At 69.2% G+C, this 56816-nt stretch carries 56 protein-coding genes (2 of these 56 cut by a window edge); 39 read left to right on the top strand and 17 right to left on the bottom strand.

The features are described 5' to 3' along the window. Positions 1 to 853, top strand: the 3' portion of a protein-coding gene (locus tag NE2_RS10725) for a serine/threonine-protein kinase (RefSeq protein WP_063025773.1). The gene continues 788 nt to the left of window position 1, outside the view; only the last 853 of its 1641 coding nucleotides appear in the window; its start codon lies beyond the left edge, outside the window; its stop codon occupies positions 851 to 853. A 25-nt stretch (positions 854 to 878) separates the two neighbouring features. Next, entirely contained in the window at positions 879 to 1544 is a 666-nt protein-coding gene (locus NE2_RS10720; protein ID WP_267888176.1) for an HAD family hydrolase, read from the top strand. Here the strand turns inward: NE2_RS10720 and NE2_RS10715 are convergent. Continuing rightward, positions 1501 to 4050: an ATP-binding protein gene (locus tag NE2_RS10715; RefSeq protein ID WP_063025772.1), complete on the bottom strand. Its 2550-nt coding sequence runs from the start codon at positions 4048 to 4050 to the stop codon at positions 1501 to 1503. The two genes, NE2_RS10720 and NE2_RS10715, sit on opposite strands and share 44 nt — an antisense overlap. Positions 4051 to 4220: 170 nt before the next feature. On the opposite strand from NE2_RS10715, the gene NE2_RS10710 reads away from it, so the two are divergent. The 6 genes from NE2_RS10710 to hisG all read left to right on the top strand — a co-directional run bounded on the left by NE2_RS10710 (position 4221) and on the right by hisG (position 9926). Beyond that, positions 4221 to 5174, top strand: a complete 954-nt coding sequence (locus NE2_RS10710; RefSeq protein ID WP_228816719.1) for a HalD/BesD family halogenase — start codon at positions 4221 to 4223, stop codon at positions 5172 to 5174. Between the two features lie 28 nt (positions 5175 to 5202). After that, the gene (locus NE2_RS10705) at positions 5203 to 6012 is read left to right on the top strand and encodes a class I SAM-dependent methyltransferase (RefSeq protein WP_218018585.1); all 810 of its coding nucleotides are present in this window, start codon (positions 5203 to 5205) and stop codon (positions 6010 to 6012) included. Continuing rightward, a complete protein-coding gene (locus NE2_RS10700) occupies positions 6009 to 7823 on the top strand; it encodes a choline/carnitine O-acyltransferase (RefSeq protein ID WP_063025770.1) in 1815 nt (604 codons plus the stop codon). The genes NE2_RS10705 and NE2_RS10700 overlap by 4 nt, the downstream gene beginning before the upstream one ends. A 216-nt stretch (positions 7824 to 8039) precedes the next feature. Further along, positions 8040 to 8633: a GNAT family N-acetyltransferase gene (locus tag NE2_RS10695; protein WP_233429733.1), complete on the top strand. Its 594-nt coding sequence runs from the start codon at positions 8040 to 8042 to the stop codon at positions 8631 to 8633. Between the two features lie 85 nt (positions 8634 to 8718). Further along, complete coding sequence (locus NE2_RS10690) at positions 8719 to 8982, top strand: phosphoribosyl-ATP diphosphatase (RefSeq protein WP_030518144.1); 264 nt, start codon at positions 8719 to 8721, stop codon at positions 8980 to 8982. Between the two features lie 92 nt (positions 8983 to 9074). After that, a complete protein-coding gene (gene hisG, locus NE2_RS10685) occupies positions 9075 to 9926 on the top strand; it encodes an ATP phosphoribosyltransferase (RefSeq protein ID WP_063025769.1) in 852 nt (283 codons plus the stop codon). Positions 9927 to 9947: 21 nt separating this feature from the next. Here the strand turns inward: hisG and NE2_RS10680 are convergent, their stop codons facing one another. Further along, the gene (locus NE2_RS10680) at positions 9948 to 10811 is read right to left on the bottom strand and encodes a RecB family exonuclease (protein ID WP_063025768.1); all 864 of its coding nucleotides are present in this window, start codon (positions 10809 to 10811) and stop codon (positions 9948 to 9950) included. An 83-nt stretch (positions 10812 to 10894) separates the two neighbouring features. On the opposite strand from NE2_RS10680, the gene NE2_RS10675 reads away from it, so the two are divergent. Then, entirely contained in the window at positions 10895 to 11728 is an 834-nt protein-coding gene (locus tag NE2_RS10675; RefSeq protein WP_063025767.1) for a tRNA (adenine-N1)-methyltransferase, read from the top strand. 39 nt (positions 11729 to 11767) lie between these two features. Here the strand turns inward: NE2_RS10675 and NE2_RS10670 are convergent, their stop codons facing one another. Beyond that, the gene (locus tag NE2_RS10670; RefSeq protein ID WP_063025766.1) at positions 11768 to 12256 is read right to left on the bottom strand and encodes a WKL family lipoprotein; all 489 of its coding nucleotides are present in this window, start codon (positions 12254 to 12256) and stop codon (positions 11768 to 11770) included. Between the two features lie 280 nt (positions 12257 to 12536). Between NE2_RS10670 and arc the strand changes: the two genes are divergently transcribed. Next, positions 12537 to 14297, top strand: coding sequence for a proteasome ATPase (gene arc, locus NE2_RS10665; protein ID WP_063015441.1), 1761 nt, complete (start codon positions 12537 to 12539; stop codon positions 14295 to 14297). A gap of 65 nt (positions 14298 to 14362) precedes the next feature. On the opposite strand, the gene NE2_RS10660 is transcribed toward arc, so the two are convergent. Beyond that, complete coding sequence (locus NE2_RS10660; protein WP_036526032.1) at positions 14363 to 15016, bottom strand: peptidylprolyl isomerase; 654 nt, start codon at positions 15014 to 15016, stop codon at positions 14363 to 14365. 198 nt (positions 15017 to 15214) lie between these two features. Here NE2_RS10660 and NE2_RS10655 point away from each other — a divergent pair, with 198 nt between their 5' ends. Next, positions 15215 to 15895 carry a TIGR00266 family protein gene (locus NE2_RS10655; RefSeq protein WP_036501799.1) on the top strand — a complete coding sequence of 227 codons (681 nt, stop codon included), beginning with the start codon at positions 15215 to 15217 and terminating at the stop codon, positions 15893 to 15895. On the opposite strand, the gene NE2_RS10650 is transcribed toward NE2_RS10655, so the two are convergent. Continuing rightward, positions 15892 to 16419, bottom strand: coding sequence for an NUDIX hydrolase (locus tag NE2_RS10650; protein WP_063025765.1), 528 nt, complete (start codon positions 16417 to 16419; stop codon positions 15892 to 15894). The genes NE2_RS10655 and NE2_RS10650 overlap by 4 nt on opposite strands. A gap of 107 nt (positions 16420 to 16526) precedes the next feature. Here NE2_RS10650 and NE2_RS10645 point away from each other — a divergent pair, with 107 nt between their 5' ends. From NE2_RS10645 to NE2_RS10630, 4 genes are all read left to right on the top strand, one after another. After that, positions 16527 to 17276 (top strand): LamB/YcsF family protein, encoded by a 750-nt coding sequence (locus NE2_RS10645; protein WP_063025764.1) that lies wholly within the window; start codon positions 16527 to 16529, stop codon positions 17274 to 17276. After that, the gene (locus NE2_RS10640) at positions 17273 to 17905 is read left to right on the top strand and encodes a 5-oxoprolinase subunit B family protein (RefSeq protein WP_063025763.1); all 633 of its coding nucleotides are present in this window, start codon (positions 17273 to 17275) and stop codon (positions 17903 to 17905) included. Before NE2_RS10645 ends, NE2_RS10640 begins: the two co-directional genes overlap by 4 nt. 17 nt (positions 17906 to 17922) lie before the next feature. Further along, entirely contained in the window at positions 17923 to 18783 is an 861-nt protein-coding gene (locus NE2_RS10635; protein WP_063025762.1) for a 5-oxoprolinase subunit C family protein, read from the top strand. A 122-nt stretch (positions 18784 to 18905) separates the two neighbouring features. Beyond that, complete coding sequence (locus NE2_RS10630) at positions 18906 to 20483, top strand: ArnT family glycosyltransferase (RefSeq protein ID WP_373862240.1); 1578 nt, start codon at positions 18906 to 18908, stop codon at positions 20481 to 20483. 15 nt (positions 20484 to 20498) lie between these two features. Here the strand turns inward: NE2_RS10630 and NE2_RS10625 are convergent, their stop codons facing one another. Both NE2_RS10625 and NE2_RS10620 read right to left on the bottom strand, forming a co-directional pair. Beyond that, complete coding sequence (locus tag NE2_RS10625) at positions 20499 to 22100, bottom strand: FAD-dependent monooxygenase (RefSeq protein WP_063025761.1); 1602 nt, start codon at positions 22098 to 22100, stop codon at positions 20499 to 20501. Between the two features lie 52 nt (positions 22101 to 22152). After that, entirely contained in the window at positions 22153 to 22761 is a 609-nt protein-coding gene (locus tag NE2_RS10620; protein ID WP_063025760.1) for an acyl-CoA-like ligand-binding transcription factor, read from the bottom strand. Between the two features lie 115 nt (positions 22762 to 22876). Here NE2_RS10620 and NE2_RS10615 point away from each other — a divergent pair, with 115 nt between their 5' ends. Both NE2_RS10615 and NE2_RS10610 read left to right on the top strand, forming a co-directional pair. Next, on the top strand, positions 22877 to 23245 hold the full coding sequence (locus tag NE2_RS10615; protein WP_063025759.1) for an arsenate reductase family protein: 369 nt from the start codon (positions 22877 to 22879) through the stop codon (positions 23243 to 23245). Between the two features lie 118 nt (positions 23246 to 23363). Beyond that, a complete protein-coding gene (locus NE2_RS10610; RefSeq protein WP_063025758.1) occupies positions 23364 to 23741 on the top strand; it encodes a nuclear transport factor 2 family protein in 378 nt (125 codons plus the stop codon). Between the two features lie 10 nt (positions 23742 to 23751). Here the strand turns inward: NE2_RS10610 and NE2_RS37025 are convergent, their stop codons facing one another. Both NE2_RS37025 and NE2_RS10600 read right to left on the bottom strand, forming a co-directional pair. Further along, positions 23752 to 24642 (bottom strand): DUF4873 domain-containing protein, encoded by an 891-nt coding sequence (locus tag NE2_RS37025; protein WP_233429731.1) that lies wholly within the window; start codon positions 24640 to 24642, stop codon positions 23752 to 23754. Further along, positions 24639 to 25538 (bottom strand): AurF N-oxygenase family protein, encoded by a 900-nt coding sequence (locus NE2_RS10600; RefSeq protein WP_063025757.1) that lies wholly within the window; start codon positions 25536 to 25538, stop codon positions 24639 to 24641. The genes NE2_RS37025 and NE2_RS10600 overlap by 4 nt, the downstream gene beginning before the upstream one ends. 99 nt (positions 25539 to 25637) lie before the next feature. On the opposite strand from NE2_RS10600, the gene NE2_RS10595 reads away from it, so the two are divergent. The 13 genes from NE2_RS10595 to NE2_RS34895 all read left to right on the top strand — a co-directional run bounded on the left by NE2_RS10595 (position 25638) and on the right by NE2_RS34895 (position 39929). Continuing rightward, positions 25638 to 26393 carry a TetR/AcrR family transcriptional regulator gene (locus NE2_RS10595; RefSeq protein WP_063025756.1) on the top strand — a complete coding sequence of 252 codons (756 nt, stop codon included), beginning with the start codon at positions 25638 to 25640 and terminating at the stop codon, positions 26391 to 26393. An 82-nt stretch (positions 26394 to 26475) separates the two neighbouring features. After that, the gene (dop, locus tag NE2_RS10590) at positions 26476 to 27975 is read left to right on the top strand and encodes a depupylase/deamidase Dop (RefSeq protein WP_030518124.1); all 1500 of its coding nucleotides are present in this window, start codon (positions 26476 to 26478) and stop codon (positions 27973 to 27975) included. 182 nt (positions 27976 to 28157) lie between these two features. Further along, positions 28158 to 28352 carry a ubiquitin-like protein Pup gene (locus NE2_RS10585; RefSeq protein ID WP_030518123.1) on the top strand — a complete coding sequence of 65 codons (195 nt, stop codon included), beginning with the start codon at positions 28158 to 28160 and terminating at the stop codon, positions 28350 to 28352. Positions 28353 to 28378: 26 nt separating this feature from the next. Beyond that, a complete protein-coding gene (gene prcB, locus NE2_RS10580) occupies positions 28379 to 29197 on the top strand; it encodes a proteasome subunit beta (protein ID WP_063025755.1) in 819 nt (272 codons plus the stop codon). Beyond that, on the top strand, positions 29194 to 29976 hold the full coding sequence (prcA, locus tag NE2_RS10575; RefSeq protein ID WP_063025754.1) for a proteasome subunit alpha: 783 nt from the start codon (positions 29194 to 29196) through the stop codon (positions 29974 to 29976). Before prcB ends, prcA begins: the two co-directional genes overlap by 4 nt. Positions 29977 to 30342: 366 nt before the next feature. Further along, positions 30343 to 31701, top strand: a complete 1359-nt coding sequence (pafA, locus tag NE2_RS10570) for a Pup--protein ligase (RefSeq protein ID WP_181320965.1) — start codon at positions 30343 to 30345, stop codon at positions 31699 to 31701. Positions 31702 to 31818: 117 nt separating this feature from the next. Beyond that, complete coding sequence (locus NE2_RS10565; protein ID WP_084493948.1) at positions 31819 to 32814, top strand: helix-turn-helix transcriptional regulator; 996 nt, start codon at positions 31819 to 31821, stop codon at positions 32812 to 32814. A gap of 40 nt (positions 32815 to 32854) precedes the next feature. Then, on the top strand, positions 32855 to 33859 hold the full coding sequence (locus NE2_RS10560) for a helix-turn-helix transcriptional regulator (RefSeq protein WP_030518118.1): 1005 nt from the start codon (positions 32855 to 32857) through the stop codon (positions 33857 to 33859). Beyond that, a complete protein-coding gene (locus tag NE2_RS10555) occupies positions 33856 to 34899 on the top strand; it encodes a 2-dehydropantoate 2-reductase (RefSeq protein ID WP_063025753.1) in 1044 nt (347 codons plus the stop codon). Before NE2_RS10560 ends, NE2_RS10555 begins: the two co-directional genes overlap by 4 nt. A gap of 100 nt (positions 34900 to 34999) precedes the next feature. Then, positions 35000 to 35290, top strand: a complete 291-nt coding sequence (tatA, locus tag NE2_RS10550; RefSeq protein WP_062997181.1) for a Sec-independent protein translocase subunit TatA — start codon at positions 35000 to 35002, stop codon at positions 35288 to 35290. Positions 35291 to 35401: 111 nt separating this feature from the next. Next, complete coding sequence (tatC, locus tag NE2_RS10545) at positions 35402 to 36391, top strand: twin-arginine translocase subunit TatC (RefSeq protein ID WP_063025795.1); 990 nt, start codon at positions 35402 to 35404, stop codon at positions 36389 to 36391. Further along, the gene (locus tag NE2_RS10540) at positions 36388 to 39084 is read left to right on the top strand and encodes a DEAD/DEAH box helicase (RefSeq protein WP_063025796.1); all 2697 of its coding nucleotides are present in this window, start codon (positions 36388 to 36390) and stop codon (positions 39082 to 39084) included. Before tatC ends, NE2_RS10540 begins: the two co-directional genes overlap by 4 nt. A 104-nt stretch (positions 39085 to 39188) precedes the next feature. Further along, positions 39189 to 39929, top strand: coding sequence for a DUF4333 domain-containing protein (locus tag NE2_RS34895; protein WP_063025752.1), 741 nt, complete (start codon positions 39189 to 39191; stop codon positions 39927 to 39929). A 126-nt stretch (positions 39930 to 40055) separates the two neighbouring features. Here NE2_RS34895 and NE2_RS10530 read toward each other — a convergent pair whose 3' ends face one another. Further along, a complete protein-coding gene (locus NE2_RS10530; RefSeq protein WP_063025751.1) occupies positions 40056 to 41021 on the bottom strand; it encodes a 5'-3' exonuclease in 966 nt (321 codons plus the stop codon). Positions 41022 to 41123: 102 nt separating this feature from the next. Here NE2_RS10530 and NE2_RS10525 point away from each other — a divergent pair, with 102 nt between their 5' ends. Next, positions 41124 to 42251 (top strand): M24 family metallopeptidase, encoded by a 1128-nt coding sequence (locus tag NE2_RS10525; RefSeq protein WP_063025750.1) that lies wholly within the window; start codon positions 41124 to 41126, stop codon positions 42249 to 42251. Between the two features lie 139 nt (positions 42252 to 42390). Here NE2_RS10525 and NE2_RS10520 read toward each other — a convergent pair whose 3' ends face one another. After that, positions 42391 to 42801: a TIGR03618 family F420-dependent PPOX class oxidoreductase gene (locus NE2_RS10520; RefSeq protein ID WP_063025749.1), complete on the bottom strand. Its 411-nt coding sequence runs from the start codon at positions 42799 to 42801 to the stop codon at positions 42391 to 42393. A gap of 43 nt (positions 42802 to 42844) precedes the next feature. Between NE2_RS10520 and dprE2 the strand changes: the two genes are divergently transcribed. Continuing rightward, positions 42845 to 43600, top strand: coding sequence for a decaprenylphospho-beta-D-erythro-pentofuranosid-2-ulose 2-reductase (gene dprE2 / locus NE2_RS10515; protein ID WP_174553926.1), 756 nt, complete (start codon positions 42845 to 42847; stop codon positions 43598 to 43600). Positions 43601 to 43841: 241 nt separating this feature from the next. Then, the gene (gene cbiE / locus NE2_RS10510; RefSeq protein WP_084493947.1) at positions 43842 to 45137 is read left to right on the top strand and encodes a precorrin-6y C5,15-methyltransferase (decarboxylating) subunit CbiE; all 1296 of its coding nucleotides are present in this window, start codon (positions 43842 to 43844) and stop codon (positions 45135 to 45137) included. Positions 45138 to 45155: 18 nt separating this feature from the next. Here cbiE and NE2_RS10505 read toward each other — a convergent pair whose 3' ends face one another. Continuing rightward, positions 45156 to 45743, bottom strand: coding sequence for a TetR family transcriptional regulator (locus tag NE2_RS10505; RefSeq protein WP_063025747.1), 588 nt, complete (start codon positions 45741 to 45743; stop codon positions 45156 to 45158). 123 nt (positions 45744 to 45866) lie between these two features. Here NE2_RS10505 and NE2_RS10500 point away from each other — a divergent pair, with 123 nt between their 5' ends. Beyond that, on the top strand, positions 45867 to 46826 hold the full coding sequence (locus NE2_RS10500; RefSeq protein ID WP_063025793.1) for an SDR family oxidoreductase: 960 nt from the start codon (positions 45867 to 45869) through the stop codon (positions 46824 to 46826). A gap of 36 nt (positions 46827 to 46862) precedes the next feature. On the opposite strand, the gene NE2_RS10495 is transcribed toward NE2_RS10500, so the two are convergent. Continuing rightward, the gene (locus NE2_RS10495; RefSeq protein WP_036525998.1) at positions 46863 to 47336 is read right to left on the bottom strand and encodes an NUDIX hydrolase; all 474 of its coding nucleotides are present in this window, start codon (positions 47334 to 47336) and stop codon (positions 46863 to 46865) included. A gap of 327 nt (positions 47337 to 47663) precedes the next feature. Between NE2_RS10495 and NE2_RS10490 the strand changes: the two genes are divergently transcribed. Then, on the top strand, positions 47664 to 49145 hold the full coding sequence (locus NE2_RS10490) for an amidase (RefSeq protein ID WP_063025792.1): 1482 nt from the start codon (positions 47664 to 47666) through the stop codon (positions 49143 to 49145). Positions 49146 to 49168: 23 nt separating this feature from the next. On the opposite strand, the gene NE2_RS10485 is transcribed toward NE2_RS10490, so the two are convergent. Next, positions 49169 to 50776: a carboxylesterase/lipase family protein gene (locus NE2_RS10485; RefSeq protein ID WP_063025746.1), complete on the bottom strand. Its 1608-nt coding sequence runs from the start codon at positions 50774 to 50776 to the stop codon at positions 49169 to 49171. A 178-nt stretch (positions 50777 to 50954) separates the two neighbouring features. On the opposite strand from NE2_RS10485, the gene NE2_RS10480 reads away from it, so the two are divergent. The 3 genes from NE2_RS10480 to NE2_RS10470 all read left to right on the top strand — a co-directional run bounded on the left by NE2_RS10480 (position 50955) and on the right by NE2_RS10470 (position 53230). Then, positions 50955 to 51446, top strand: coding sequence for a phenolic acid decarboxylase (locus tag NE2_RS10480; protein WP_063025745.1), 492 nt, complete (start codon positions 50955 to 50957; stop codon positions 51444 to 51446). Positions 51447 to 51526: 80 nt separating this feature from the next. Further along, entirely contained in the window at positions 51527 to 52012 is a 486-nt protein-coding gene (locus NE2_RS10475) for a MarR family winged helix-turn-helix transcriptional regulator (protein ID WP_218018584.1), read from the top strand. Positions 52013 to 52165: 153 nt separating this feature from the next. Further along, the gene (locus tag NE2_RS10470) at positions 52166 to 53230 is read left to right on the top strand and encodes an NAD-dependent epimerase/dehydratase family protein (protein WP_063025744.1); all 1065 of its coding nucleotides are present in this window, start codon (positions 52166 to 52168) and stop codon (positions 53228 to 53230) included. Between the two features lie 15 nt (positions 53231 to 53245). On the opposite strand, the gene NE2_RS10465 is transcribed toward NE2_RS10470, so the two are convergent. From NE2_RS10465 to NE2_RS35600, 3 genes are read right to left on the bottom strand one after another with little or no spacing between them, the layout of a single operon-like run. Continuing rightward, entirely contained in the window at positions 53246 to 54322 is a 1077-nt protein-coding gene (locus tag NE2_RS10465) for a sensor histidine kinase (protein ID WP_084493945.1), read from the bottom strand. Further along, complete coding sequence (locus NE2_RS35605) at positions 54312 to 55001, bottom strand: response regulator transcription factor (protein WP_063025790.1); 690 nt, start codon at positions 54999 to 55001, stop codon at positions 54312 to 54314. Before NE2_RS35605 ends, NE2_RS10465 begins: the two co-directional genes overlap by 11 nt. 5 nt (positions 55002 to 55006) lie before the next feature. Next, on the bottom strand, positions 55007 to 56413 hold the full coding sequence (locus tag NE2_RS35600) for a hypothetical protein (RefSeq protein ID WP_373862239.1): 1407 nt from the start codon (positions 56411 to 56413) through the stop codon (positions 55007 to 55009). A 113-nt stretch (positions 56414 to 56526) separates the two neighbouring features. On the opposite strand from NE2_RS35600, the gene NE2_RS10450 reads away from it, so the two are divergent. Next, on the top strand, positions 56527 to 56816 hold the start of the coding sequence (locus NE2_RS10450; RefSeq protein ID WP_233429730.1) for a glycosyltransferase family 2 protein. It continues 373 nt past the right edge of the window; the window shows 290 of its 663 coding nt (coding positions 1-290); the start codon lies at positions 56527 to 56529; its stop codon lies off the right edge, out of view.

The raw sequence follows: 56816 nt of genomic DNA, 5'->3' as shown, positions 1-56816 counted from the left end.
GCAGGCGCTCGAGGCTGTCGCCGACGGCCGATCGGCGGCGTTGGTCCCCGCGGCCACCAAGGTGCTGCCGCAACCGGGCGCCGATGCCGCCGCGACCACGGTGCTGTCGGCTCCCGAGAAGACGGCACCCGCGCCCACCCCCTCTGGTGCCGGATCCACGGCGAGAACGCCCGCGCCGCATCCGAAACCGGGCCCGCTGCGCGATCGGCGGATCTGGGCGGTCGCCGCTGCCGCCGTTCTCGTTGTCGCGGTGATCGTCGGTTTGGTGGCGACGTCCGGGTCCGACGACAACCACAGCGCAGCGGCGGGGGACGGCACCACCTCGGCGCCGGAGCAATCCTCGGCGACCGCTTTCGCGCCGCCTGGCGCCGCGACCCCGGACGCGCCCGGTGGATCCTCGTCCAACGGTGCGGGGGGTAGCGCGTCGCTCGGCAGCCCCGTGCCCAGCGGCCAGGTCCCGCCCGGCCCGGCGCCGAGCGGTGCCCCGGCGCCCGGCGCGAGCGCCACCCGGCCGGCCCCGCCCGGAACCAGCGCTCCCTATGGCCCGGCCCAGCCGGCCGATATCGCGAGCTTCATCTCCGGCTACTACGGCATGCTGCCCGGTAACACCAGCGGCGCGTGGGCCGAGCTGGCACCGTCGTACCAGTCCCAGACCGGCGGCTACGCGCAGTACTCGAATTTCTGGTCGACGGTGTCGTCGGTGCGGGTCGGCGGGGTGACCCAGAGCGGTCCCGGGCGGGCGGTCGCGACGCTCACCTATACCCTGAAGAACGGGACCGTCACCTCCGAGAGCCGCTGGTTCACGGTGGATACGGCCACCGGCCGGATGCTCATCACCGCGTCGGGAACCTGATGCGGAATCGGAAGGAGAGCTCCGGGTGACTGTGGCCGCCGTGCTGTGGGATATGGACGGCACCCTGCTGGATTCGGAGAAGCTCTGGGATATCGGCGTGCGCGAACTCGCCGAGGAGCTCGGCGGCCGGATGACCGACGCCATCCGGCACGCGCTGATCGGCGCCGACGCCCGCAACGCGCTGCGGATCCTGTTCGACGGCCTGGGCCTGGAGCTCGACCCGGCGGCGATGCTGGCGGCGGGCCAGTGGCTGGAGCGCCGGGTCACCGAACTGATGGCCGGGCCCATCCCGTGGCGGCCCGGTGCCCAGGACGCACTGGCCACGCTGCGGACGGCGGGCCTGCCGGCCGCCCTGGTGACCAACACCAAGCGGTCGATCACCGAGCTGTGCCTGGAAACGCTGGGCCGTCACATGTTCGACGTCTCGGTCTGCGGCGACGAGGTCGACAGCGGCAAACCCGCGCCCGATCCCTATCTGCGCGCCGCGCGGTTGCTCGGTGTCGCGCCGGAAGAGTGTGTGGCCGTGGAGGATTCGCCTACCGGCTCCTCCGCCGCACTGGCCGCGGGATGCCGGGTGCTGGTGGTGCCGTGTGAGATCGCGGTCCCGGCACGGCCCGGACTCGAATTCCGCGAATCCCTGGTAGGCCTCACCGTCGACGAGCTTGCCCTGGTTCACGCCGGCGCCCGCTGACCCGCGCCACCGAGTCCGCCGGTGCGGGCACGGCGCGGAGTCGGCGTGGCCTCGGTGCGTGGTCCGCGCCGACGCGGCGTTCGGGTGGCACCAGCGGTGCGATTTCGGCGCGCGACGCGACGGCCAGCTTCCGCAGGACGGCGGCTATCTGGGCGTCCACCGTGCGCGCCGAACTACCCCGCCGGTCCGCAATGGCGCTGTTGGTCCACCCGGCCGCCGCCAGCGCGGCGACCTCCTGTTCGGCTTGGGTCAGCAGATCCCATTCCGGCGCGTGCGGTGTGATCGCGAACTCGTCCGGCACGGCGATGTCGCAGGCGAGCCGGCTGATCTCCCGCAGTGCCGTGCACACCGCGGTTCCCTCGCGATACGCCGCGTCGAAGGTGTGCGGACCCACCAGCCGCCGGATTCCGTCCGCCGCGCGGTCGGTCTCCGCCACGAAGGGCCGCAGTTGCGCGATCTCGACGCCGAGCCGGCGGCGCAGCGCCGCGGCGGCGCCGAGCAGTCGCGCGATCTCCACGGCCGTCGTGTGCGGCGCGACCGCAGGTGGCGCGGCGAGAGTCAGCCGCGCCAGTGCCCACGCCCGTGCGTGGACGGACCACACCACACCCCAGGTGTCGCGTGTCGCGACCTGGCGCGCCAGGGTGGCGGGCGCCGCCGCGGCGGCCCACCGCGCGTCGCCGTGCAAGGTTTCGGCGATGATCCGCGCGATCTCGGCCCACGACTTCGCCCAGTCCGCGCCCGAATCCGACACCGCCTCGAGATGGCGGGCGGTCACGGCGAGGGCCTGCTCGGAGGTGCCGAGGAAGGCGGCGGCGAGTGCCTCGAACAGCGCGCTGATCGCCGCATGCCCGTAATCGGCTGCGGCGGTGTATTTTTCGCGGGCGCGCGCCAGCAGCACCAGCGCCCGCACATCCTGGTCGACGAGCATCAGCCGGCAGCCGAGGGTGAAGGCCACCGGCGCCGGGAGCGCGACGTCGGCGGTGGGATCGGCGGCCACTCGGGCCCGTGCCGTCGGGTCGGGCACCGCGGCCGTCACACAGCGATCGAGTAACGCCTCGGCCTCGTGGGGCAGGCCCTGGCACAAGCAGATCCAGGCGATCGTCGCCATCGCCCGGATCCGCAGCGGCTCGGGCGCCGAGGTGGCGGCGGCCAGCGTCTTCTCGGCGCGGCGCCGTGATTCGCGCAACGAACCCCGGAAGAAGGGGACGTGCAACGCGATCATTCCGAGCGCGATCTCCAGCCCGGCCACCGCGTCGTCGGGCGAGTCCAGACTGCGGTCGATGGCGACCAGCAGGTTGTCCCACGACGCCCGCGCCCATTGCGGCAATCGGCCCTCGCCGTCGTCGGTGCTCGTGATCCGGTCGCGGTAGTAGCGGCGGTGCCGGTCCGCGAGCCGCCGCGGCTCGCGCGGATCGCGTTCGGCCAGGCGCTCCCGGGCGAACAGCCGCAGACTCTCCAGCAGCGAATAGCGCACCTCGCGGGCGCTCACATGCACGGTGACCAGCGATTGGTCGGCCAGCCGTTCCAGCAGCTCCTCGATGTCGGTGGCGGCCGGCTCCGCCGCGGCGTCGGGTCCGGCGCACACGGCCACGATCGCGTCGAGGTCGGCTCCCACCTCGAGACTCGCATCGTCCTCGGCGTCGGCCGGATTGACGTCGTATCCGGGCGCGAAGACCGACATCCGCTCGAACAGCAGCCGTTCCCGCGCGTCGCACAGTTCGAACGACCACGCGATCACGTCGGTGATACCGCGATGGCGGGCATCCGCGCCGATCACAGTGGCGGGCGGCCAGTGCAGACGGGTGTCCCCGGCGCGGCCGTCGAGATCGCGCAGAATCATGGCCGGTGGCCGCCGCCGCAACCGCGCCGCGGCGAGCCGGATGTGCAGCGGGTAGTGGTGCAGATGCCGGCAGATGGCGGCGACCGTCTCGGCAGTGTCCGGGCTCAGCACGGCACCGGTCAGCGCCGCGCGCCGGTGAAACAACTCCACGGCTTGGCGCTGGGTCAACGGTGGGAGCGGTAGGAGCTGCTCGTCGATCCAGCCGATGGGGCGGCGGCTGGTGGCCAGTACCGTCAGGCCCGGCACCGTCTCGATCAGTTCGGCGATCACCTGACCGGCGCCCTCGGTGACGTGCTCGCAATTGTCCATGACCAGCACCGGGGGCGCGGCGCCGGCATCGAGGGTTTCGATCAGCGCCGGCCACGGTGCCCGACCGGAGAAGTCGTGGTCGGCGACCGCACGGACCACCTCGTCGGCGACTCCGGCCGCGTCGGTGCCCGCCGCCAGGCGGGCCAGGCGCACCCAGTGCACGCGCCGCTCGCCGGTCCGGGGCAACCGGTGCACGGCCTCGGTGACCAGGCGGGTCTTGCCCAGACCACCCGCACCGATCACCGTGATCAGCCGCGCGGACCCGGCGAGCAGGGTCGCCAGCCGTTCCAGTTCCGGCTCGCGGCCGATGAATTCGTCGGAGGTGGTCGGCACGGTGCCCACCCGCAGTGGCGCCATCTCGCGACCCTACCGCCCATGCGCGGCGGCCGGATTGGCAGCGGTGCGTCGCGCGACGTTGTGGTGGCGAATATCGCTGGCGCACATGGTTACTCGAGGGTTTGTGAGGTTTCCCAATGATATCGGGGAATCTGCTGTGTAATGGCGCCCGGCAGGTCACAATGATCTTCATGGCGGCGACAGGGGGTTGTGGCAACGTGGGTGCACCGAGCCGGGTGGACGGCGAAACAGCTGGGGCAGAAGGTAGTTCGGAACGGGTCGACGCGGCGGCTCCGGCCCTCGCTGCCGTCGTCGATACCGAGCGCTATCCGCTCGACGCACCCGGCAGCGCCCGGTGGGACGAGGTGGTGCGCCGAGCGCGCGACGACCTCGCCGCCGACGGCTGCACCGTCCTGCCCGGATTCGTCCGCCCGGATCTGCTGGCCACGTTGCGCGACGAGGGCGCCGAACTCGCCCCGCACGCCTATTACACGGTCGAGAAGGTCAACGCGTACAACATTCCGCTCGACAGCGACCTGCCTCCCGACCATCCGGCCACGATCGTGCTCGAGCGCGGAAACGCCTTCGTCGCGCGGGATCTCATTCCGCCCACCGCGGTGATCCAGGTGCTCTACACGAGCGCGGCGTTCCAGCGATTGGTCGCCGAATGCTTCGGGTTGCCACAGCTGCACGAATACACCGATCCGCTGGCGGGATTGTGTCTCAACGTGGTGGCGCCCGGCATGTCGCATCCGTGGCATTTCGACACCAACGAATTCACGGTCTCGATGCTGACGCAGGAACCGGACGCGGGCGGCGTCTTCGAATACTGCCCGCGCATCCGGACGCCGCAAGCGGAAAATCTGGCCGATGTGCGGGCCGTGCTCACCGGATCGGGCGACTCGTTCATCCGGCGGCTCACACTGCGCCCCGGCGATCTGCAACTGTTCCAAGGCCGTTTCTCCCTGCACCGGGTCTCGCCGGTGGAGGGCACCACCCAGCGCCACAGCGCGATCTTCGCCTACAGCGACCGCCCGGGCATCGTGGGCGCGGTCGAACGCACCCGGCAGCTGTTCGGGCGGGTTCTTCCGGACCATCTGGCCGCGGCGGGCAATGCCGTACGCGGTGACCGACTTCTCGACTGATCACCCGTTCGACTCAGGAGGATCGCCCGTGACGGTTTCGATGCACAGCACCGGAAAAGCTTCGTTCGACGACATCTACGACCGCCCCGATCCGAGCGCCTACTGCCGCCGGATGGCCGAATTGGATTACTGCATACCGGAATTGGCCAAACCCGCCTTCCTGGAGCTGTTCGCAGACTACGAGGCGCGCACCGGCACCGTGCCGACCGTCCTGGATCTGGGGTGCTCCTACGGGGTGAACGCGGCGCTGCTGCGTTTCGGGACCACCGTAGCCGATCTGGCCGAGCACTACGGTGATGCCGATACCGCCACCTGTATCGCCCGCGACCGCGCCCGCCTGGTCGCCGACGACCGGCTGCCTCGGATCCGCTTCATCGGTATGGACGCCTCCGCGCCGGCGTTGGACTACGCGGCGGCCACCGGACTGCTGCACGAGACCGTCCACGCCGATCTGGAGGCGGGCGATCCCACCGAGGCACAGCGCAAGATCATCGGCTCGGCCGATCTGGTGATCTCCACGGGCTGCGTCGGTTACGTCACCGGCCGCACTCTCACACGGGTGGCTCGCGCGCACGGCACCCGGCTACCGTGGATGGCACACTTCGTGCTGCGGATGTACGCCTTCGAACCGATCGCGCGCGAACTCGCCGCCCTGGGGTACCGGACCGAGCGCCGTCCCGGCACCTTCCGGCAGCGCCGTTTCGCCTCCGCCGCCGAAAAGCAACAGGTACTGAATACGCTGACCGCCAACGGAATAGATCCGACCGGCTACGAATCCGACGGCTGGCTGCACGCCGAACTCTACATATCCACACCGACCCCCGAGGACCGCCCGTGACCGACCGTACCTTCGCCTTCGACGATCAGCTGCCGCGCGTGCCGCTGCCCACGCTCGACGACAGCTGCGCGCGTTTCCTGCAGTGGTCGCGGCCGCTGCTGTCGGAGGACGAATACGCCGATACCGAGCGCGCCGTGGCCGATCTGCTGCGCGCCGACGGTCCGGCCCGGATCCTGCACGCCGATCTGGAGCGGTTCGACCGCACCCCCGGTGTGGGCAGCTGGCTCGACGAGTTCTGGCCCTCACGCTATCTGGGCCGTCGCGACCGGATCGCGGTCAACGCCAACTTCTTCTTCCTGTTCCGCAACGACACGCCACTGGCGCAGTCCACCTCGGATCAGCAGGCCGATCGCGCCGCCGCGCTGATCACCGCCGCGGTGAACTACAAACTGCTGCTCGATCGGGAGGAGATCCCGCCGGTCGTGCTACGCGGAGCGCACTTTTCGATGGCGCAGAACAAATTCCTGTTCTCCGAGACCAGGATTCCGGGCGATCCGCAAGACAGCGTGCGCGTGCCCTACAGCGATGAATGGCCGGGCCCGTCGCAGGCGGGCCACATCGTGGTCTTCCACCACGGCGCCATGTTCCGGATGGAGGTCATCGGCGCCGGCGGGGCGCCGCACGCCCCGGAGGACCTCGCCGACGGTCTGCGGGCCGTGCTCAAGGCGGCGCCCGATCAGCTGCCCGTCGACTCCTCGGCCGGACATCTCACCACCATGGCGCGGGCCGAATGGGCCGGCGTGCGTGGCCGTCTGCTGGAAGATCCGGTGAACGCGGCGGCGCTGGAGGTGATCGAAACCGCACTGTTCTGCGTCTGCCTCGACGATGTGACCCCCGCCGATCAGCTCGCGGCCAGTGATCAACTGCTGCACGGCGACAGCGGTAACCGGTGGTTCGACAAGGCGGTCTCGCTGATCGTCTTCGCAGACGGCAGCGCCGGTATCAATGTCGAACACTGCGGACTCGACGGCACCACCATCCTGTCGTTCGTCGACCGGCTGCTCGAGGCTCCGGCCGCCGAGCATGCCGCGCAGTCGGGGGCGCAGCCACAGGGGCTGCCCTCGGTGGAGCCGATCGAATTCCGGCTCGACGATCGGTTGCGCGGTGAGATCTCCTCGGCCGCAGCCGCATTCGCGCAGTTCGTCGCCGACAACGCGACGACCACGGTGTCGTTCGACCACTTCGGCACGGCCCGCGCCAAGGAGCTCGGCATCTCGCCGGACGCCTTCGCGCAGCTGAGCTATCAGCTCGCCCATCAGCGCAGCAAGGGAATGATCGGGGCCACCTACGAATCGATCGCGACCCGGCAGTATCGCAACGGCCGCACCGAGGCCATGCGCGTGGTGACCCCGCAGATCCTGGAATTCGTTGCCACCATGGACGATTCGTCGGCCGATGCGGCGACGAAGCTGGCCGCCGCCCGCACGGCCGCGACCGCCCATGTGGAGCGCGCCAAGCAATGCCAGCGCGGCGAGGCGCCGGAACAGCATCTCTGGGAGCTGCAATGGGTGCAGCGCCGGCGAGGCGCCGAACTGGGCGCCACGGAGCCGATGCCCTTCTTCGACAGCCCGGGCTGGATCATCACCCGCGACGACTATCTGAGCACGAGCTCGGCGCCTTCGGCGAATATCGAATACTTCGGTTTCGGCTGCACCAGCCAGAAGTGCATCGGCATCGCCTACGTCCTGCTGCCGGATCGCTGGAACATCTACCTCGCGACGCCGAAATCCGTTGCGGAGCAGATGTATCGGTTCGCCGACGAACTGCGGACCGCGGTGTCGGAACTGGAGGAACTGCTCGCCTCCGCCTGATCGGGGACTACGCCCGAGCCGGCCGCCACCCCACCCGGGTGACAGGCGGCTCGGGTGCCGGTCGTATCGGGGGATGGCCGCGGCGAACCGCATTCGCGCGAGACTGCCGCGGCCGCACCGGTTTCGGTCCACAGGTACCGTCACCGGGGCGCAGGCCCCTGCCGCTCCGGTCTCGGCGCGTGGTGGGCGTGCACCCGGATTGCTAGCCTCGTTCCCGTGGTCGACTCGGTGATGCCGCAGTTCGCCTGGCGCCAGGTGACACCGGCGGATTTCGCGCTGCTGGGGCATTGGCTGGCGCAACCGCATGTGCGGCGGTGGTGGCATCACGACTTCGACGCCGCATCCGTCGAACGTGATTTCGGGCCGACCGCGCGCGGGGAGGTGGCGGCCGAAGATCTGCTCGTCAGTGCCGACGGCGAACCCGTAGGGCTGGTGCAGCGCATTCGCTGGGCGGACTGGCCCGAGTATGTGGAGCAGATGCGGCCGATACTCGACGTGCCCGGCGAGGCCGTGTCACTGGACTACCTGATCGGCGAGCCGGGGCGGGTCGGCCGCGGCCTGGGTTCGGCGATGCTGCGCGCGGTGGTGGCGGCGAGCTGGGCCGACTATCCGCGCGCCGACTGCATCGTCATTCCCGTCGCCGCCGCGAACCGGGCGTCCTGGCGGGCGCTGGAGAAGGCCGGTCTGCACCGGGTCGCGGAAGGGGAGCTGCCGCCGGACAACCCGATCGACGACGGATGGCATTACGTCTATCGCGTCGACCGCCCGCGCGAGGCGCCGGCAGCACCGCCGCCGGGTGCCGGACGGTGACCGCGCGCACACCCGCGGCAACCGCGGCGCCCCCGCCGATAACCGATTGCGGGACATATGCGGTCGTCTGAAAGAATGGCCTCCCGTGAAGACTTTCGAAACCCTGTTCGCCGAGCTGCAGGATCGTGCGGCCAACCGTCCGGAAGGTTCCGCAACCGTGGCGGCATTGGACGCCGGGGTCCATGCGCAGGGCAAGAAGGTGATCGAAGAGGCCGGTGAGGTGTGGATCGCCGCCGAACACGAGACCGACGAACAGCTGGCCGAAGAGATCTCCCAGCTCCTGTACTGGGTGCAGGTGCTCATGGTGGGCCGCGGTCTGCGGCTCGAGGACGTGTACCGACATCTGTGACGGGTGAGACCCGGGCCGCCACGGCTACCGGGCGAAAAGGTTCGACCGCTCCCTGACACCGTTGTCCGCCACCCGTCCCGAAAGGACACCCCATGCTTCGCGTCGCAGTCCCCAACAAAGGCGCTCTCTCCGAATCGGCCGTGGAAATTCTCACCGAGGCCGGTTACCGCAAGCGCAGCGATTCGCGCGACCTGTCGGTGATCGACAACGCCAACCAGGTCGAATTCTTCTTCCTCCGCCCGAAGGACATCGCCATCTACGTCGGGTCGGGACGCCTCGACCTCGGCATCACCGGCCGCGATCTGGCCCTGGATTCCGGCGCCCCGGTGCAGGAACGCCTCGGCCTGGGTTTCGGCCGCTCCACCTTCCGCTACGCCGCCCCCGCCGGACCGGAATGGAAGGTCGAAGACCTCTACGACAAGCGGATCGCCACCAGCTACCCGAATCTGGTGCTGCGGGATCTACAGCGCCGGGGGATCGAGGCCGAGGTGATCCGTCTCGACGGCGCGGTGGAGATCTCCATCCAGCTCGGGGTCGCGGACGCCATCGCCGACGTGGTCGGCTCCGGGCGCACGCTGCGCCAGCACGATCTGGTCGCCTTCGGCGATTCGCTGTGTGATTCGGAGGCCGTGCTGATCGAGGCCACCGGCTCCGATCACAGCGACAAGGCCCGCAACCAGCTCATCGCGCGGGTCCAGGGTGTGGTGTTCGCCCAGCAGTACCTGATGCTGGATTACGACTGCCCCAAGGATCTGCTCGACCGGGCCGCCGCGATCACGCCCGGGTTGGAGTCGCCGACCGTTTCCCCGCTGACCGATCCCGACTGGGTCGCCGTGCGCGCGCTGGTGCCGCGTAATCAGGGCAACGACGTGATGGATCAGCTCGCCGAACTCGGCGCCAAGGCGATTCTGGCTACCGATATTCGTTCCTGCCGCGCCTTCTGACCTCGCTCGTCGGCGCCGCTGTCATGGGTGCGGCACCGTCGCGGCCGCGTCGTCCGGCCAGCCCGGATACGGCGGCGGGGTACCGCCGTAGGCCGGGCACAGCGAGCGGTACTCGCAGAATTTGCAGCCCCACCCCGGCCGCGGCGGGAAATCTCCCTCGCGGCCGGCGGTGGCGATCGCCGCCCACAGCGCCGACACGATGCGCTCGAACCGGACGAGTTCGTCCGCGTCCGGCGCATAGGTCAGGATCTGCCCGTCGCGCAGATACAGCAGCCGCAGCTGGGCTGGGGCCACCCCACGGGTGCGGTACATGATCAGCGCGTAGAACTTCAGCTGGAACAGCGCCTTCTGCTCGGCATCCGGTGCGGGAACGCGCCCGGTCTTGTAGTCGACGACCCGCAACCGGCCGTCCGGTGCGATATCGATGCGGTCGACATATCCGCGCAGCGGCGATCCGTCCGCCAGCCGGACCTCCACCAGCGATTCACAGGATTCCGGGTCGAATCCGGTGGGGTTCTCGAGGTGATAGTAGTCGCTTACCAGGCGGCTCACCTCGTCGAGAAACGGTGGGAGACCACCCTGTTCGAGCACCACCTCGATCTCGGGGCGATCTGCCAGCAAACGCTGCCAGGTTGGTTCCACCAACGCCGCGGCCCGCTCCGGAACGCGTTCACCACTGGGTAGCCCGTACAGCGATTCCAGGACCGCGTGCACCACCGTTCCGCGTACGGCGTCGCGGCCGGGTGTTTCCGGAATGCGGTCGATCGCGCGTAATCGGTATTTGAGCGGACATTGTTTGAAATCGATTGCCCGCGAGGGCGACAACGCCGGCCCGCGGGAAACGGCCGGTAATTCGGGCGGGGTCGCCGTCGGTGGTGCGGACATACCTGGCAGGCTATCGGCGGGTACCGACACATTCCGCGGCGCGATACCGCCGCCGGAAATGACGCGCAGGAGAACGGAGATTCATGACGGCCAGACGGACCGGCCCATTCACCACGGGGGACCGGGTGCAGCTGACCGATGCCAAGGGCAGGCAACACACCGTCGTCCTGGAGCCGGGCAAGGAGTTCCACACCCACAAGGGACCGATCCGCCACGACGAGCTGATCGGCGCCGACGAGGGCTCTGTGGTCCAATCCGCCAACGGCACACCGTATCTCGCGCTGCGGCCACTGCTGGTCGACTACGTGCTCTCGATGCCGCGCGGTGCGGCGGTGATCTATCCCAAGGACGCCGCGCAGATCGTGCACGAGGGTGACGTGTTCCCCGGTGCGCGGGTGCTCGAGGCCGGAGCCGGATCGGGCGCGCTGACCTGTTCGCTGCTGCGCGCGGTCGGGCCGAACGGCAGTGTGCGCTCCTACGAGATCCGCGAGGACCATGCCGAACACGCCGTCCGCAATGTCGAGCGATTCTTCGGCGAACGCCCCGACAACTGGACGCTGACCCTGGGAGACGTCGCCGACTACGACGGCGAGCAGGTCGACCGGGTGGTGCTGGACATGCTCAAACCGTGGGACGCGCTACCCGCTGTATCGCGCGCGCTGATCCCCGGCGGGGTCCTGATCGTCTACGTCGCCACCGTCACGCAGCTGTCGGAGGTCGTGGAGGCGCTGCGTCAGCAACAGTGCTGGACCGAGCCGCGGTCCTGGGAGTCGCTGGTGCGGCCGTGGCATGTGGTCGGCCTGGCGGTGCGTCCCGAGCATCGCATGCAGGGGCATACGGCCTTCCTGGTGAGCGTCCGGCGCCTCGCCGACGGCGTGGTGGCACCCAAACCGCAGCGGCGGCCCTCCAAGGGCTGAGCGAGCGGCTGAGGCTTCCTCTCTCGGGTCGTGCGGCGCTCAGGGCTGGCAGGGTGCCATACCCATGGCCAGGATCTGGCACGCGGAGGCGTCGGACAGCTGCCAGCCGGCCGCCGAGTGCTGCCAGGTCAGCGGCATCGGGCCGGCCGGGCCGTGCGGCGAGGTGATGGTGACCTGGCCGGTGGCCTGATCGCCCTCGGTCTTGATGTCGGCGACGGTGAAGGTGATGGTGCCGTAGTTGGCCAGGCCCTTGGTCATGGTGTCGATGTTGGCGGCGCGTTTATCCCCTCCGACCACCAGCTTCTCCTTCTCGGCGGTCGGCTTGGCCGGATCCACGAAGCCGTTGAGGGTGGCCTGCAGTTCCTCGGCGGTGGGGGCGGGCGCGGCGGCGGCGCTCGTGGCGGCGGCCGCGGCCGAGGTGGCCGTCGTGGTGCCCGTCGGCGTGGAGTCCTGGGAATTGTCGGACCCGCATGCTGTCATAGCGGTAACGGCGAGCGCGGCGAACGCGGTAGCCGTAGCAAGACGCAACCGGCGCGAACCGGAAACACCGGCGGTCCGTGTGGCGTTGCTCCCGGTGCAGGTACTGCCACCGAAGGGGGTAGCGCTGTGGCGGGTAGGAAGGAGCATCGACTAGACCTTTCGGTTCGGTCCGGCGAAATCACTCGCCGAATGCAGGTTAGGGCAGGCTAACATGGTTGCCCGGCCGGTGGACCGCAGCTGAGATGTGATCACGACGAAACCATGTCGGAAAGCGGGAACGGTTCGCGCCCGGTAGCGTTGATAGACCGGGACTGGGAGGAGCAGCATCATGAGCCCCATCGAGAATTCGGATTCGGCGGCCTGGAGAGAACTCGAGGTGGTACGCGCCGAGGCGGCTGCACTCCGTAGGCAACTCGCCGACTCACCGGATCGTTCAAGGGAATTGGAAGCTCGTATCGATTCGCTGACGATTCGCAACACCAAACTGATGGACACCCTCAAGGAGGCCCGTCAGCAGTTGGTGGCGCTGCGTGAGGAGGTCGATCGGCTGGGCCAGCCGCCCAGCGGCTACGGCGTGCTGATCGGTGTGTACGAGGACCAGACGGTCGACGTGTTCACTTCCGGACGCAAGATGCGCCTGACGTGCTCGCCGAACATCGACACCTCCGAACTGCACTACGGACAGACCGTGCGCCTGAACGAGGCGCTCACGGTCGTCGAGGCCGGCACCTTCGACCGGACCGGTGAGATCGGCACCCTCCGCGAGGTCCTCGACGACGGCCGCCGCGCCCTGGTCGTGGGTCATGCCGACGAAGAACGCGTGGTCTGGCTGTCGGGCCCGCTGTCGGCGCTGGTCGACGCGGACGACGTCGAAGATCCCAACGCGCCTGTGCGGCGGCTGCGGCCGGGTGATTCGCTGCTGGTCGACACGAAGGCCGGATTCGCGTTCGAGCGCATTCCCAAGGCCGAGGTCGAGGATCTGGTGCTCGAAGAGGTGCCCGATGTCGGTTACGAGGACATCGGTGGCCTGGGCCGCCAGATCGAGCAGATTCGCGACGCGGTGGAGCTGCCGTTCCTGCACAAGGATCTGTTCCGCGAGTACGCGCTGCGCCCGCCCAAGGGTGTGCTGCTCTACGGTCCGCCGGGCTGCGGTAAGACGCTGATCGCCAAGGCGGTCGCCAACTCGCTGGCGAAGAAGATCGCCGAGGCGCGCGGTGAGGACGCCAAGGAGGCCAAGTCCTTCTTCCTCAACATCAAGGGTCCCGAGCTGCTGAACAAGTTCGTGGGCGAGACCGAGCGCCACATCCGGATCATCTTCCAGCGGGCTCGTGAGAAGGCCTCCGAAGGCACCCCGGTGATCGTGTTCTTCGACGAGATGGACTCGATCTTCCGCACTCGTGGTTCGGGTGTGTCCTCGGATGTGGAGACCACGGTCGTGCCGCAGCTGCTGTCGGAGATCGACGGCGTGGAGGGCCTGGAGAACGTCATCGTGATCGGTGCGTCCAACCGCGAGGACATGATCGACCCCGCGATCCTGCGGCCCGGCCGCCTGGACGTCAAGATCAAGATCGAGCGTCCGGATGCCGAAGCGGCACAGGACATCTTCTCCAAGTACCTCACCGAGGAACTGCCGCTGCACGCCGACGACATCGCCGAATTCGCCGGCGATCGCTCCAAGTGCGTCAAGGCGATGATCGAGCGGGTCGTGGACCGGATGTACGCCGAGAGCGAGGACAACCGCTTCCTCGAGGTCACCTACGCCAACGGCGACAAGGAGGTCCTGTACTTCAAGGACTTCAATTCCGGCGCGATGATCCAGAACATCGTGGACCGTTCCAAGAAGTACGCGATCAAATCGGTGCTCGAGACCGGCAATCCCGGTCTGCGCATCCAGCACCTGTTCGATTCGATAGTCGACGAGTTCTCCGAGAACGAGGACCTGCCCAACACCACCAATCCGGATGACTGGGCACGTATTTCGGGTAAGAAGGGCGAACGGATCGTCTACATCCGGACGCTGGTTACCGGTAAGAACGCTTCGGCGAGCCGGGCGATCGATACCGAATCCAATACGGGTCAGTACCTCTAGGAGTACCGCACACACACACGAAGGCCGCGCTCGCATCGCGAGCGCGGCCTTCGCCGTATCCGGTGTCAGCGCCGGGCAGTGGCCACCGAGTCGAGCACAATATCGGTAGCCGGTGCGCCGTCGCCGGATCCGTCCTTCACGCCACCCGCGGCGATGTTCTGCAACACGTCCATACCGCCGGTGATCCGGCCGAAGGGGGTGTAGCTGGGCGGCAGTTTGCTGTCGGAGTACACCAGGAAGAACTGGCTTCCGTTGGTGTTCGGGCCGGAGTTGGCCATAGCGACCGTTCCCGCCGGGTAGGTCGCCCCGGCCAGGTTCTCGTCGCCGAACCGGTAGCCGGGACCGCCGGTGCCGGTTCCGGTCGGGTCACCGCACTGCAGCACGAAGATGCCCTCGGTGGTCAGGCGGTGGCAGCGGGTGTGGTCGAAGTACTGCTCGCCGGCGAGGAAGGCGAACGAGTTGACCGTATGCGTGGCCCGCGCGGCGTCGAGGGCGACGGTGATGGTTCCGCAGTTGGTTTCCAGCGTCGCCGTGTATCCGGCGTTGGGGTCGATGGTCACCGCGGGTTCGGCCGGCCACTGCTTGCCGTTGGGCTGGGCGTCGCCGGGGGTCATGCAGCCGGGTGCCTGGGTGTGCAGTGGCAGCGGGGCAGCCACGGCAGGGGTGCCGCCGGCCAGCAGTGCGATCGCCGCACCCGCCGCCGCCAGGCCGCTGCGCACCGGCAATCTGCGCGATCTGCGGTCGCGTCGGGCGGAGTGGTCGAGATCGGACTGCGAGTGTGGGACATCGATATGCACCGGGGCGGGCCTCCGAGATTCGTCTCGTAATGGGTTCGGTCGCCCGGCATCATCGCATGCCCGACCGCCGGGTGCGGGTGAATGGGACATCCCGGCCCCGGCGCTGCTAACGTCGCGGCCATGCAGGTGGTGTTGCGGCATAATCCGTCGTCCACGGTGGCACGGTGTTTTCTCGCCGGTGGGGAGCCGTTGCGTGCCGAAACCGGTGCGATGGTGGCCCATTCGGCCGGAGTGAGCCTGGCCGCGAAGGCCGAGGGCGGATTTCTGGCGGGGCTGAAGCGTTCCGTGCTGGCCGGTGAGTCGTTCTTCGTGTCCACGTTCACCGCGCCGCCACAGGGCGGCTGGGTCGATGTGGCGCCGGCGCTGCCCGGGGACATGCTGGCGCTGCCGATCGCGCCCGATCGCCCGTACTTCATCAGCCGCGGCGGCTGGATCGCGAATTCCCATGGCGTGCAAGTGGAAGCGAAATGGGGCGGTTTCGCGAACATGTTCGGCGGTGAGGGCGGATTCGGCCTGCGTGCCCAGGGGCAGGGCGAGGTCGTGGTCGGCGTCTTCGGCGCGATCGACGTGATCGACCTGCAGCCGGGGGAGTCGGTGACCATCGACTGCGGCCATGTGGTGGCGTACGACCTGGCGTTGAAATTCGGTATCCGCCGGGCGGTTTCGGGTCGTTCGCTGCAGTCGATCACTTCCGGCGAAGGTCTGGTGTTCGACTTCACCGGTCCGGGCCGGGTGCTGCTGCAGACCCGCAACCCCGGCGCGTTCGCGGCCTGGGCCGGCGCGGTCACCTCGTCCGGCTAGGTCCGATTGCGCGGATGGAGCAGTTCGTCGATCAGGACCCGGGTGTCGGGGACGAACGGCCAGCCGGGGTCGCTCAGGTGCTCCCACAGTTGCGTGTCGGTCCACCACCAGCCCGCGGCGATCTCCTCGCCCTGGACGGTGATCGGCCCGTCGGAGCGAATCTCGTAGGCGAACAGGTGGCACCGCATCGGGCGGCCCGCCCACCTGCCGTCCCAGGACACCCGGGCCAGCGGCCGCGGTTCGCCCGGCGCGGCAACGATTCCCAATTCCTCGCCCAGCTCGCGCGCCGCCGCGGCGGCGGGATCCTCGCCGGGGGCCAGCACGCCGCCGGCCAGGCAGTCGTGCATTCCGGCGAACACCATCTTCGTATCGGTACGCCGATGGACGTAGATGCGCCGCCCGTCGAGCGATCGCACCAGCACGCCGGCACTGGCATGCCACAATCCTTCGGCATACACCCGGGCGCGTTCGGCACTGCCGGTCTCGTTGCCGCGGCCGTCGTAGACGGCGATCACCTCACCCATTCCCGCCAGCCTAGGCGGTGAGTGCGGGAGAATGCGCCCACGGTGGCGTATCGGCGACGGGCGCGGACGATGGTGGTAGGACAACGGGCGAGGCGAGGTGATACTCCGTGGTGATCGATCTGAACAGCGATCTCGGGGAGGGGTTCGGTGCGTACACGATGAGCGACGACGCGGCGCTGCTCGACGTCGTGACCAGCGCCAATATCGCCTGCGGCTTCCATGGCGGGGATCCGGTGATCATGCGGCGCACGTGTGATCTCGCGGTCGCGCACGGGGTGCGGATCGGCGCGCACATTTCCTATCGCGACCTTGCCGGATTCGGCCGGCGCGAGATGATGGTGTCCCCGGCCGAGCTGACCGCGGAATCCATCTATCAGATCGGCGCGCTCGACGGCTTCGCTCGGGCGGCCGGTGACCGGGTGCGCTATGTGAAACCCCATGGCGCGCTGTATCACTCGGCGGCATCGGATCCGGCGGCGGCCGAGGCGGTGGTCGCGGCGCTGCTCGCCTTCGAGGAGTTGAGCCTGCTCGGCCCCGCCGATTCCGAACTGGCACGCGCGGCGGAGGCGGCCGGAATCCCGTTCCACGCGGAAGGTTTCGCCGACCGGGCCTATACGCCCGAGGGCAGGCTGGTGCCGCGCGGGCGAGCCGGTGCGGTGCTGGCCGCGGAGGCGGCGCTCGGACAGGCGGTGTCGATCGCCGTGGACGGGCACGCGCACACGGTGGCCGGTGAGCCGGTGCGGGTCGAGGTGCGCAGCCTCTGCGTCCACGGCGATTCGCCCGATGCCGTCCGGATGGCGCGCTCGATCCGGCAGTCGCTGCTGGACAAGGGCGTCGAACTGCGGAGTTTCACATGAGCGCGGTGACCGTGCGGCCCGCGGGCGACCGCGCGCTGCTGCTCGAACCGGCCGACGCCGCCCAGCTGCCGCTGCTGCTCGACCACCTGCGGCGGGCGCCGATCGACGGCGTGGCCGACCTCCTGCCCGCCGCCCGGACCGTCCTGCTCACACTGTGTCCCGGCATCGACCCCGCAGCGATCGAATCACGCGTGCGCGCACTGGATCTCGCATCGGACGCCGATTCCGACAGTGCGGCCGCGGCGGATGTGGTCACCGTTCCGGTGCGCTACGAGGGCCCCGACCTCGCCGACGCCGCCGAACTTCTCGGCATCACACCCGGGCAACTGGTCGAACGGCACACCGATGCCCAGTGGCGGTGCGCGTTCATCGGTTTCGCGCCCGGCTTCGGCTATCTGCACGCGCCCGACGCCGGACTGTCGGTGCCGCGGCGCTCGCAGGCCCGGACCGTCGTTCCGGCGGGGTCGGTCGCCCTGGCGGGTGGATACAGCGCCGTCTATCCGCGCAGTTCGCCGGGCGGCTGGCAGATCATCGGCCGTACCGACGTGGTCCTGTGGGATGTGGCGCGGCCCGAACCGGCGCTGTTGCGCGCGGGTACCCGGGTCCGGTTCGAGGCGGTGGATCGGTGAGATCCCCGGCGGCGCGGATGCGGGTGCTCGAACCGGGCGCGCTGAGCACCGTGCAGGATCTCGGCCGGCCCGGCTGGTTCCATGCCGGGGTCGGAGTCTCCGGGGCCGTGGACCGGCGGGCGCTGCGGCTGGCGAACCGCCTGGTGGGCAATGCCGAATCGGCGGCCGCCATCGAATGCGTGCTGGGCGGGCTGAGCGTGGAATTCGACGCCCCGGCGGTGGTGAGCATCACCGGAGCGCCGGTACCGATCAGCGTCGGCGTCCGGCCCGAACCCCCGGCTTCGGTGCTGTTCGTCGCGGCCGGGCAGCGGGTGCGGATCGGCATGGCCGAGGCGGGCCTGCGCTGCTATCTGGCGGTGCGTGGCGGGATCGCGGTGGAGCCGGTTCTCGGATCGCGCAGCCGCGACACCATGGCAGGATTGGGTCCCGAACCGCTGCGCCGGGGCGACACCCTACCGGTCGGCGCCCCGCCGCGTGGCTGGCCGACGGTCGAGATGGCTCCCGTCGCGCCGCTCACCCAGGGGACGCTGCGGGTGCGGGTCGGGCTCGGGCCGCGCGCGGACTGGTTCCACAATCCCGCCGATCTGTTCACCGGCGCCTGGGCGGTCTCCACCGACACCAACAGGATCGGTGTGCGCCTGGACCGCCACGGTGACGCCCCACCGCTGCGGCGGGCGAACGATGCCGAATTGCCCACCGAGGGAATGGCTTTGGGGGCGATTCAAGTGCCACCCGCGGGTCGCCCGGTGGTGCTGCTGGCCGACCGGCCGATCACCGGTGGCTATCCCGTGGTGGGCACCGTGATCGACGCCGATGTCGATCTGCTCGGCCAGGCCCGGCCCGGCCAGTTGATCGAATTCCTTTCCTGGCAGCCCTGATCCGCCGTACGGATGGGCCGGCATACCTCTCGAGGCTGACCGCGGATCGGTCTACGGGGCGACTCCGTGGCGGCCGGAAACCGATACGTTCGCAGACGTCCCCACGAATCCACTACAGGAGTGTGCCGGTGACCGATGTGTGCGAGTCCGACACCGGAGCGCGCCGTGCGACCGAATCGGCCGACGCGCGCGGTGCGACCGAATCGGCCGCGATTCCACCGTTCGCGTGGCCGGTGGTCGCGCCGATCACCGCCCTCGGCGCAGCGGCGCTGCTGTTCGCGGCCTCGAGGTACGGATATTTCGGCGACGAACTCTACTTCCTCGCCGCCGGTCGCCGGTTGAGCTGGGGTTACGCCGATCAGGGCCCGATGCTGCCGCTGCTGGCCCGGACGATGGACGCGCTCGTTCCCGGCTCCTATCCGGCCTTGCGTCTGCCCGCGGTGCTGATCACGGTCGCGGCGGTCGGGTTGTGCGCCATGATCACTCGCGAGTTCGGTGGCGGGCGCATCGCGCAGGCACTGGCCGCCCTCACCTACGCGTGCTCGCCGTTTCTGCTGCTGCAGGGGTCGATGCTGACCACCAACACCGTCGATACCGCACTGTGGGTGCTGATCACCTGGCTCGTGGTGCGGTGGGTGCGGACCCGCCGCGACGGCCTGCTGCTGATCGCCGGTCTCGTGACGGCGGTGGACCTACAGGTGAAATGGCTGATTCCCTTCTTCTGGATCGCGCTGACCGTGAGCTGTGTGGTCTTCGGTCCCCGCGAGTTGCTGCGCCGTCCGCTGCTGTGGGCAGGTGCCGGAGTCACCGTGCTGTCGGCGGTGCCGCAGGTGATCTGGCAGGTGCGTCACGGCTGGCCGCAACTGGCGATGGGCGCGGAGATCGCATCCGAACAGGCGATCATCGGCGGCCGGCTGCTGTTCGTGCCGATCTCGCTGATCCTGGCCGGCGTTCTCGGCGTCCCGGTGCTGCTGGGCGGGCTGTGGGCATTGCTGCGCTGGAAACCGTTGCGGCCGTATCGTTTTCTGGGTGCCACCCTGATTCTGGTCGACCTCGTCTTCCTCGTCACCGGCGGCCGAGTGTACTACCCGGCCGGGATGTACGGGGTAGTGCTCGCGGCCGGCGCTGTCGCGCTGGTGCACTGGCTGCGAGCGCGGGCGGCGGTCGGCCGCCGGATCGCCGGTGGCGCGACCGCGGTCGTGACGGTTGCGGCGGTGGCCACGATCGTGACCTCGCTGCCGTGGCGTCCGGCCTCGGCGGTCGAGCCACCCCGAGACGACGTCTCGGCGGCGATAGCGATCGGCACCTACGGGCAATTCGGCTGGCCGGAGCTCACCGCGGCGGTCACGACGGCCTATCGCGGGCTGCCCGCCGCGCGCCGGGACCGCGCTGTCGTCGTCGCCGACACCTACTGGCAGGCGAGCGCCCTCGACCACCTCGGCCACGGGGACCTGCCGCCGGTCTACAGCCCCAGCCGCGGATTCGGCTACTTCGGCGCCCCGCCCGACAGTGCCACGACCGCCTTGATCGTCGGTGGCGAGGAGGCGGACCTGCGCGGCCGGTGCACCTCGCTCACCCCGGTCGGCAGGGTCGACACCCGGCTCGGCTTCGTCGGCAACACCCGCGATGTCACGATCTTCGACTGCACCGGCCCGACGCAGCCGTGGTCGCGGATGTGGCCGGAGTGGATGCACCTGTGATTTCGGTGCGCCACCTCACTGCGCGTGCGACAGCACCGGTGCTGCGCCGAACCACCGGGTGAGGGCCCGATGCAGACCGTCGGCACTCGCGTCGTCGGTCGCCCATGCGATGTACCCGTCGGGGCGCAGCAGCATCGCCGTCGGCGTGCTCGCGATGTCGGTTCCGGCCGCGGTGTCGACGCCCCGGTTCGACTCCGTGAGAGTGATTGCGCCGGAAACGATTTCGATACGCTCCCGCCATTCCGCCGCTGCGGCGGCCGCTACGCCCGTGCCGTCGATCAGCAGCGGCCGTGCGGTGTGCAGCAGGTCGGCGATCCGCACACGAGTGCCGTCCGTGGTGACCGAGTAGTCGGGGACCAGCCGTCCGGACAGGTGATGGTCGTCGCCGACGTCGTAGCGGGTGTCGGACTCGGCCAGTAGTTCGGCGAGGTGGGCGGCGACGGCCGGGATCCGTACCAGTTCCGCGACGAGGTCGCGTAATCCGGAGATTTCGGGTCCCGGTGCGATCAACGCGCTCTGGGCCAGGCTGTGCATCATCACGCGCTCGGCTACCGGGTGGCGTTCGCTCTCGTAGGTGTCCAGCAGTCCGGCCGGTGCCCAGCCGTTGACCTCCGCCGCCAGCTTCCAGCCCAGATTGACCGCATCCTGCAGTCCGAGATTCAGCCCCGGGCCACCCATCGCGGAGTGTACGTGCGCGGAATCTCCGAGAAGCAGCACTCGACCCTCGCGATAACGCTCCGCCAGCCGGGTGTTCTGACCGACGGTGCGGCGCAACGCATGGGGGCCGGCGCCGGTCGGCGGGGTGATCGGCACATCGGCTCCGAGAACTCGCTCGATGCTCTCGCGGAGCTCCGCGAAGGTCATGAGTTCGTCCTCGGCCGGGACACGGTCGGTGCCGTATTCGCTCACTCCGATCATCGGCCGACCGGGGGTCAACTCGGCGAAGATGAACATGCCCTTGTCCACGCGGTTGTGGCCGAAGTGGAACCGTCCCGCGCCGGGAATGTCTATGCCGCCGTCGGGTGTTCGCAGCCCGTCCGGAACGGTGGCATGGCCGAATCGCGTGACGCGATCGGCTACCGTGCAGCCGGGAAAATCGATTCCGGCCAGCTTGCGCACCGCACTCTTCCCGCCGTCCGCGGCGACCAGATAGCGGGCCCGGATGCGATAGTCGCCGTCGGGACCGTCGACGGTCGCGATTACCTGGTCGCGGTGGGATTCGAGATCGTGCAGGCGGTGTCCCCAGCGGACCGCCACACCCAGCTCCCGCGCGCGGGCGACGAGCAGCGCGACCAGTCGCGGTTGCGGGATCGGCAGGGCGTACAAGGGGTTGTCCGCGAATTCTGCCAGGTCCAGCGGCAGCCCGCTGAACGAGTAGCGCGGAAGCGGTTGCGGGATCGCGGGAGCATCGTCACCTGCGGCGGGGCGGTACAAGCCGCGCATATCCATCAGCCGTACCACCTGCCCGACGAGGCCGTTGGCCTTGGGTTCGGTGCTGGGGGCGGGCAGCTCTTCCAGGACGGTCGCCGTGACGCCGCCCGGTGCGAGTTCACAGGCCAGCATCAGTCCGTTCGGTCCGGCACCGGAAATCAGTACCTCACAGATGTTTTCGGGCATGACAAATCAACCCCTTTGTGGGATAGGCAGTTTCGAGGAAAAGGTGGAGAGGTCAGCTGGGTTCGGGTAGGCCGGCGGCGACCAGTTCCAGTGCCTGCCGAGTCAGCGCGGTGATCGAGGCCGGGGGATCGCACCGGGGGTAGACCTCGATCGCCGCCACCAGTGCCCCGAGCACGGCTTCGGCGACCAGCCGCGGGTAGAGCGTGCCGGGATCGGTGCCGGTGCGTTCGGCGACCGCCTCGGTGAAGGCGTCGGTGGTGGTGCGCGTCAGTGCTGCCTGCGCCTCGGGGCTGCCGACGAGCTTGCGGACCTCGGCCAGCCGGTCGCGCGGCGGTGGATCGGCATCGAGGCCGTCGACCCGCAACGGTTCCAGCATCGCCTCGGTGATCGCGACCCACAGCGGCTCACCGGCCGGCCGTGCCCGCAACAGCTCGATCCCTCGGCAAATCCGGTCGATCTGCCGGTACGCCAGTGCCTCGTATTTGTTGGCGAAGTAGTTGGTGAACGTCCGCACCGAGACCCCCGCGCGGGCGGCGATGTCCTCGCGCAGCACCTGGTCCAGGCCGCGTTCGAACATCAGCTCGAGTGCGGCATCGCTGAGTGCGCGCCGCGTATCGAGCTTTTTGCGTTCCCGCAGCCCGAGGGCCGGCTCCGTGGTCATGAACTCAGTATCGGCGAAAGTGCGAGTCACTTCAATAGTGCACGACAGGAAGGTTTGCCTTTCGGGCAAATTAGCTCCTTCATCGCGACCGGGCCGGCGCGCTAGGGTTTCGGCTATGACTTCCGGGCACACGCAGATCTGGCACAACCCTCGCTGTTCCAAGAGCCGCGCGGCCAAAGCCGCGCTGGACGAGGCCGGGGTGGACTACATCGAGCGGCAGTATCTCGACGATCCGCCGACCGTGGCGGATCTGCGCGAGGTTCTGGCCCAGCTCGGCCTGGAGCCCTGGGACATCACCCGCACCGGTGAACCGGAGGCCAAAGAGCTCGGTATGGCGGGCTGGTCGCGGACGGAGGCCGATCGCGAGCAGTGGATCGAGACGCTGGCGAGCAACCCGAAGCTGATCCAGCGACCGATCGTGGTCACCCCCGACGGCCGGGCCGTCGTCGCGCGGGACGGGCAATCGCTGAAATCGGTGCTGTAATCCTTCCCGGGCCGCGCGGCCGGAGGTCCAGACCGGCTGCGCGGCAACGACTTCGGTGTGGCGCGGCATTACCCGACGGGTAATCGACCGGGCGCGCGCACTGCGACATGCTCGTCATATGAGCGAAAACGAAACCACCACCAGCACCTACGACACCGTCGCCCAGCGCTACATCGACACCTGGAACGAAGCCGAGGCCCCGGCCCGGCGCAAACTGCTCGACGAGCTGTACCGGCCGGATGCCACCTACACCGATCCGCTCGCGGCCGTCGAAGGAGTCGCCGCGATCGACGAGATGATCGCCGGCGTCCGGGAACAGTTCGCCGGTATGCGATTCGGTCTCGGACCGGTCGACGGACACCACGACCAGCTGCGATTCACGTGGACGCTGGGCACTCCCGGCGCCGAACCGCTGATCGTGGGCTTCGATGTGGTCGTTCTCGACGGTGATCGCATCGCCCGCGTGCACGGATTCCTGGACAAGATCCCGGGCTGACCGCCCGTTCTCAGTGAATGCCGTTGTCCGCCAGGGGAAACGGGGGTCGTCCGATTCCGGCGATCCGCAGATGTCCCCACGGGTCGCGCTCCTGCAGCCGGCCCGGGGCGGGCTCGCCGCCCGGGATGCGCAGCGATACCGCACCGCGCCCCGGATCGGGCAGGCGGTCCGGCTCCGCGGCGCTGAGACGGCCGTACCAGTGGTAGTGGCCGTCGATCGGGTCCGGATGCCCGTTCAGCGCGACCGTCACCGCGAGTTCGGCGCCCGGCGCGTCGAGTACGGCCGGACCGGCGTACTCGTAGGCGGGCGCCCGCTCGGCGGCGACGGTCGTGTCGAAGTGATCGGAATCCGGTCGCGGCAGCCGCCGGCCGGGGCGGGGATTCGCCGCCCAGCGGCGAGCCGATTCGTGTTGGACGGCACGTCGCAGCTGGATCCGGCTACAACCGGCCCGGCGCATCGCCGCGATGCAGCGCGCGGCGTATTCGGCGCGGGCCTGCACCGGATGGTGCGGCCAGTTCGCGCCGGCGGGTGAGTGGGTCCAGAACAGGTTGGGCATCTCGTGCATCGTCGTGCCGAGATGGGCCACCCGGCCACCGGCCAGCAGCGTATGCAGGTCGGCACCGACTCCGGCGACGCGGCGCGGGTCGAGGTCGGCATCGGCGAGGACCACCACGGCGGCCGTGGTCGTGCCGTCGTCGGAACGCAGCCGCCAGAGGTCATGTGCGCCGTCGAATTCCATGGTGTGCACCGCGGGCGGCGGCCGATCGGCCGTGCGCGAGGTCGAGCCGAGGACGGTGAGATCGCGCATTCCGTTGCGCCGCAGCGTCGCCGCGACGATCGGAGCCGACGGCCGGGCAGCGACGACGGCCACGCCACCCGGGCTGTGCCGGACCGGCCTCATCCGAGCAACCCCCGCCGCCGCCAGACCCGCTTGCCGATCGGGCCGAGCAGACCGTTCTCGTCCAGAAATGCGCCGAGGTCGGCGGCCCCGGCCGCGAGCATGCGATGCGCGTGCGGATTGGCCAGCGCGGCCCGCGTGGCCGCCCGCCCGTCCAGGCCGGCCCGAATGTACATATGCCGGTTGGTGATCAGCCGGACGAACAGCGGTGCGGCCACGGCGACACACAGGCGCACATAGGCGCGTTCCGCCCGCGACATCGCCGGCACGCGACGGGCGAGTGCGTCGCGGGCGAAGCCGATGTGACGCGCCTCCTCGGTGACGTGGACGCGGAACGTGCGCGCCACCACCGGCTGCAACTGCGGATCGTCGATGGTGCGGCGTTGCAGCGCGTCGAAGATCTCCTCGCCGACCAACGCGCCCACCCACACCATAGGGCCGTGCAGAACCAGCTGCAGCGACGAGATCGCCAGCCGGGCAGGAGCTTTGGGCCAATAGGGCCGGGCGTCGATGCGGTCGATCAACTTGCCGAACATGGTCATGTGCCGGCATTCGTCGCCCATCTCGGTCAGCGTGTAGTGCGAGCGGTGCGAGGTGGGGTCGCCGTTCATCAACTCCCGCAACAGCAGCCGGTTCAGGATGTTCTCGAACCAGATTCCCACCGAGAGGATGTTCGCGAGCTCCTGCCGCGACAGTTCGCGCCGCTGCTCCGGCGACATCCCCTCCCACAGTGCGGTGCCGTAGAGCGAGACCACCTCCGGCGGCAGGAAGAACTTGTCCGGATCCAGTGGCGCGTCCCAGTCCAGATCGACCACCGGGTCGTAGGACTTGCGGACCGAACCGAGCAGCAGGCGCTGCGCGAAGGTATCCCGCGGGAGCAGGGTGGCGTCGTTGCCCATGACTGCGCTCCAAACGAATCGAATTACCGAGACAGGCTGTAACACCAAGGTTAGTGAGACGGCATGTATCGGTCAATACCGCATGAGTATCGTTGACATGTGAGTGAAACCGGTGGACAGCGGCCCCCGCGGCGTGCGGAACGGTCCGCCGCGGCCGGTGTGGACGGTCGCAGTACCCGCTGGAACGGGCACAAACAGCGGCGGCGTGCCGAGGTGATCGAGGCCGCGGTCGCGGTAATCGAGGAGAACGGCGCCGAGGTGTCGGTCCAGCAGATCGCCGACCGGCTGGGCCTGCCGCGTCCGGTGGTGTACCGCCACTTCGACGGGCGGACCGATCTGGACGAGCAGATTCGCGGCCGGATCCTGGAATCGCTACTCGAACAACTGCTTCCGACGCTGCGGGCGGACGGCACGGTCAAAGACGCGGTGCGGGGGGCGGTCGGCACCTATGTCGGATGGGTGGCATCGCATCCGCAGCTGCACCGCTTCCTGGCGGCGAGTGCCCCGCAAGGAGATTCGTCGCTCGCGCTGGCCGGGGCCCGCGACCGCATCGGCGCCCGGCTCGCGGATCTGTTCGCCACCGCCGCCGCGCGCGTCGGGATCGATCCTGTACGGGCCCGGCCGATGGCCTTCGGCATCGTCGGCTTCGTCGACGGCGTGGTCAACAGCTGGCGCGCAGACACCGCTTCGGCGCTGGGATCGGAGCAGATCGAGGCGATCGTGACCGAATCGGTGCTCGGGCTGCTGGAGAGCAATGCGCGCAGTCTGGGGGTTCCGCTGGACCGGGACGCCACCGTCGCCGATCTGGTCGCCCGGTCCGATGCCGCGGCCTCGGACCCGCTGGCGGTCAACTGAATTCGCGGCGCGCAGCGCTGCGGTGACGGGCCACCGCACCCGGGCGGCCCCGGGGATCCCGCGCGTCGCCTAGGCTCGACCCATGCAGCGCATCATCGGAATCGAGGTCGAGTACGGCATCTCGACACCGACGGAACCCTCGGCGAACCCGATTCTCACGTCCACCCAGGCGGTGCTGGCCTACGCGGCGGCCGAGGGCGTACCCCGGGCCAAGCGCACGCGCTGGGACTACGAGGTGGAATCGCCGCTGCGCGATGCCCGCGGCTTCGACCTGGGCCGGCTCAACGGGCCGGCGCCGGTGATCGACGCCGACGAGGTCGGCGCGGCGAACATGATCCTCACCAACGGCGCCCGCCTCTACGTCGACCACGCCCACCCCGAATATTCGGCTCCGGAGGTCGTGGACCCGCTGGACGCGGTGATCTGGGACAAGGCCGGTGAGCGGGTCATGGAGGCCGCCGCCCGCTATGCCTCCAGCGTGCCGGGTGCGCCGCGCATGCAGCTGTACAAGAACAACGTCGACGGTAAGGGTGCCTCCTACGGCACCCACGAGAACTATCTGATGAACCGCGATACGCCGTTCAATCAGATCATCGTCGGCCTGACGCCGTTCTTCGTCTCCCGCCAGGTGGTCACCGGGTCGGGGCGGGTCGGCATCGGGCAGTCCGGCGACCATGCCGGATTCCAGCTGTCGCAGCGCTCGGACTACATCGAGGTCGAGGTCGGCCTGGAGACCACCCTCAAGCGCGGCATCATCAACACCCGCGACGAACCGCACGCCGACGCCGACAAGTACCGCCGCCTGCACGTGATCATCGGCGACGCCAACCTGGCGGAATGGTCGACCTACCTCAAGGTCGGCACCACCGCGCTGGTGCTGGATCTGATCGAGGCCGGCGAGGACCTGTCGGATCTGCAGCTGGCGCGTCCGGTCACCGCCGTGCACACCATCAGCCACGACCCGAGCCTGCGTGCCACGGTCGCGTTGGTGGACGGCCGCGAACTGACCGGCCTTGCGCTGCAACGGATCTACCTCGACCGGGTGGAGAAGTTCCACGACCGCGAGGGCACCGACGACGCCCGCGTCACCGATGTGCTGGAGAAGTGGGCGCACGTGCTCGACCTGCTCGAACGCGACCCCATGGACTGCGCGCACCTGCTCGACTGGCCGGCCAAACTGCGCCTGCTCGAGGGCATGCGCAGCCGCGAGGGCCTGGGCTGGGCGGCGCCGAAACTGCATCTGATGGATCTGCAGTACTCCGATGTGCGCCTGGACAAGGGCCTCTACAACCGCCTGGTGGCGCGCGGTTCGATGGAGCGGCTGGTGTCCGAACAGCAGGTCACCGACGCGATGACCAACCCGCCGACCGACACCCGCGCCTACTTCCGGGGCGAATGCCTGCGCCGCTTCGGCGCCGATATCGCCGCGGCGAGCTGGGATTCGGTGATCTTCGACCTGGGCGGCGACTCGCTGGTCCGCATTCCCACCCTGGAACCGCGCCGCGGGACGAAATCCCACGTCGGCAAGTTGCTCGAGGGCGCCGGTACGGCCGCCGAACTGGTCAAGCAGCTCACGTCCTGACCGGGCGGCCGGGCCGCCGGCGGTGCGTTCGTGCCGGGGTGGCACGGCGTGCTGTGACGTTGCGGCGGGGGCACATTGCGATGTAATCCGGCATGTTGTCACCGTCGCTGGGTAGTGTTGAGGGACGAGCATCGGAGGTTTCCGATGCTCGCCGATGATCAGTACAGAGGAGGTCGGCTGCTATGGCACAAGAGCAGACCAAGCGCGCCGGTGGTGGCGACGAGGACGACGACGCGGCCGGTGTCGAGGCCGCGGGACAGGAGCGCCGCGAAAAGCTGGCCGAGGAGACCGACGACCTGCTCGACGAGATCGATGACGTGCTCGAGGAGAACGCGGAGGACTTCGTGCGTGCCTACGTCCAGAAAGGCGGCCAGTGACATCAGGTGACCCCTTGCGGCTCCACATGGGGTACGCCCTCTCGTCATTCTCCGAATATCTGCGCGAAAACGCGCCGGAACTGTTGCCCGGCAACGGTTTCGGGCGCGCGTCCGGGGGTAACGGTTCGGCCGGAGACCTGGCGCCGCACGGCACCACGATCGTCGCGGTGACCTACCGCGGCGGTGTGCTGATCGCCGGCGACCGCCGGGCCACCCAGGGCAACCTGCTGGCCAGCCGCGATATGGAGAAGGTGTACATCACCGACACCTTCTCCGCGGCCGGCATCGCCGGTACCGCGGGTGTGGCGGTCGAGATGATCCGCCTGTTCGCGGTGGAGCTGGAGTATTACGAGAAGATCGAGGGCGTGCCGCTGACCTTCGACGGTAAGGCCAACAAGCTGTCGAAGATGGTTCGCGACAATCTGCCCGCGGCACTGCAGGGCCTGGCGGTGGTGCCGATTCTGGTCGGTTACGACCTCGAGGCCACCGATCCGGAGCGGGCCGGCCGCATCGTGTCCTACGACGTGGTCGGCGGCCGCAGCGAAGAGCGCTTCGGCTACACCGCCACCGGCTCGGGCTCGATGTTCGCCAAGTCGTCGTTGAAGAAGACCTACAGCCGCGACATGGACGAGGATCGCGCCCTGCGCATCGCCGTCGAATCGCTGCTGGACGCCTCGGACGACGACACCGCCACCGGCGGTCCGGATCTGCAGCGCGGCATCTATCCGACGGCGATCGTCATCAATGCCGAAGGTGCGCTGGAGGTTTCGGGCGATCGGCTCGAGCAGATCGCGCGCTCGATCGTCGACGAGCGGGTGGCCGAAGAAGGGAGTGTGCGTCCATGACACTGCCGTACTACGCGTCGGCCGAACAGATCATGCGCGACAAGACCGAACTTGCGCGCAAAGGTATCGCCCGGGGACGCAGTGTCGTGGTGCTGGTGTACGACAAGGGTGTGCTGTTCGTCGCCGAGAATCCCTCGGCGACGCTGCACAAGGTGAGCGAACTCTACGACCGCATCGGCTTCGCTGCGGTCGGCAAGTACAACGAGTTCGAAAGTCTGCGTCGTGGTGGAATCCTGCAGGCCGACCTGCGTGGATACCAGTACGACCGGCGAGATGTGACCGGGCGGGCGCTGGCGAACATGTACGCCTCCACCCTGGGCACGATCTTCACCGACCAGCTCAAGCCCTACGAGGTCGAGATCTGCATCGGTGAGGTCGGCTATCCGGAGCAGGCGTCGAATTCGGTCCTGTACCGGATCAACTTCGACGGCTCCATCGTCGACGAGCGCGACTTCGTGGTGATGGGCGGCAATACCGACCCGATCAGTACCGCGCTCAAGGACACGTTCCAGCCGGGCCTGGAATTGCGGGCCGCGATACGCACCGCCGTGGACGCCCTGCAGAAGGGGTCGCCGGACAACAGCGACAAGGACAAGCGTGGTATCGCGGTGTCCTCGCTGGAGGTGGCGACCCTGGAGCAGGCCCGTCCGCGCCGGGCCTTCCGCCGCGTTCCGCACGCCACACTGGAGACGCTGCTCTCCGCCGACGGTGCGGCGAGTGCGGGTGAGGAGAACGCCGAGCCGGAGACTCCCTCCGCCGGCGACCCCTCCAACCCGTAACCGCTGGTAGCGCTCGACCTGGACGCCCGGCCCCATTCCGATCGCGTGAAGGGGGCCGGGCGTCGTCGTCTCCGCGTTGCCTGCCGCGGGCGTCCGTGCAGGTAGCCGCAGGTGTACGCTCGGTCCCGGCGACTTCTCGTCCGCGCCCGCGACCTGCTGCTTTGCGGTCTCGTCGTCATCGAGCGTCCGCTCTGTGCCCCACGGACGGGTATGCGGTGGGGCGCCCGACGACCAGGCCGGGGAGCCGCACAGCCCGCGCTGCCGGAGACGGCGCCATCGAGTGCAGCCCATATTGTTGTGAACCCGTATGCAACCGCTTGCTCGCACAGCCACTTTCGCCGTTCGCTTTGCCGTAATGTCGATGGTGTGCAGCGACGAATTATGGGGATCGAGACCGAGTTCGGGGTGACGTGCACGTTCCACGGTCACCGTCGGTTGAGTCCTGACGAGGTGGCCCGGTATCTGTTCCGCCGGGTGGTGTCCTGGGGCCGTAGTTCGAACGTATTTCTCCGCAACGGAGCGCGGCTCTATCTCGATGTCGGTTCCCATCCGGAGTATGCGACGGCCGAATGTGACTCGCTGGTTCAGCTGGTCACCCACGATCGCGCGGGTGAGCGGGTGCTCGAGGAGTTGCTGATCGATGCCGAGCAGCGCTTGGCGGAGGAGGGGATCGGCGGTGACATCTATCTGTTCAAGAACAACACCGATTCGGCGGGCAACTCCTACGGGTGCCACGAGAACTTCCTCGTGGTGCGGGCCGGCGAGTTCTCCCGGATCTCGGATGTGCTGTTGCCGTTCCTGGTGACCAGGCAGCTGATCTGCGGTGCCGGAAAGATCCTGCAGACGCCCAAGGCGGCCACGTTCTGCCTGTCGCAGCGGGCCGAGCACATCTGGGAGGGGGTGTCGTCGGCGACCACGCGGTCGCGGCCGATCATCAACACTCGTGACGAGCCGCATGCCGACGCGGAGAAGTACCGCCGCCTGCATGTGATCGTCGGCGACTCGAATATGGCCGAACCCACCACCATGCTGAAGGTGGGCACCGCGGCGCTGGTGCTGGAGATGATCGAGGCCGGGGTGTCGTTCCGCGATTTCGCGCTCGACAATCCGATCCGCGCGATCCGCGAGGTCAGCCACGATCTGACCGGCCGGCGACCGGTGCGGCTGGCGGGTGGCCGCCAGGCCAGCGCGCTCGACATCCAGCGCGAGTACTACGCCCGCGCGGTCGAGCATCTGCGCAATCGCGAGCGCGATCCGCAGGTGGACGCCGTGGTGGACCTGTGGGGGCGCACGCTCGACGCGGTCGAGGCGCAGGATTTCGCGAAGGTCGACACCGAGATCGACTGGGTGATCAAGCGCAAGCTGTTCCAGCGCTACCAGGACCGGTACTCGATGGAGTTGTCGGATCCGAAGATCGCCCAGCTGGATCTGGCCTATCACGACATCAAGCGCGGTCGCGGGGTGTTCGATCTGCTGCAGCGCAAGGGTCTGGTCAAGCGGATCACCGAGGACGAGGCGGTCGATGCCGCGGTGACGACCCCGCCGCAGACGACGCGGGCCAAACTGCGCGGTGATTTCATCACCGCCGCGCAGGAGGCGGGTCGCGATTTCACCGTCGACTGGGTGCATCTGAAGCTGAACGATCAGGCGCAGCGCACGGTCTTGTGCAAGGACCCCTTCCGGTCCGTGGACGAGCGCGTGGATCGGTTGATCGCCTCGATGTGAGGTGTCGGCCCGCGGTGGTCCGCGGGGCCGGTCGATCCGGATTCCGGCAGCGATATCCCGGCGCGGATCGGTGCGGTGGTGCACCGTCGTTCCGGGAGTCCGATTACTCTGTGTCGGGTGGCGATTTCCAAGGTCGAGCGGCTGATGAATCTGGTGATCGCGCTGCTGTCGACCCGGCAGTTCCTGACCGCGGAGCGCATTCGCGACAGCGTTGCCGGCTACGAGGAGTCGGCCAGCGACGAGGCGTTCAGCCGGATGTTCGAGCGCGACAAGAACGAACTGCGGGATCTGGGGATCCCGCTCGAGGTCGGCCCGGTGGGCCGGTTCTCCGGGCAGGAGGGCTATCGCATCAATCGCGATGCCTACGAACTGCCCGATATCGATCTGACCAGCGCGGAAGCGGCGGCGGTCGCGGTGGCGGTGCAGTTGTGGGAGTCCCCGGAGTTGGCCAGTGCCGCGGAGAGCGCCGTGCTCAAGTTGCGGGCCGCCGGCGTGCACGTCGACGCGGACGCGGCCTCGGCGTCGGTGCCCGCGGTACCGGCGCGCACTCGCGGGTCGGAGGCCGCGCTGGGCAAACTGCTGGCGGCCATCGATGCGGGGCGGGCGGTGCGATTCGAGCATCGGGTCACCCACAACGCGCCCTACACCACGCGCGATGTGGAGCCGTGGGGTGTGGTGACCCGGCACGGGCGATGGTATCTGGTCGGCCACGACCGCGACCGGGATGCGGTGCGAACCTTCCGGCTGTCGCGGATCGGGGTGGAGGTGGAGGTGTACGGGCCCGAGAATGCGGTGCACAAACCGGCGGATGTGGATCTGCGCCGGATCGTGGCGCAGGTGACGGGTGCGGCGCCGGTGAGCGGATCGGCGACGGTGTGGGTGGCGCAGGGCCGCGGCCAGGAGATCCGCCGGCTGGGGGTGGTGATCGCCGAGGAGACGGTCGCCGGGCGCCCGGGTTCGGTGGTGGAGGTGCCGGTGCGGTCGCGGGACTGGCTGGCGCGGCTGATCACCGGTCTCGGCCCGGATGCGCTGGTACTGGCCCCGGAGGATCTGCGGGCCGATGTGATCGCGCGGCTGCGGTCGGTACTGGAACGGACGGAGGTGTCGGCATGAGACGCGCGAGCGTCGCGACGGCCCGGGCGGGGGTGCGGCGATGAGCAGCAGATTGTCGACGCGGCTGTCCCGGCTGCTGAATATGGTCCCGTACTTCCTCGCGAATCCGGGGATCAGTGCGCCCGAGGCGGCCGCGGAACTCGGTGTCAGCACCAAACAGCTGATGAGCGACCTCAATCAGCTCTGGATGTGCGGACTGCCCGGCTACGGTCCCGGTGATCTGATCGATCTGTCGTTCTCCGAGGAGAGCATCGAGGTCACCTTCTCCGCCGGTATCGAGCGGCCGCTGCGGCTGACCTCGATCGAGGCGACGGCGCTGCTGGTGGCCCTGCGGTCGATCGCGGATCTGCCGGGCATGGTCGATCCCACGGCCGCCCGGTCGGCCACCGCCAAGATCGAATCCGCCATCTCCGGCGAGGCGGGGCATCGCAGCGAACCCGACACCGCGGAACCGGCCGAGGCGCCGGCGGTGACCACCGTGCGGTCCGCGCTGGCCGACGGGCGCGCGCTGCGGCTGGTGTACTACTCGGCGAGCCGGGATGTGGTGTCCGAACGCGTCGTCGATCCGATCCGAATCGTGCTGGTGGACAACAACTCCTACCTACAGGCCTGGTGCCGGCAGGCCGAGGGGGTACGGCTGTTTCGGTTCGACCGGATCGAGGAGGCCACCGAACTCGAGGAGGCGGCGAACCCGCCCAGTCACGCCACCGAGGAGTCCGCGGGTCTCGACCTGTTCTCCGACGATCCGGCAGTTGCGTTGGCGCGCTTGCGGATTCGTGCCGACTACGGGTGGGTGCTGGACCAGTATCCGATGCATCCGGTGGTGGTGCACCCCGACGGCAGCGTCGAGGCCACCATGCGGTTCGCCACGCTCGGCTGGATCGCGCGACTGCTGCTCGGCTTCGGTTCGGGTGTCACCGTGCTGGGACCGCCCGAGCTGGTGAGCGCGGTGCGGGAACGTTCGGCCGCGGCGCTGGCCGCCTACGACCACGTCGGCGATCTCGGATACGACCGCAACATGGTCGAGGAGGTCGGGCCCGCGTGACGTTCCGGGTGACGGTGCTCGGCGCCGGAAGCATCGGTCTGTTCGTCGGTGGCAAGCTCGCCGCCGCCGGTGCCGAGGTGAGTTTCGTCGGCCGCCCGCGGCTGCTGGACGAGATCGGCACCCACGGATTGCGGCTGACCGATCTGGACGGCGGCGACGACCGCGTCGCGGCGAGCGGTTTCCGCACCGAGACCGAACCGGACAGCGCGGCCACCGCCGATCTGGTGCTGGTCACCGTGAAATCGGCGCAGACCGCCCAGGCGGCGGCGCAGCTGCGCGATCGGGTGCGCGCGGACACGGCGGTGATCAGCCTGCAGAACGGCATCGGCAACGATGCGGCGATCCGGGAGGTGCTGCCCGCGGCGGTGGTCTCGGCGGGCATGGTGATGTTCAACGTCGTCCACAGCGGCCCCGGCCATTTCCATCGCGGGACCGACGGCACCGTGGCGGTGTCCGACGATCCGGCGCTGTCTCGATTCGCGCCGCTGTTCGAGCGGGCCGGGTTGCCCCTGGACCGCCATTCCGATCTGCGCCCGGTGCAATGGGCCAAGCTGTTGCTCAACCTCAACAACGCGATCAACGCGCTGTCGGGCCGGCCGCTGCGCGAGGAACTGGCCACCCGCGACTACCGGCGCTGCCTGGCGCTGGCCCAGAATGAGGCACTCGCGGTGATGCGGCGGGCCCGGATCCGTCCCGCGCGGTTGACCGTCCTGCCGCCGCGCGTGATGGCCCGCCTGCTGACCGTTCCCGATGCCGTCTTCGAGCGGGTGGCCGGACGGGTGCTCGCGGTGGACCCGATGGCGCGCTCGTCGATGGCCGACGATCTGGCCCTGGGCCGGCGCACCGAAATAGATTGGCTCTGTGGGGAGATCGTCGAGCTGGGCCGGATGGTGGCCGTGCCTACCCCGGTGAACGCGCGGCTGGTCGCCTTGATCCGGACCGCCGAGAGCGGCGACGAACGACGCTGGACCGGCCCGGACCTGCTCGCGGAGCTGCGCTGGGCCGCGACCGCGGCGGCACCGGGACCGGTATCGCGCTGAACCCGCGCCGGTATCCGGCCGTTCCACGGGTGACGACGCGCGCAGTCGTCGGATCGGGGTCCGGTAGCATCGGACATACCACAGTCTTGGGAGGTTTTCGATGGGTTCATTGAGCCCGACGCACTGGCTCATCATTGCGTTGGTGATCCTGCTGCTGTTCGGCGCCAAGCGGCTGCCCGACGCCGCCCGGGGTCTCGGACGGTCCTTGCGCATCTTCAAGAGCGAGATGAGCGAGATGCATTCCGAGGGCTCGGCGAACGCGGGTTCTGCGAATACGGGGTCGGCGAACGCGTCCGGCACCGCGCAGCAGTCGGCGCCCGCGGCGGAACTGCCGCCTGCCCAGCCGGTGAATCCGGCCCCGCAGGCCGACAAGGATCGTCACACGGCCTGATCCGGTCCGTCCCGAGGCCGTCACCCCGGCAACGCCCGCGGGGTGGCGGTGCGATGGCGGTTGGGCGTTTCATCCGGATCCGGCCAGGTGATCAGCGAGGCAGTCACATCCATGCGCATTCCGTTCGACCCCCGCCGTAGCCGGCGCAGGACGAATCCCGACGGCACCATGTCGTTGGTCGAACATCTGCAAGAGTTGCGTTCGCGACTGTTGAAGTCGTTGCTGGCGGTGGCGCTGACCACAATCCTCGGATTCCTCTGGTACTCGCACTCCTTCCTGGGTATCGAGAGCCTGGGTGATCTGCTGCGCGGCCCGTACTGTTCGCTGCCGCCGGAACATCGTGCGCAACTGACCACCGACGGCGCCTGCCGGCTGCTGGCCACCGCACCGTTCGAACAGTTCATGCTGCGGTTCAAGGTCGCCTTCACCGCGGGTGTGGTGATGGCCTGCCCGATCTGGCTGTACCAGCTGTGGGCGTTCGTCACGCCCGGCCTCTACGCCAAGGAGCGCAAGTACGCGATCAGCTTCGTCGCCTCCGGCGTGGTGCTGTTCGTCACCGGCGCGGTGCTCGCGTACTGGGTGGTGGCGCACGCGCTGAGCTTCCTGATGGGAATCGGCAGCAATGTGCAGATCACCGCGCTGAGCGGTAGTCAGTACTTCGGATTCATCATCAAGCTGCTGATCATCTTCGGCGTCAGCTTCGAGACACCGCTGCTGATCATCGGGCTGAACATGGTGGGCGTGCTGACCTACGAGCGGCTCAAGAAGTGGCGCCGCGGCATGATCTTCGGGCTGTTCGTCTTCGCCGCGATCGTCACCCCGCAGGATCCCTTCTCGATGCTGGCGCTGGCCGCCGCGCTCACGGTGTTGTTCGAGGTGGCCGTGCAGATCGCGCGGCTCAACGACCGACGCCGCGCGCGCCGGGGCGACAACTGGGGCGCGCTGTCCGACGACGAGGCCTCCCCGCTGGTCGGACCCGACGACCTGGACGGGGTGAGCCCGGTGGAGCCGGCCCGTCCTGTGACGGCGAGCGGACCGGTCTCGGCCGAGCCCGCGCCGAAAACTCCGCGCCCGGTGTCGGACTACTCCGATACCCTCTGAGCGTGGGACAACCGTCGCTGACTGGCGAACTCGCGGCATTCGCCGCCGACCTGAAATTCTCCCTGGACCCGTTCCAACAGCAGGCCTGCGTGGCGCTGGAGAACGGGCACAGTGTGCTGGTGTGCGCGCCGACCGGCGCCGGTAAGACCGTCGTCGGGGAATTCGCCGTGCACCTGGCCCGCGCGGCCGGTGGCAAGTGCTTCTACACCACTCCGATCAAGGCGCTGTCGAATCAGAAGTACGCCGATCTGGTGGATCGCTACGGCCGCGACGCGGTCGGACTGCTGACCGGTGACCAGTCGATCAATCCGGACGCCCCGGTCGTGGTCATGACCACCGAAGTGCTGCGCAACATGCTCTACGCGGGTTCGGACGCGCTGCACGCGCTGTCGTTCGTCGTCATGGACGAGGTGCACTATCTGGCCGACCGCTTCCGCGGCGCGGTGTGGGAGGAGGTCATCCTGCATCTGCCGCCGGAGGTGCGGCTGGTGAGCCTGTCGGCGACGGTCAGCAACGCCGAGGAGTTCGGCGCGTGGATGGAGACCGTGCGGGGCGATACCGCGGTCATCGTCGACGAGACGCGGCCGGTGCCGCTGTGGCAGCACGTCATGGTCGGGCGGCGGCTGTTCGATCTGTTCGATACGAAGTCCAGCGATCAGAAAATTCTCGTCGACGAGGATCTGGTTCGCTACATCAAACATCGCGAGGCCGCCGACCGAATGAACGGCTGGTCCGGTCCGCGCCACCGCGGCGGTCCGCGCCGGGACTTCCGGCCGCTGCCGCGCCCGGAGATGCTCGCCCGCCTCGACGAGGAAGGGCTGTTGCCGGCGATCACATTCATCTTCAGCCGGGCCGGCTGCGACGGCGCCCTCGCCCAGTGCCTGCGCTCGCGCCTGGATCTGAGCCGTCCCGAGGAGGCGGCGGAGATCGAGGCGGTGATCGAACGCCATACCGGCGATCTGCCGCGCGCCGACCTCGATGTGCTCGGCTACTGGGAATGGCGGGAGGCGCTCTTCCGCGGGCTGGCCGCCCATCACGCCGGCATGCTGCCCGCCTTCCGGCATACCGTGGAGGAACTGTTCGTCCGCGGGTTGGTACGGGCCGTATTCGCCACGGAGACACTGGCTCTCGGCATCAATATGCCGGCACGCACGGTGGTGCTGGAACGGCTGGTGAAGTTCAACGGCGAAACCCATGCCGAGCTGACTCCCGGCGAGTACACGCAGCTGACCGGCCGAGCCGGGCGGCGCGGCATCGACATCGAGGGTCACGCGGTGGTGATGTGGCACCCCGATGTCGACACCAGCGCCGTCGCGGGCCTGGCCTCGACCCGCACCTATCCGCTGCGCAGCTCCTTCCGGCCCGGTTACAACATGTCGATCAACCTGATCGACCGGATGGGCGCCGCGCAGTCGCGAGAGCTGCTGGAGCGCTCGTTCGCGCAGTTTCAGGCCGACCGCTCGGTGGTGGGCCTGGTCCGCGGTATCGAGCGCAACGAGGCGCAGGTGCGCAAGCTGCGCTCGCAGATCGGCGACGACGGATTCCTCGAATATCTGTCGCTGCGGGAGCGGATCAAACAGCGTGAACGCGAACTGGAACGCCAGGGCCGCGCCGACCGGCGCGGGGCGGCGGTCGAGTCGCTGACCTCGCTGCGGCGCGGTGACGTGGTAGCCATTCCGACCGGGCGCCGCCAGGGTCTCGCGGTGATCCTGGAACCGGACGCGAGTCCGGGCGATCCACGGCCGCTGGTGCTGACCGCCGACACCTGGGCCGGCCGCGTCTCGGCCGCCGACTTCCCGACCCCCGCTCAGCCGTTGGGCCGGATGCGGCTGCCCCGCCACGTCGACCACCGCACCGCGCGGGCGCGCCGCGATCTGGCCTCGGCGTTGCGCAGCACCGGAATCGCCGTACCCGGGCGGGGCCGGCGCGGTGGTCGTGCCCGCGCGGCCGACGACCGGGAACTGGCGACATTGCGGCGGGCGCTGCGGGCTCATCCCGCCCACTCCCGGCCCGACCGAGAGCAGCTGGCCCGGCTGGGGGAGCGCTACAACCGGCTCGAGCGCGAGACCGAGTCGATGCGCCAGAAGGTCGCTGCGACAACGAATTCGCTCGCGCGCACCTTCGATCGGATCGTCGCGCTCCTGAGTGAGCGTGGCTATGTCGACGGCGGGGAGGTCACCGCCGACGGCCGGCGGCTCGCCCGGATCTACACCGAGGCGGATCTCGTTGTGGCCGAATGCCTTCGGCAGGGGCTCTGGCGCGGGCTCGGTGCCGCCGAGCTCGCGGGCGTGGTGTCGGTGCTGGTCTTCGAGTCGCGGCAGGAGGGCGGCTACCTCGGGCCGTCCGGGCCGACCGAGCCGGTGCGGCGCGCGGTCGGCGCTACCATCGGCGTGTGGAGCCAGCTGCGCACCGACGAGGCCAAGCACAAACTGCCGCCGACCCGGGAACCGGATCTGGGCTTCGTCACCGGCATCTACAAATGGGCCCGCGGCGACGGATTGGCCGAATCGTTGCTGGCCAGTGGTGATCAGGGCAGTGCGTTGTCGGCGGGCGACTTCGTGCGCTGGTGCCGGCAGGTGATCGATCTGCTCGACCAGATCCACCAGACCGCCGACGACACCGAAATCGCCGCCACCGCCGCCAAGTCGGTGCGTGCCATCCGGCGTGGCGTTGTGGCGGTGGACGCCGCGTAGCGTGCCGGGCTGTGATTGGATGACTACCGGTACCGACCGTGGTGAGGGCCTGATCACCTCACGCGGGGGGATGTGAGACGACGAGTGCGAGTGGAGGCAGGCACATGAGCGGCCCGTACGGACCGAACGAGACCCCTGGCCCAGGGGAGGGCCACAGCAGCGATCCGACCCAGCAGTGGTCGGGGCAGCCGCAGCCCGGCCAGTCCGGACCGCCGCCGCAGTGGGGTGGCCAGCAGCCGCAGCAGCCCCAGTGGGCCCAACCCGCACCGTCGCAGCAGCAGTGGGCCCCGCAACAGCAGCAGCCGCAGCAGCCGCAGCAGCCGCAGTGGGGTGGCCAGAGCCAGCCGTCCTGGCCCCAGCAGCAACCGGCCCAGGCGCAGCCGTGGGAGCCGACCCAGCAGCAGTGGGGACAGCCGCCGCAGCCGTCGCAGCAGCAGTGGGCGCAGCAGCCCACTCAGCAGGGATGGGCGCAGCAGCCCGACCAGTCGCAGCAGTGGGGGATGCAGGAACCGCAGCTGAGCACCACGCCCGCCAAGAAGTCGAAGAAGGGCCTGCTCTTCGGCGGTATCGGCGTACTGGTCGTGGTGGTCGTCGCCGTGGTCCTCGCCTTCGTCTTCCTCGGCAGCGACAAACTGGACAACAAGGCCGTGCAGGACGGTGTGCAGAAGGTTCTCAAGGATTCCTACGGCATCGACGACGTCCAGAACGTCAGCTGCCCCTCGGGGCAGAAGGTCGAGGTCGGTGGCACCTTCGACTGCACCCTGAAGGTCGGGGGCGAGCAGAAGAAGGTCACGGTCAAGATCACCAAGGACGACGGAACCTACGAGGTCGGCCGCCCCAACTGAGCGGCGCGAGCGTGAGACCGACCGACGGCCGTGCGAATGCCATCGTGTTCGACGGCCGCCGGGCCTTCACTGTCACGAGAGCTGGTGACCGTCAATGCTTTTCGCGACGGTGACGAACAGCGGGCGTCAGGCTTTCGCCGCGAGGGCGGCGGTCAGTCGCTTGACGGGGCTTTCGGCGTTGTAGGCGGTGGCGAGCGCGCGCAGGCCGTCCGGGTCGGCCGGTTCGGCGGGGAGTAGGTCGGGGCCGGACAGTTCGACCTCGGCATCGCGGACGACCCGCACCACGGGCGCTGCCGCTTTCAGATAGTCTTCGGCCGCAGCGAGTTTCGCGCGCACGCCGCGCGCCAGATCGGAGGCGGGGTCGGCGACGGCGGCCACGAGCGCTTCGAGCGAGCCGTACCGCGAGATCAGTGTGGCGGCGGATTTGTCGCCGATCCCCGCGACGCCGGGCAGGCCGTCGGACGCATCGCCGCGCAGGGTCGCCATATCGGCATAGGCAGGACCCGCATTCTCTTGCGGCACACCGTATTTCGCGGCCACCTCGGCAGGGCCCCAGAGCTCGGCCTTGGCCAGCCCGCGGCCCACGTAGAAGACGTGGACGGGTGGTGCGTCGGCGCGCACCACCTGCAGCAGATCGCGGTCACCGCTGACCACGATCACCTCGTTGTCGCGTTCGCGGGTGGCGAGGGTGCCGATCACGTCGTCGGCCTCCAGGCCGGCCGCACCGGCGGTCGCGATTCCGGCCGCCTCCAGCACCTCGGCGATCATGTCGACCTGTGGAGTGAGGGTGTCGGGCACCTCCTCGGCGCCGGGCTGGGCGTCGGCGCCGGTGTCGAGCCGGTGGGCCTTGTAGGAGGGCACGAGCTCGACGCGGAAGGCCGGGCGCCAATCGAGGTCGAGGCACACCACCAGGCGGCCCGGATTGTGCCGGGTGATCAGCGCGGCGACCATATCGGTGAAACCGCGCAGTGCGTTCACCGGCCGGCCGTCGGGCGCGGTGATCTTCTCCGGGATGGCGTAGAACGCCCGGAACCACAGGCTGGCGCCGTCGAGCAGCAGCAGTGGCCGGTCACTCGCACTGGAGGTGAGCATGGCGCAGACGCTACCGGGCCGCACCGACAATCGGGCCACGACCCGGTCGCGAACGTCGTGATAGCCCGACCGCGTCCGGCGTGGCGGGTAACGTCGTATCGCATGAGCGCGCATACGGAGTCACGATTCGGTGCCGAGATCTACGGCAAGCGGCTGGAACGGGCGGCGGAGCTGACCCGCGCGGCGCATCTGGACGCGCTGCTGATCACGCCCGGACCGGATCTGCGATATCTGCTGGGGTCGGCCGCGCAATCCTTCGAGCGGCTCACCTGTCTGGTCGTCCCGGCCAGCGGTGAAACCCCGTCGGTGGTGGTGCCGAAGCTGGAGCTGGCCGCGCTGGACGGCTCGGCCGCCGGTGAGCTCGGATTGCACATGGCGTCGTGGGTGGACGGCGTGGACCCGTACGGGGTCGTGAAATCGACGCTGAACGCGGGCGCGCGAGTCGCGGTCGACGATGCCATGCCCGCCCTGCATCTGCTTCCGATCGCGGATGCGCTGACGGCACTGCCGGTGTCGGCGACCCCGATCATCCGCGAGTTGCGGATGATCAAGGATGCCGCCGAGATCGACGCTCTGCGCCGCGCGGGTGCGGCCATCGACCGGGTCCATGCCCGGATGGGTGAGTGGTTGCAGCCGGGCCGCACCGAGGCCGAGGTCGCCGCCGACATCACCGCCGCGATCGTCGAGGAGGGACACGACCGCGCCGATTTCGTCATCGTCGGCAGCGGACCCAATGGCGCCAACCCGCACCACAGCCATTCCGACCGGATCATCGAAGCAGGTGACGTGGTGGTCATCGATATCGGCGGGCCCGTCGAGCCCGGATATTTCTCCGATTCCACCCGCACCTACGTCCTGGGCGAGCCCGATCCGGAGATCGCCGAACGCTACGCCGCACTCGAACGTGCGCAGGCCGCCGCCGTGGCCGCGGTGCGACCGGGCGTCACCGCCGAATCCGTCGACGCCGCGGCGCGAAACCTGTTGTCCGAGGCGGGTTTCGGCGAGGCGTTCATTCACCGCACCGGCCACGGCATCGGGCTGTCGGTGCACGAGGAGCCCTACATCGTGGCGGGCAACGAGACCGTGCTGCGGCAGGGGATGGCGTTCAGCATCGAGCCGGGCATCTACTTCGGCGGCGAATGGGGCGCCCGGATCGAGGACATCGTGCTGGTCACCGAAGACGGCGGCGAATCGGTGAACCGGCGCCCGCACAGTTTGACCGTGCTGTAAGGCCTGCCGGCTCGGGTCGCGGCGGACGTGCCGGAAGCGATGGACGCCGTCGGACGATAGATCCGGCACGGTCCGCGGAGACCGGCATGGTGCGGCGGCCTCGCGTGTGACCGTGCCCCGTGCGGCTGACCGGCGTCGCTCAGCCGCGCAATGTGCTGCTCGACAACACTCGCGCGACACGCACAGCGATGACCACGCGCTGCGGGTTCTCCCGCGGGGTGCGGTATCGCTCGGCGTAGCGAGCTTCGGCCTCGGCGACCCGATCGCGTTCGGTCCAGACCTCGGCCGGGCCCTCGAGGGTGAGCCAGCGCGGGCCGTCGACCTGGCTCAGCGCGGCGTATCCGCGCCGGTCCGCGTTGCGCGCCTTGGTGCTGGGACCACTGGTGATCACCCGGGCGATGCCGGCCTCGGGATCCCAGGTGAAGCCGACCGCGACCACGTGCGGTGTACCGTCCGCACGCAGCGTGGTGAGCGTGGCCAGATGCCGTTCGGTCACGAATTCCAGCGCGCTGGGAGACAGGTCGATGCGTGCGGCCGCGGTACTCGTCATGGCTGCGACGCTAGCAACCGGCGCCGATGGCAGACTATGCGCCATGGGTGTGCGTGAGGTCGACGACGGGGTGATCGTGCTGTTCGGCGGGCGCAGCGAGATGGGACTCGAGGTCGTCCGCAGGATCTGCGCGGACCGCGAGGTTGTGCTCGCGGCGCGCCGCAGCGATCGGCTGAACGAGGAGACCGCGATGCTGCGCGCGGCGGGTGCCCGGGCGGTCCATCCGGTCGAGTTCGACGCCGACGACCTGTCCGGCCATCAGCCGCTGCTGGAGAAACTGGCCGCCGACCACGGCCGGATCGGGGTGGCGATCCTGGCGTTCGGGATATTGGGCGATCAGGCCCGCGCCGAACAGGATCCGGCCGCCGCCGTCGCGGTACTGCATACCGACTTCGTCGCGCAGGTGAGCCTGCTGACCGTGCTGGCGAATCTGCTGCGCGCCCAGGGCGGCGGCCAGCTGGTGGTGTTCAGTTCGATCGCGGGGGCGCGGGTGCGGCGCGCCAACTACGTTTACGGCTCGAGTAAGGCGGGACTGGACGGATTCGCCTCCGGACTGTCGGATGCATTGCACGGCAGCGGAGTCCATGTGTTGCTGGTGCGTCCCGGTTTCGTCATCGGCCGGATGACCGCGGGGATGAGCCCGGCGCCGCTGTCGAGTACGCCCGATCAGGTGGCGGAAGCGGCAGTCGCCGCTCTACGCCGCCGCGCCACCAGCGTCTGGGTACCGCGAGCGTTGGGACCCGCCGCTGCCGTAGCCCGATTGGTGCCTCGGGCCGTCTGGCGCCGGATGCCCCGGTGATGCGCGCGCCCACACCGTCTGCCCGGCAGAGCCGCTGCGCCGAAAGCACGGCAGTGCCGCTGCGTGCCTGCACGGCGAGGACGCTGCCCGTCGGCGCGGGTGGAGCGTCGTCCGTCGTCGCGGGTGGAGCGTTGTCTATCGCCGCGGGGCGAGCGTTGTCTGTAGGCGCGGCAGAAGCGGTAGGCGCGGCGGAAGCGCTGCCTGTCTGCGCGGCAGCGTCGCGACCGCGGCCGGTGACAGTATGACAGGCGAAACACCTAGTCTCGCAACCGGAGACGCGCCGGACGCGCCGGAGAACGATCGCGTGATCGCGGTGGTGGGCATCGGCGCCGACGGCTGGCCGGGGTTGAGCCCGCGCGTGTGCGCCGAGATCGCCTCGGCCCAGGTACTTTTCGGATCGCGCCGCCAGCTGGACCTGGTCCCGGCCGACGCGACCACAGCCGATCGCCGAGCCTGGCCGTCACCGCTGTGGCCCGCGCTGCCGGAACTGTTTGCCGCGCATCGTGGTTCGCGTATCTGCGTACTGGCCAGCGGAGACCCCATGTTCTACGGCATCGGCGTCACGCTGGCGACAATGCTGGGGCCGCAGGCTATCCGGGTCTACCCCCAGCCGTCGTCGGCCACGCTGGCCTGTGCACGACTGGGGTGGGCGAGTGCACACACACCGGTGGTGAGCATCGTCGGCCGCCCCCTCGAAACGGTTCTGCCGGAACTCGCCGACGCCCGGCGGCTGCTGGTGCTCAGCGCGGACGAGCATTCTCCGGCGCGGGTGGCGGAACTGTTGCGGTGCAACGGTTTCGGCGCATCGCGGCTCACCGTACTGGAGCAACTCGGTGGCCCCGGGGAACGGATCGTCGCATCGACGGCAGCGCGGTGGTCGCGGCCGCCCGGTGATCCGTTGAACATCGTCGCCGTCGAGGCCGTTCGCGATCCGGCCGCCCCCCGGCTCACCCGTCTGCCGGGTCTGCCGGATGCCTCGTACGGCGGCGACGGACAGCTGACGAAGGCGGAGGTCCGCACCCTGTCGATCGCCGCGCTCGCCCCGACTCCCGGCGAACTGCTGTGGGATGTGGGCGGCGGGTCGGGCACCATCGCGATCGAATGGTGCCGCACCCATCCCGACTGCCGCGCAATCACATTCGAGCGCAGTGCCGCGCGGCGCGACCAGATCGCGGCCAACGCCGCGGCGCTCGGAGTGCCCGCGATCGTCGTGCGCGGCGAGGCGCCCGCCGAATTGCCCGCGGCCGGTGATCCGGCGCCGGACGCGATCTTCCTCGGCGGCGGCCTCACTCAGGACGGACTGTTCGCGACATGCTGGGACCGGCTGCGGCCGGGTGGACGGCTGGTCGCCAACGCCGTGACCGCGGAATCCGAGGCGCTGTTGCTGCGCTGGGCCGCGACGCACGGCGGCGAGCTGCGGAAATTCCAGATCTACCGGGGTGAGCCGCTCGGCGGATTCACGGCCTGGCGCCCGCATCTACCGGTCGCGCAGTGGATCGCAGTCAAGCCGACCGGACGGTCCGTATCGCCTGAATAGCGAAACGCGAGCGGCCGGTCAGCGTTCGGAGCCTGCCTGTATCGGTGCGTCGGCGGAGAGGGTGCGCAAGTCGTGGAAGGCGCGGCAGAGATGCGCGTCCAGACCGTCGGCGGGGTCGTCGATCCAGGCGTGAACCGCGTATTGATAAGTGGCCCAGCCGGTTCGGGCGGCCAGGTCGGCCGGACCGGCGTCGATGCCACGGTGTCGCAGCGCCTCCGCCACGGCCTCGGTGAGCCACGCGTGTTTGGCCAGCTCGCGCTCGCGCAGCGCTGGGGTCGCCCCGATCACTTGCCATCGAGGATCGGAGAACGGGCGGTTGCGTTCGAGATTCCGGGCGGATTTCCGGAAGGCGCACAGCAGTACCTCGAACGGGCTCAGGTCCTGAGGTGCTTCGGCGATCGCCTGCGTCAGGCTGGTGCGTAGGTCGGCTTCGCCGTCGAAGAGCACCTCACGCTTGTCGGGGAAGTGCCGGAAGAAGGTGCGCTCGTTGACCCCGGCCCGCGCGGCGATCTCTGCCGCTGTGGTCTGGTCGAACCCTCGTTCCCGGTACAGTTCGAGGGCTGCCTGCTGCAGGCGGCGACGCACCTCTGCTCCGCTTCGTGGCATTCTCCGAGCCTACCGCGATGTGTCAGTGACTGGCGTCACGTTGTGTCAGTGACTGGCGCTACGCGTAGAGTCAGTGACTGGCGATAAGTAGCGCCAGTGAATGGCATAAAAATGGAGGGTTCCATGCATGTCTTCGTCACCGGTGGCACCGGTCAGACCGGGCCCGCAGTCGTCACCGAACTCATCGCGGCCGGCCACACCGTGACCGGTCTGGCCCGCTCGAAGGCAGCCGCCGCGCGGCTCGAATCATTGGGTGCCACACCGCATCCCGGTTCCCTGGACGACCTCGACAGTCTGCGGAGTGGCGCGGCAGCCGCCGACGGTGTCCTGCACATGGCCTACGGGGGCGACTACGCAGATCCGGCTGACCTCATTCGCCGCGACTGCGGCGCGATCGAGGCACTCGGGCAGGCACTGGCCGGCTCCGGCAAGCCCCTTGTCAGCACCTCGGGCACTTTGGTTACCAAGGCCGGCCAGGTCAGCACCGAGCTCGAGGCGCCGGACCCCGATTCGGTCGCCGCATTTCGCATTGCCGGCGAGCAGACCTGTCTGAGTTTCGCCGAGTCCGGGGTGCGAGCCGGCGTGGTACGACTCGCGCCGACCGTGCACGGACCCGGCGACTACGGGTTCATTCCGGCTCTCATCGCGGCCGCGCGCAGGTCAGGAGTCTCGGCCTACATCGGCGAGGGCGCCAATCGGTGGCCGGCGGTCCACCGCGCCGACGCCGCGGTCTTGTTCCGGTTGGCCCTCGAGAAGGCTCCCGCCGGCAGCGTGCTCCACGGCGTCGGCGAAAGCGCTGTCACGATCAGAAGTATCGCGGAGCAGATCGCGCACATGCTCGACATCCCCACCGCTTCGCTGACCCTCGACCAGGCCGCCGCGCATCTCGGGAACCCCTTCCTGGCCCGATTCTTCTCCCTCGACGTCCCGGTCTCCAGCTACCACACCCGAGCGCTGCTCGGGTGGAAGCCTCACCACGCGACATTGCTCGACGACCTGCGGACCGGCGACTACTTCACCCCGGAGGCGAGCATCCGGGCCGAACGTGTGTGGCTGCCGCACGGTTCGCACGAGCACAGCTGACCTGTCTGTGCGAACCGGGGAGAGCCGAGGCCATCCTCATCCCAAGGTTTCCGACAACGGGGTTCGAGCCTCGGCAAGTTTGCGGTAGTCCTCGAGGATGCGGCGGATAGAAGGAGTCACGCGCAGGTCGCTGCCCAGTGGCGCCCAGGTGTAGGCGCTGTGCACGGACAGGCGGATGGGGTACGTGGCGGCCACGTCGACGGCGAAATGCAGGCGGCGGACCGGTTTTCCGCCGGGCGAAAGATAGTCGAAAGAGCCTACGTGGCAACGGATTCGGGTGACGATCAGCCCGGTCTCGGTGGCAACGCCGCGGGCCACGGCCGCGTCCAGCGGCTCGCCGGGTTCGACGGTGGTGCCGGGAAGTTTGAGGGTGGCCTTGATGGGGCCGCTGTCGTCACGTTCCAGCAGCAGAACCTCCCCGCCGCGATCGATGATCGTGCCGATTCGTAGTGCGACACCGTCCTTTTCCGCGCTTTCGTACAGTTCGTCGAGCATAGATGTAGAGATCATCCGACTCACCAACCCTCGATCGGTGCACCACACGGGCAGTACAAGACGACCCATTATTACGGTAGACCGGAAGCGGTGCGCGAAGGGCGGATTCGGTCGTCTTGGTGTGTCACGGCCGAACCGTTCGCGTGGTCGGAGCCGTCGGCGCGCTCGGGTTCCCGTCCGACGGCCACGGGGGCGGTCTCGACCGGGGGACAAGCCGTTCGGAAGGACGGCTTCGATGAACCATCGGTATTGCTCCGGGCGTGCGTCGCTCGTCGTAGAGTTCGAGCGGACGCTGGAACTCGCGCGCGTGGTGTGACCGGTCGAGCGAAATCAGGAGTGCAGGTGAATTTCGAGGAGTACCGCCGACACGACGCCACCGGCCTCGCGGAACTGGTCGCGAAGAAGGAGGTCACGGCCGCCGAGCTGCTGGCATCAGCCCGGGAACGCGCCGCCGAGGTGAACCCGCGGATCAACGCGATCATCGCCGACGTCCCGTGCTCGGCCGACGCGGAGCGCACGGGAGCCTTCGCCGGTGTCCCGTTCCTCATCAAGGATCTCGGAATGGACTATGCCGGGCTCCCGTCCTCGCAGGGATCGCGGTCGTTGCGCACGACTCCGGCGACCGAGCACGCGACGATCGTTCAGCGGTGGCTCGACGCCGGCCTGATGATCTTCGGCAAGACCAACATGCCCGAGTTCGGCGCCAAGGCGATCACCGAGCCCGAGCTCTGGGGACCGACCCGAAATCCGTGGGACCTGTCGCGAACGCCGGGTGGGTCGTCGGGCGGTTCCGCGGCGGCGGTCGCGGCGGGCATCGTTCCCGCCGCCGGTGCGAACGACGGCGGCGGTTCGATCCGGATTCCGGCCGGTTGCTGCGGGCTCGTGGGTCTGAAACCGGGACGCGGGGTGACCCCCATGGGGCCGGGGATCGGAGAACTCATGCACGGCGCCGCTGTTCAAGGGGTCGTCACGCGCTCGGTCCGCGACACCGCCGGGATGCTCGATGTCATCGCCGGCGGGGAATCGTGGGGTCCGTTTCAGCCGGCGGTGGCCGGGCCCTACCGCGACGCGGTAGGCCAGGATCCCGGCCGGCTTCGGATCGGCGTGCGGATCCCGACAGCCATTACGCCCGAACCCGACCCCGAGGCCTACGCGGCGGTCGAGGCGGCAACGCGAGTGCTGACCGACCTGGGTCACCAGGTGGAAATCCTGGAAGAGGCACCGTTCGACGACGCGGCCCTGGCCGGCGAGTTCTTGCTCACCTGGTTCGTCTACATCGCCTACGAGGTCGCCGACGCGCGCCGGATCTCCGGCTGCGGCAACGAGGGGTTCGAACGCGACACCCTGGTCATGGCGGCGTTGGGCAATGCGACCCGAGGCCCGGAGTACGTCGCCGCCGTCGAGGCCCGGCACGGCCATGCGCGTCGACTGACCGAGTACTTCCGGACCCACGATCTGCTGCTGACGCCCACGATGGCCACCCCGCCGCCCAAGATCGGGGAGTTCGAATTGCCGAAGTCGCTCCAACGCGTGACCGACGCGATTCTCAAGATCCGTACCGCCGGCCTGCTCAAGCACACCTCGATCGTCGACGACTTGATCAACAATAATCTCGGCTGGGTGCCCTACACCCAGCTCGCCAATATCACCGGCAGACCCGCGATCTCCCTGCCGCTGCACTGGACCGCCGACGGACTTCCCCTGGGGGTCCAACTCGTGGCCCCATTGGGCGGAGAATCGACACTGATCAAGATCGCCGCCCAGGTCGAGCAGGCGGCGCCGTGGTTCGACAAGGTCGCCGAACGGAGCCTGCTCCAGAGCTGAAACCGGCGCGCAGCGGTCGCCTTCTATCCGATGTGATCGATACCGGCCCACAGGTCGCAGTGGTGCTGTGCGGCGAAGGTGCCGGCGGGTCCGATGCGGTCGCTGCCGAGTTCGAGGGTGGTGTCGGCGGCGGCATGGGGCCACGGGGTCAGGGCCGGTGTTTCGGGATTTCCGGTGTGGGCGAATTGCGCCCAGCTGTCCTGAATATCGCGCGAAAGCCGGTCGGCTGCGGGCGGCAACGGAATGGGCAGGCCCATGAGCGAGGAGAAGACGTAGGGGACCTCGGCGCCGTGGAACGCGCCCGGCAGTAGCGGATTGGGTGGCAGGGGTGCGTCGTTGAACTGGTACCGCCACACCTGCGCGCCGCCGCGGCGGGCGGTCTCGGCGGTGAATTGTGCCGGGCAGGCGAAGAATCCGTCCGTGAGCACGCGTTCCTTGGCGGCCGCGGGTATGGGATACGCCGAGATCGGGTAGCGCTGGAGCACGCGATCGGCGTTGTCGCCGAACAGTTCTCGGGTCCACTGCGTGTAATCGGTTGCCGAGGGCGTGGTTCCGTGTCCGTAGTCGAGCAGTGCGATGAAGGTCGCGCCTTCGTCGGCATTGCTGCCCACAATCAGAGGGATGTCACGCGCCGCGCCGCCCGCCAGGGAGTTCTCGGGCGTGTCGGTCAGCACGACCCCGTCGCGGATGGGTGTCCACGTGACGGCCATGGTGTTCAGTTGCGTCGTCGGAGAGGCGAGGAGCCGATCGACGGGCAATGTGCGCAGGCAGGCCAACCGGGTGGCGGGGTCGGCGCAGCCCAGGCTGGATGCGTAGTCGCCGGATCGCTGATAGGCAACTTGTGGGGTGGGTGGTGCGAGGGGACTTCGTGCGCACGAACCGCTTTCGACGATGGCTTTGGCGTAGAGGCCGCGCGCTGTCGGGGAGGCGAGTTGGGTGCAGACGCTCATCCCGCCGGCGGATTCACCGAACAGGGTGACGTTGCCGGGATCTCCGCCGAAGGCTGTCGCATTGTCGTGGATCCAGCGCAGCGCGGCCTGCTGATCGAGGGTGCCGTATGTGCCTGTCGCGCCGCCGTTTTCGGCGGCCAGTTCGGGCAGAGCCAGGAAGCCGAAGGGCCCGACGCGATAGTTCGGGACCGCCACGATGACCTGTCCGTCGCGGACCAGGCGGGCGGGGGAGTCGTATTGGGCATTGGATCCGAGGACGAACGCGCCGCCGTAGAGCCACACCATCACCGGCAGCGCGGTGCCGGCCGGGTGTTCGGGCACGTAGAGGTCGATACTGAGGCAGTCTTCGCTCGACGGCTGCAACACCACTCCGGGCACGGGAGACGACTGCGGGCATTGCGGTCCGTGGGCGACCGCCGGACGGACACCCGGCCAGGGCGGTGCGGGCTGCGGCGCCGCGAACCGGGCGGCCTGCGCGAACGGCACCCCGAGATATCGAACGACACCGTCGGCGCGTATGCCGCGAATCTGCCCGCCGGTGACACCGACAACCGGCTCCGAACCGGCGTCCGGTGCGGCGTGGGCGGCCGGGGTGACAGCCGCCACCGCTGCCGCGACGACGCTGATCAGTATCGAGGACAGCCACCGCGCACGGGTGCGAGGGGCAGTGCGGATCGACATGTGAAGCTCCCTGACTCCATTTAATTTTGCAGCAAAAGTACTGTAGGCGGGCACGTTCGCCGCGCGCAACGCTTTCGCGAAAAGCCGGGATTGTCGCGCAAGTAGTCGTTTCCGGTTGCGGGGCAGCGATATTCGTAGATACTTTTGTGGCAAAAGTAAACATGTCGAAGGGGACGCGATGACAGGCCTGGGCGGCCTTCTGGGGCACCGATTCGTCTACACCTACGCCAACGGCTGGCGTTACGAGATGTATGTCAAGAACGCCCACACCATCGACTACCGCATCCATTCGGGCATGGTCGGGGGGCGCTGGGTCAAGGATCAGAACGTCGACATCGTGCGGCTGACGGAGGGGCACTTCAAGGTTTCCTGGACCGAGCCGACGGGGACGTCGGTGGCTGTCGACATCCTGCCCGGCCTACGGCGGTTGCACGGCGTGATCTTCTTTCCGCGCTGGGTCGAGGAGAACCCGCAGCGTACCGTCCTTTTTCAGAACGACCACCTCGAGCGGATGGCCGGCTATCGGGAGGCGGGGCCCACCTATCCGATCCACGTCGTGAGCGAGTTCGCCACCATCACCTGGGCCGAGCTGGTCGGCGAGAACGACGAAACCGTGATTGCCTGTGCCCCTTCGGAATTGCCCGCAGGCTTCGCCGATCGGACCAACTGAACGACGGTATCGATGGGGCGGCGGCGCCGGCGGCGCACGTCCCCGCCGGTCCGTACCGGTCGTGCGGGCAGAATATGGGGGTGGAACCCTCGGCCTCACGAACGGATCCGGTCTCGCGAGTGCCGGTGGACGCCCAACTCAGCGCCCTGCTCGGACCGCTGCGCCGGGCGGTCCTGCGTCGCACGCGAGCCGCCGAAGACCTGCCGGACCTCCCGGAAGCGCAGATCGAACTGCTCCGGCTCCTGGTGGCGACGGGCGGAGTCGCGCCGAGCCGGGCGGCCGCCGAATTGAACGTGGCACAGTCCACCATCAGCAATCTGCTGCGCACCATGACCGCGGACGATCTCGTCGAGCGGCTGCCGACACCGGGGGACGGGCGTGGGGCGATGCTCATCGCGTCGGCGCGGGCGCGCGAGCTGCTGGATCGGTACGACCGCGCGAGCGCGGCGATGCTGCGCGAAACGCTGGCCCGGCTGTCCGCCGCCGATCGCCGGGCGGTGGAATCGGCGGTCCCCGCATTGTGGCGGCTGCTCGCGGAGCTCAGCGGTCAGCCGGGGTCACGGTGACGGTGTCGCCGCACGGAGATTCCGTCAGAAGGCGCTTTCGACGAGGCCACCGTCGACGCGAATGGTTGCGTCACCGACGTCGAATTATGACGGTTTGCTTACCGGTGGCGCCGCGTCCCCGCATCGCGCCGCGACCGTGGCCAGAATCTCGGTATGCGGATTCTGCTGACCGGAGCGGCCGGGTTTATCGGATCTCATGTGTGGCGCGCGCTGACCGATGCGGGGCACGAGGTGGTGGCGGTCGATGCGATGCTCAGTGCGGCGCACGGCGTCGAGGCCAGGCCGCCGGAGGGGCTGCATCGCGTCGACGTGCGCGACCAGGACGCGCTCGACCGTGTGCTGCCGGGAATCGATGTGGTCTGCCATCAGGCCGCGGTGGTGGGTGCGGGGGTGACCGTTCAGGATGCGCCCGCCTACGCCAGTCACAACGATCTGGGAACGGCGGTACTGCTGGCAGCGATGGATCGGGCCGGTTGCCGCCGGCTGGTGCTGGCATCGTCGATGGTGGTGTACGGCGAAGGGCGTTATCGCACAGCCGATTCCGTGGCGGTGACGCCGTTGCCACGTCGGCGCGCGGACCTCGAGCGCGGCGTATTCGACCATCGCCATCCCGACACCGGTGTGCCACTGCGCTGGGCGCCGGTGCCGGAGGATGCGGCGCTGGACCCGCGCAGCCTGTATGCCGCCAGCAAACTCGCGCAGGAGAACTATGCCGCGGCGTGGGCCACGGCCACCGGCTCGACGGTGACCGCACTGCGCTATCACAACGTCTACGGACCCGAGATGCCCAGGGATACACCGTATTCCGGTGTGGCCGCGATCTTCCGGTCGGCGCTCGAGGCGGGGGCGGCGCCGCGCGTATTCGAGGACGGCGCCCAGATGCGCGACTTCGTGCACGTGACCGATATCGCCGACGCCAACCGGCGGGCCGTGGAACAGCCGTTGGACCGGTTCACGGCGCTGAATATCGCATCGGGACATCCGATCAGCATCGGCGCGGTGGCGGCGATTCTCGCCCGTGCCCAGGGCGGTCCCGAGCCGGTGGTGACCGGCGAGTTCCGGCCGGGCGATGTGCGGCATATCGTCGCGGGACCGGATCGGGCCCGCGAACTGCTGGGCTTCACCGCGGCGATCGATCCCACGCAGGGGCTCACCGACTTCGCCACCGCTCCGTTGCGGGCCGCCGCCGGTGCGGGGGCGCCGCAGTGGCGGCACTGACGAGGTCGGCGACACTCAGGACGACGAGATCGACAACCCGCGCTCGTGAGGGGGCGGCGACACCGCGGCAGGGTCGGCACCGTCGAGCAGTGGTAGCCGAATGTCGAAACGAGCGCCTCGTTCCCGGTTCGTCGCGCTGATTTCGCCGTGGTGGACCGACACCAGACCGGCGGCGATCGCCAGGCCCATACCGCTACCTCCGCCCTCGGCCGCGGGCGAGCGCGCGGCGGTGCCGCGATAGCCGGCCTCGAAGATGCGGGGGAGATCCGCCTCGGCGATGCCGGGACCGGTGTCGTCGACGCGCACCCAGGCGCCGGCGTGTGCGGCCCCGGCCGAGATGTCGATACATCCGCCCGGCGGGGTGTGCGCGATCGCATTGGCCAGGAGGTTGGTCAGCACCCGGGTCAGCGCCTGGTCGCTGCCGGCCACGGTGATCGCCGAATCCGGTTGCCGGGCAGACAGTTTCACTCCCGCACGCCCGGCGGCCGGCTCGGTGGCGGCGACCACCTCGTCGATGAGTTCGCGCAGATCCAGTGGTTCCAGATGCAGGCGCAGGGCTCCGGCGTTGATCTTCGACATCTCGAACAGGTCGTCGACCATGCCCGACAATCGCGTGGTTTCGCGCACGACCTGCCTGCCGTAGCGCTCGACATCTCCGGTCTGCGCGACCACGCCGTCGGCGAGCGCCTCGCCCATCGCCCGGATCCCGGCCAGCGGCGTGCGCAGATCGTGGCTGACCCAGGCCACCAGTTCGCGCCGCGACGCCTCGGCGGCGCGCTCCTGATCGAGCATCTGTTTCTCCCAGACCAGCTGCCGTGCCTGCGCCCGGCCCAAGACGATGGCCGCGGGCACCGTCACCGCCGTGACCACGACGAGGACCACCGACATCTTGGCCAGCGCGTCGCTGAACATCAGACCGCTGACCGCGATGAAACCGCTGAGGGTGGCCAGCGTCGGGATCAACACCAGAATCACCATCGACAGCCCCAGGGCCCGATTGCGAAAGACACGCAGCAGCACCGCTCCGAGCGCGACGACCGGCACCGACCCGGCCAGTGCCCATCCGACCAGTCCCGCAACATCATTCGGCACGATCGACTCCTGTCCCGGTGCCCCAGGCGTAGCCCCGCCCCCACACCGTCTCGATCCGGTGGGTATCGCCGAGTTTGGCACGCAGGCGTTTGACGTGCACCGTCACCGTCGACTGGTCGCCGAAATCCCAGCCCCACACCTGCGCGAGCAGTTCCGTCCGGCTGAACACGCGCCGCTGATTGGCCAGCAGGAAAGACAACAGGTCGAATTCGCGTGCCGTCAGCGATACCGGCCGACCGGCGATATCCACCGTCCGGGCCGCCGGGCGCAGGCGGATCTCGCCGCTGCGCAGCACACCGGCCGTCGGTGCCGGGCCGTGGGTGCGGCGCAGCACCGACGCCACCCGCAGCGCCAGCTCGCGCGGACTGAACGGCTTCGTCAGGTAGTCGTCGGCGCCCGCTGTCAGTCCGAGCACGCGATCCTCCTCCTCGCCGAGGGCGGTGAGCATGATGATCGGTGTCTCGGGACGCTCACCCTCGCGCACCGACCGGCACAACTCGATGCCGTCGGGCGCGGGCATCATCACATCGAGAACGGCCAGATCGATGTCACCGCCGTCGAGTGCGCGTTCCGCCTGTACGCCGTCGGTGGCCTCGGTGACCGCCAGGCCGTCGCGTTCGAGATAGCGACGGACCACCTCACGCACGACGGGATCGTCATCGGCGATCAGGATGCGCACCGCGCTCACCAATTCGTGAGAACGAGGTGGGCGAGCACCAGGGTGCCGACGGCCTGGACGGTCAGCCAGGCGCGCGCGGTGTGCGCCGGCAGGAAGGCGGTTCCGCCGATCACCCAGATGTCGAACGGCAGCCAAATCCGCTCGGTCTCGGCCTTGCTCAGGCCGCTGAGATCGGCGAGCAGAAGACCGGTCAGCGCGGCCAGAGCCAGCAGCGCCGCCGGGTCCGCGCGGGCGCGCCAGCGTGCGAACGCCGCCGCGGGCGCGGCGCGGATCTGCGCGGGTGCGGGAAGGTGCAGAGCGCCCGGAAGCCGGTGCAGCGCCGCGGCAGACGCCAATCCGATCGCACACACCGTCGCCGCCAGATTTCCCCAGATCCAGTAGGACACGGGTCGCGTCGTCGCGATGCCCTGGTAGTAGCGCTGCACCACCAGGTGATAACCCTCCAGCCACCAGAAGCCGGACAGCGTGAAGGCGGCGACGACGGCCAGCACGCCCAGCGCCGCGGGCCACACCGCTCGCACACCGCGCAGCAGCGCCACCGCCGCGGCCGGAACGGCCATCAGAACCAGGCCGTAGTTGAGATAGATGCCGAATCCGAACAGCACTCCGGAGACGAACAGGATCAGCGGACGTGGCCGCGCGCCGCCGAGTCCTACCGCGAGCGCGGCTACCGCCCAGGCGACCACTCCGGCGAAGAACGCGTCCGCCGAGACCGCCAGCCAGATCGCCGCGGGCGCGAGGGCGAGATACGGTGCGGCCGCCCGCGCCCTGCTTTCCGCGCCCAATGCCCGCATCGCCACCAGCACGGCCATCGACGCGCTGCAGCCGACCAGTACGCACAGCGTGGAAGCCCATGCGCCGCCGCCCAACCCGATCCGGTCCATCCAGACGAACACCAGCAGTGCGCCCGGTGGATGACCGGACACGTGCGTGGTCCACGAATCGGGCTGATAGTCCAGGATCCGGCCGGAGAATCCGCGCAGCATCGCCGGAATGTCGTGCACTCCGCCGACCTCGTGCAGATACTCGTGCATCGTCGTGAGCCGGCCGGCGAATCCGCGCTGCCACCCGTCGACCATGGCGAGGGAAAACGCCCACGCGAGTGCGGTCACCCAGGTGGCCGGCAGCAGCCGTCGCCAGGTGAGCGTGGCGGCGAGCCGAGGGCCGTAGAGCACCACGGCGACGGCGATCACGATCGCGGGGCCCGTACCCCATCCGATATGTGGAAGCCAGGAGCCGAAGATCGGTGCCGCGGCGGCGTAGAGCGATTTGCGATAGTGCGGTGTGCTGATCCTCGGCACGAGGAAGGCGGCGGCCACCAGGATCGTCGCTGCTGCCGCGCAGGCGATATCGGCGCGCACGCCCGATACTCGCCGTGTCTGCGATGCGGTGCTGCTGCGGGTATCGCTCACTGGTTCACCGTAGGTCCCGTCGGCGCGACGCGACGCCCACGCGATCGTGCCGTCATACTTTCGTCACCTGTGTCACCAGCTGTTTTTCGTCCGATCGGCCTTACGGTCGACACGTGACCCCAGTCGAAGCCAGTCGAGAGCTGACCGTGGTGATTCCCTGCCGGAACGAGGCCGACGCGCTACCGGGCGTTCTGGCGGCGGTCCCGGCGGAGTATCGGGTCGTCGTCGTGGACAACGGTTCGACCGATGACACCGCCGCGGTAGCGCGTGCCGCGGGCGCGACGGTGGTCGTCGAATCCGTTCCGGGCTACGGCAGCGCGGTCCACGCCGGGATCGCGGCCGCGACAACCGAACTGGTGGCGGTGCTCGACGGCGACGGTTCGATGGCGCCCGACGAATTACC

The organism is Nocardia elegans NBRC 108235, from assembly GCF_001612845.1.
Taxonomy (GTDB): Bacteria; Actinomycetota; Actinomycetes; order Mycobacteriales; family Mycobacteriaceae; genus Nocardia; species Nocardia nova.
Note: the sequence above shows the minus strand (reverse complement) of the source record. Positions and strands in the feature narration are given on the sequence as shown.

Coding starts and splice junctions, on each gene's coding strand:
- dop (WP_030518124.1), top strand. CDS start 26,476: ATGCAGCGCATCATCGGAATCGAGGTCGAGTACGGCATCTCGACACCG.
- NE2_RS37025 (WP_233429731.1), bottom strand. CDS start 24,642: ATGAGGCCGGTCCGGCACAGCCCGGGTGGCGTGGCCGTCGTCGCTGCC.
- NE2_RS10655 (WP_036501799.1), top strand. CDS start 15,215: ATGCAGGTGGTGTTGCGGCATAATCCGTCGTCCACGGTGGCACGGTGT.
- prcB (WP_063025755.1), top strand. CDS start 28,379: ATGGGGTACGCCCTCTCGTCATTCTCCGAATATCTGCGCGAAAACGCG.
- NE2_RS10675 (WP_063025767.1), top strand. CDS start 10,895: ATGACGGCCAGACGGACCGGCCCATTCACCACGGGGGACCGGGTGCAG.
- NE2_RS10650 (WP_063025765.1), bottom strand. CDS start 16,419: ATGGGTGAGGTGATCGCCGTCTACGACGGCCGCGGCAACGAGACCGGC.
- dprE2 (WP_174553926.1), top strand. CDS start 42,845: ATGGGTGTGCGTGAGGTCGACGACGGGGTGATCGTGCTGTTCGGCGGG.
- NE2_RS34895 (WP_063025752.1), top strand. CDS start 39,189: ATGAGCGGCCCGTACGGACCGAACGAGACCCCTGGCCCAGGGGAGGGC.
- tatA (WP_062997181.1), top strand. CDS start 35,000: ATGGGTTCATTGAGCCCGACGCACTGGCTCATCATTGCGTTGGTGATC.
- hisG (WP_063025769.1), top strand. CDS start 9,075: ATGCTTCGCGTCGCAGTCCCCAACAAAGGCGCTCTCTCCGAATCGGCC.
- cbiE (WP_084493947.1), top strand. CDS start 43,842: ATGACAGGCGAAACACCTAGTCTCGCAACCGGAGACGCGCCGGACGCG.
- NE2_RS10485 (WP_063025746.1), bottom strand. CDS start 50,776: ATGTCGATCCGCACTGCCCCTCGCACCCGTGCGCGGTGGCTGTCCTCG.
- NE2_RS10470 (WP_063025744.1), top strand. CDS start 52,166: ATGCGGATTCTGCTGACCGGAGCGGCCGGGTTTATCGGATCTCATGTG.
- NE2_RS10600 (WP_063025757.1), bottom strand. CDS start 25,538: ATGGGCAACGACGCCACCCTGCTCCCGCGGGATACCTTCGCGCAGCGC.
- NE2_RS10640 (WP_063025763.1), top strand. CDS start 17,273: ATGAGCGCGGTGACCGTGCGGCCCGCGGGCGACCGCGCGCTGCTGCTC.
- arc (WP_063015441.1), top strand. CDS start 12,537: ATGAGCCCCATCGAGAATTCGGATTCGGCGGCCTGGAGAGAACTCGAG.
- NE2_RS10495 (WP_036525998.1), bottom strand. CDS start 47,336: ATGATCTCTACATCTATGCTCGACGAACTGTACGAAAGCGCGGAAAAG.
- NE2_RS10635 (WP_063025762.1), top strand. CDS start 17,923: ATGCGGGTGCTCGAACCGGGCGCGCTGAGCACCGTGCAGGATCTCGGC.
- NE2_RS10560 (WP_030518118.1), top strand. CDS start 32,855: ATGAGCAGCAGATTGTCGACGCGGCTGTCCCGGCTGCTGAATATGGTC.
- NE2_RS10530 (WP_063025751.1), bottom strand. CDS start 41,021: ATGCTCACCTCCAGTGCGAGTGACCGGCCACTGCTGCTGCTCGACGGC.
- NE2_RS10680 (WP_063025768.1), bottom strand. CDS start 10,811: ATGTCCGCACCACCGACGGCGACCCCGCCCGAATTACCGGCCGTTTCC.
- NE2_RS10585 (WP_030518123.1), top strand. CDS start 28,158: ATGGCACAAGAGCAGACCAAGCGCGCCGGTGGTGGCGACGAGGACGAC.
- NE2_RS10525 (WP_063025750.1), top strand. CDS start 41,124: ATGAGCGCGCATACGGAGTCACGATTCGGTGCCGAGATCTACGGCAAG.
- NE2_RS10520 (WP_063025749.1), bottom strand. CDS start 42,801: ATGACGAGTACCGCGGCCGCACGCATCGACCTGTCTCCCAGCGCGCTG.
- NE2_RS10625 (WP_063025761.1), bottom strand. CDS start 22,100: ATGCCCGAAAACATCTGTGAGGTACTGATTTCCGGTGCCGGACCGAAC.
- NE2_RS10715 (WP_063025772.1), bottom strand. CDS start 4,050: ATGGCGCCACTGCGGGTGGGCACCGTGCCGACCACCTCCGACGAATTC.
- NE2_RS10480 (WP_063025745.1), top strand. CDS start 50,955: ATGACAGGCCTGGGCGGCCTTCTGGGGCACCGATTCGTCTACACCTAC.
- NE2_RS10615 (WP_063025759.1), top strand. CDS start 22,877: ATGACTTCCGGGCACACGCAGATCTGGCACAACCCTCGCTGTTCCAAG.
- NE2_RS10505 (WP_063025747.1), bottom strand. CDS start 45,743: ATGCCACGAAGCGGAGCAGAGGTGCGTCGCCGCCTGCAGCAGGCAGCC.
- prcA (WP_063025754.1), top strand. CDS start 29,194: ATGACACTGCCGTACTACGCGTCGGCCGAACAGATCATGCGCGACAAG.
- NE2_RS10500 (WP_063025793.1), top strand. CDS start 45,867: ATGCATGTCTTCGTCACCGGTGGCACCGGTCAGACCGGGCCCGCAGTC.
- NE2_RS10620 (WP_063025760.1), bottom strand. CDS start 22,761: ATGACCACGGAGCCGGCCCTCGGGCTGCGGGAACGCAAAAAGCTCGAT.
- tatC (WP_063025795.1), top strand. CDS start 35,402: ATGCGCATTCCGTTCGACCCCCGCCGTAGCCGGCGCAGGACGAATCCC.
- NE2_RS10610 (WP_063025758.1), top strand. CDS start 23,364: ATGAGCGAAAACGAAACCACCACCAGCACCTACGACACCGTCGCCCAG.
- NE2_RS10710 (WP_228816719.1), top strand. CDS start 4,221: ATGGCGGCGACAGGGGGTTGTGGCAACGTGGGTGCACCGAGCCGGGTG.